Annotated in this window: 53 protein-coding genes, 1 tRNA gene and 1 pseudogene (1 of these 55 cut by a window edge); 24 read left to right on the forward strand and 31 right to left on the reverse strand. The window is 73.3% G+C overall.

The window, feature by feature from the left end:
- Positions 1-377: 377 nt before the first annotated feature.
- Both ACGF5C_RS03945 and ACGF5C_RS03950 read left to right on the forward strand, forming a co-directional pair.
- Positions 378-800, forward strand: a complete 423-nt coding sequence (locus ACGF5C_RS03945; RefSeq protein WP_393296399.1) for a GntR family transcriptional regulator — start codon at positions 378-380, stop codon at positions 798-800.
- Positions 801-1,225: 425 nt separating this feature from the next.
- On the forward strand, positions 1,226-2,797 hold the full coding sequence (locus tag ACGF5C_RS03950; protein WP_393296401.1) for a hypothetical protein: 1,572 nt from the start codon (positions 1,226-1,228) through the stop codon (positions 2,795-2,797).
- Between the two features lie 30 nt (positions 2,798-2,827).
- Here the strand turns inward: ACGF5C_RS03950 and ACGF5C_RS03955 are convergent, their stop codons facing one another.
- The 3 genes from ACGF5C_RS03955 to ACGF5C_RS03965 form a co-directional block, all read right to left on the reverse strand.
- Positions 2,828-3,712: a DNA adenine methylase gene (locus tag ACGF5C_RS03955; RefSeq protein ID WP_393296403.1), complete on the reverse strand. Its 885-nt coding sequence runs from the start codon at positions 3,710-3,712 to the stop codon at positions 2,828-2,830.
- Positions 3,713-4,346: 634 nt separating this feature from the next.
- Positions 4,347-5,189 (reverse strand): hypothetical protein, encoded by an 843-nt coding sequence (locus tag ACGF5C_RS03960; RefSeq protein ID WP_393296405.1) that lies wholly within the window; start codon positions 5,187-5,189, stop codon positions 4,347-4,349.
- Positions 5,190-5,758: 569 nt separating this feature from the next.
- Positions 5,759-5,842: transfer RNA gene (locus ACGF5C_RS03965), tRNA-Tyr, on the reverse strand.
- A 148-nt stretch (positions 5,843-5,990) separates the two neighbouring features.
- Between ACGF5C_RS03965 and ACGF5C_RS03970 the strand changes: the two genes are divergently transcribed.
- On the forward strand, positions 5,991-6,485 hold the full coding sequence (locus tag ACGF5C_RS03970) for a YajQ family cyclic di-GMP-binding protein (RefSeq protein WP_350681660.1): 495 nt from the start codon (positions 5,991-5,993) through the stop codon (positions 6,483-6,485).
- 702 nt (positions 6,486-7,187) lie between these two features.
- Here the strand turns inward: ACGF5C_RS03970 and ACGF5C_RS03975 are convergent.
- Entirely contained in the window at positions 7,188-7,667 is a 480-nt protein-coding gene (locus tag ACGF5C_RS03975) for a hypothetical protein (protein WP_393296505.1), read from the reverse strand.
- Between ACGF5C_RS03975 and ACGF5C_RS03980 the strand changes: the two genes are divergently transcribed.
- Together ACGF5C_RS03980 and ACGF5C_RS03985 are read left to right on the forward strand one after the other, a co-directional pair.
- The gene (locus ACGF5C_RS03980; protein ID WP_393296497.1) at positions 7,620-8,249 is read left to right on the forward strand and encodes a tyrosine-type recombinase/integrase; all 630 of its coding nucleotides are present in this window, start codon (positions 7,620-7,622) and stop codon (positions 8,247-8,249) included. The two genes, ACGF5C_RS03975 and ACGF5C_RS03980, sit on opposite strands and share 48 nt — an antisense overlap.
- 134 nt (positions 8,250-8,383) lie before the next feature.
- A complete protein-coding gene (locus ACGF5C_RS03985) occupies positions 8,384-8,836 on the forward strand; it encodes a DUF1877 family protein (RefSeq protein WP_393296407.1) in 453 nt (150 codons plus the stop codon).
- Between the two features lie 46 nt (positions 8,837-8,882).
- Here the strand turns inward: ACGF5C_RS03985 and ACGF5C_RS03990 are convergent, their stop codons facing one another.
- Positions 8,883-10,139, reverse strand: a complete 1,257-nt coding sequence (locus tag ACGF5C_RS03990) for a multidrug effflux MFS transporter (RefSeq protein ID WP_393296409.1) — start codon at positions 10,137-10,139, stop codon at positions 8,883-8,885.
- A 75-nt stretch (positions 10,140-10,214) separates the two neighbouring features.
- Here ACGF5C_RS03990 and ACGF5C_RS03995 point away from each other — a divergent pair, with 75 nt between their 5' ends.
- Positions 10,215-10,658 (forward strand): MarR family winged helix-turn-helix transcriptional regulator, encoded by a 444-nt coding sequence (locus ACGF5C_RS03995; protein WP_393296411.1) that lies wholly within the window; start codon positions 10,215-10,217, stop codon positions 10,656-10,658.
- Positions 10,659-10,723: 65 nt separating this feature from the next.
- On the opposite strand, the gene ACGF5C_RS04000 is transcribed toward ACGF5C_RS03995, so the two are convergent.
- The 9 genes from ACGF5C_RS04000 to ACGF5C_RS04040 all read right to left on the reverse strand — a co-directional run bounded on the left by ACGF5C_RS04000 (position 10,724) and on the right by ACGF5C_RS04040 (position 20,440).
- Entirely contained in the window at positions 10,724-11,983 is a 1,260-nt protein-coding gene (locus ACGF5C_RS04000) for an MFS transporter (protein WP_393296413.1), read from the reverse strand.
- Positions 11,984-12,128: 145 nt separating this feature from the next.
- A complete protein-coding gene (htpX, locus tag ACGF5C_RS04005) occupies positions 12,129-13,004 on the reverse strand; it encodes a zinc metalloprotease HtpX (RefSeq protein ID WP_350711578.1) in 876 nt (291 codons plus the stop codon).
- A 178-nt stretch (positions 13,005-13,182) separates the two neighbouring features.
- Complete coding sequence (locus tag ACGF5C_RS04010; protein WP_393296415.1) at positions 13,183-14,715, reverse strand: NADH-quinone oxidoreductase subunit N; 1,533 nt, start codon at positions 14,713-14,715, stop codon at positions 13,183-13,185.
- A 120-nt stretch (positions 14,716-14,835) separates the two neighbouring features.
- On the reverse strand, positions 14,836-16,335 hold the full coding sequence (locus ACGF5C_RS04015) for a NuoM family protein (protein WP_393296417.1): 1,500 nt from the start codon (positions 16,333-16,335) through the stop codon (positions 14,836-14,838).
- Entirely contained in the window at positions 16,332-18,269 is a 1,938-nt protein-coding gene (locus tag ACGF5C_RS04020) for an NADH-quinone oxidoreductase subunit L (protein WP_393296419.1), read from the reverse strand. The genes ACGF5C_RS04015 and ACGF5C_RS04020 overlap by 4 nt, the downstream gene beginning before the upstream one ends.
- Positions 18,266-18,700 (reverse strand): NADH-quinone oxidoreductase subunit NuoK, encoded by a 435-nt coding sequence (nuoK, locus tag ACGF5C_RS04025; RefSeq protein ID WP_393296421.1) that lies wholly within the window; start codon positions 18,698-18,700, stop codon positions 18,266-18,268. The genes ACGF5C_RS04020 and nuoK overlap by 4 nt, the downstream gene beginning before the upstream one ends.
- A complete protein-coding gene (locus tag ACGF5C_RS04030) occupies positions 18,697-19,293 on the reverse strand; it encodes an NADH-quinone oxidoreductase subunit J (RefSeq protein ID WP_393296423.1) in 597 nt (198 codons plus the stop codon). The genes nuoK and ACGF5C_RS04030 overlap by 4 nt, the downstream gene beginning before the upstream one ends.
- Positions 19,290-19,916 carry an NADH-quinone oxidoreductase subunit I gene (locus ACGF5C_RS04035; protein ID WP_357460145.1) on the reverse strand — a complete coding sequence of 209 codons (627 nt, stop codon included), beginning with the start codon at positions 19,914-19,916 and terminating at the stop codon, positions 19,290-19,292. The genes ACGF5C_RS04030 and ACGF5C_RS04035 overlap by 4 nt, the downstream gene beginning before the upstream one ends.
- A gap of 89 nt (positions 19,917-20,005) precedes the next feature.
- Positions 20,006-20,440 (reverse strand): ester cyclase, encoded by a 435-nt coding sequence (locus ACGF5C_RS04040; RefSeq protein ID WP_393296425.1) that lies wholly within the window; start codon positions 20,438-20,440, stop codon positions 20,006-20,008.
- Between the two features lie 155 nt (positions 20,441-20,595).
- Here ACGF5C_RS04040 and ACGF5C_RS04045 point away from each other — a divergent pair, with 155 nt between their 5' ends.
- Positions 20,596-21,672: a glutathione S-transferase family protein gene (locus tag ACGF5C_RS04045; protein WP_393296427.1), complete on the forward strand. Its 1,077-nt coding sequence runs from the start codon at positions 20,596-20,598 to the stop codon at positions 21,670-21,672.
- A gap of 74 nt (positions 21,673-21,746) precedes the next feature.
- On the opposite strand, the gene ACGF5C_RS04050 is transcribed toward ACGF5C_RS04045, so the two are convergent.
- Together ACGF5C_RS04050 and ACGF5C_RS04055 are read right to left on the reverse strand one after the other, a co-directional pair.
- Positions 21,747-22,709, reverse strand: a complete 963-nt coding sequence (locus ACGF5C_RS04050; protein ID WP_363703478.1) for a complex I subunit 1 family protein — start codon at positions 22,707-22,709, stop codon at positions 21,747-21,749.
- A gap of 335 nt (positions 22,710-23,044) precedes the next feature.
- A pseudogene (locus tag ACGF5C_RS04055) lies at positions 23,045-23,644 on the reverse strand (NADH-quinone oxidoreductase subunit C); the annotation flags it as partial.
- A 148-nt stretch (positions 23,645-23,792) separates the two neighbouring features.
- Here ACGF5C_RS04055 and ACGF5C_RS04060 point away from each other — a divergent pair.
- Positions 23,793-24,839 carry a glucose 1-dehydrogenase gene (locus ACGF5C_RS04060; RefSeq protein ID WP_393296429.1) on the forward strand — a complete coding sequence of 349 codons (1,047 nt, stop codon included), beginning with the start codon at positions 23,793-23,795 and terminating at the stop codon, positions 24,837-24,839.
- Between the two features lie 6 nt (positions 24,840-24,845).
- On the opposite strand, the gene ACGF5C_RS04065 is transcribed toward ACGF5C_RS04060, so the two are convergent.
- Positions 24,846-26,162, reverse strand: coding sequence for a DUF2252 domain-containing protein (locus ACGF5C_RS04065; protein ID WP_393296430.1), 1,317 nt, complete (start codon positions 26,160-26,162; stop codon positions 24,846-24,848).
- A gap of 132 nt (positions 26,163-26,294) precedes the next feature.
- Positions 26,295-26,885 (reverse strand): NADH-quinone oxidoreductase subunit B family protein, encoded by a 591-nt coding sequence (locus ACGF5C_RS04070; protein ID WP_350711598.1) that lies wholly within the window; start codon positions 26,883-26,885, stop codon positions 26,295-26,297.
- Positions 26,886-27,110: 225 nt separating this feature from the next.
- Between ACGF5C_RS04070 and ACGF5C_RS04075 the strand changes: the two genes are divergently transcribed.
- Genes ACGF5C_RS04075 through ACGF5C_RS04085 form a run of 3 tightly spaced genes read left to right on the forward strand, consistent with a single transcriptional unit; the run spans position 27,111 to position 29,555 of the window.
- Positions 27,111-28,040 (forward strand): hypothetical protein, encoded by a 930-nt coding sequence (locus ACGF5C_RS04075; RefSeq protein ID WP_393296431.1) that lies wholly within the window; start codon positions 27,111-27,113, stop codon positions 28,038-28,040.
- A gap of 5 nt (positions 28,041-28,045) precedes the next feature.
- Entirely contained in the window at positions 28,046-28,690 is a 645-nt protein-coding gene (locus tag ACGF5C_RS04080) for a SigE family RNA polymerase sigma factor (protein ID WP_393296433.1), read from the forward strand.
- A gap of 1 nt (position 28,691) precedes the next feature.
- Positions 28,692-29,555 carry a hypothetical protein gene (locus ACGF5C_RS04085; protein ID WP_393296435.1) on the forward strand — a complete coding sequence of 288 codons (864 nt, stop codon included), beginning with the start codon at positions 28,692-28,694 and terminating at the stop codon, positions 29,553-29,555.
- 52 nt (positions 29,556-29,607) lie between these two features.
- Here ACGF5C_RS04085 and ACGF5C_RS04090 read toward each other — a convergent pair whose 3' ends face one another.
- The 3 genes from ACGF5C_RS04090 to ACGF5C_RS04100 are packed head-to-tail and all read right to left on the reverse strand — an operon-like array spanning position 29,608 to position 32,983.
- Positions 29,608-31,101, reverse strand: coding sequence for a pyridoxal phosphate-dependent decarboxylase family protein (locus ACGF5C_RS04090; RefSeq protein ID WP_393296437.1), 1,494 nt, complete (start codon positions 31,099-31,101; stop codon positions 29,608-29,610).
- Complete coding sequence (locus tag ACGF5C_RS04095) at positions 31,098-32,636, reverse strand: MFS transporter (protein ID WP_393296439.1); 1,539 nt, start codon at positions 32,634-32,636, stop codon at positions 31,098-31,100. The genes ACGF5C_RS04090 and ACGF5C_RS04095 overlap by 4 nt, the downstream gene beginning before the upstream one ends.
- Before the next feature lie 32 nt (positions 32,637-32,668).
- Positions 32,669-32,983 (reverse strand): MGMT family protein, encoded by a 315-nt coding sequence (locus ACGF5C_RS04100; protein WP_350711609.1) that lies wholly within the window; start codon positions 32,981-32,983, stop codon positions 32,669-32,671.
- Between the two features lie 13 nt (positions 32,984-32,996).
- On the opposite strand from ACGF5C_RS04100, the gene proB reads away from it, so the two are divergent.
- The 8 genes from proB to ACGF5C_RS04140 all read left to right on the forward strand — a co-directional run bounded on the left by proB (position 32,997) and on the right by ACGF5C_RS04140 (position 38,569).
- Positions 32,997-34,154 carry a glutamate 5-kinase gene (gene proB, locus ACGF5C_RS04105; protein WP_393296441.1) on the forward strand — a complete coding sequence of 386 codons (1,158 nt, stop codon included), beginning with the start codon at positions 32,997-32,999 and terminating at the stop codon, positions 34,152-34,154.
- 72 nt (positions 34,155-34,226) lie between these two features.
- Complete coding sequence (locus ACGF5C_RS04110; RefSeq protein ID WP_393296499.1) at positions 34,227-35,471, forward strand: glutamate-5-semialdehyde dehydrogenase; 1,245 nt, start codon at positions 34,227-34,229, stop codon at positions 35,469-35,471.
- Positions 35,472-35,545: 74 nt separating this feature from the next.
- A complete protein-coding gene (locus tag ACGF5C_RS04115) occupies positions 35,546-35,944 on the forward strand; it encodes a YbaB/EbfC family nucleoid-associated protein (protein ID WP_393296443.1) in 399 nt (132 codons plus the stop codon).
- A 3-nt stretch (positions 35,945-35,947) separates the two neighbouring features.
- Positions 35,948-36,271 (forward strand): WXG100 family type VII secretion target, encoded by a 324-nt coding sequence (locus ACGF5C_RS04120; protein WP_393296445.1) that lies wholly within the window; start codon positions 35,948-35,950, stop codon positions 36,269-36,271.
- A gap of 21 nt (positions 36,272-36,292) precedes the next feature.
- Positions 36,293-36,787 carry a WXG100 family type VII secretion target gene (locus tag ACGF5C_RS04125; protein ID WP_393296447.1) on the forward strand — a complete coding sequence of 165 codons (495 nt, stop codon included), beginning with the start codon at positions 36,293-36,295 and terminating at the stop codon, positions 36,785-36,787.
- On the forward strand, positions 36,780-37,409 hold the full coding sequence (locus ACGF5C_RS04130; protein ID WP_393296449.1) for a hypothetical protein: 630 nt from the start codon (positions 36,780-36,782) through the stop codon (positions 37,407-37,409). The genes ACGF5C_RS04125 and ACGF5C_RS04130 overlap by 8 nt, the downstream gene beginning before the upstream one ends.
- A complete protein-coding gene (locus tag ACGF5C_RS04135; protein ID WP_393296451.1) occupies positions 37,406-38,023 on the forward strand; it encodes a hypothetical protein in 618 nt (205 codons plus the stop codon). Before ACGF5C_RS04130 ends, ACGF5C_RS04135 begins: the two co-directional genes overlap by 4 nt.
- Before the next feature lie 30 nt (positions 38,024-38,053).
- Positions 38,054-38,569, forward strand: a complete 516-nt coding sequence (locus ACGF5C_RS04140) for an SUKH-4 family immunity protein (protein WP_393296453.1) — start codon at positions 38,054-38,056, stop codon at positions 38,567-38,569.
- Here ACGF5C_RS04140 and ACGF5C_RS04145 read toward each other — a convergent pair.
- From ACGF5C_RS04145 to ACGF5C_RS04170, 6 genes are all read right to left on the reverse strand, one after another.
- Positions 38,553-39,386 carry a prenyltransferase/squalene oxidase repeat-containing protein gene (locus tag ACGF5C_RS04145; RefSeq protein WP_393296501.1) on the reverse strand — a complete coding sequence of 278 codons (834 nt, stop codon included), beginning with the start codon at positions 39,384-39,386 and terminating at the stop codon, positions 38,553-38,555. The two genes, ACGF5C_RS04140 and ACGF5C_RS04145, sit on opposite strands and share 17 nt — an antisense overlap.
- A 181-nt stretch (positions 39,387-39,567) precedes the next feature.
- Entirely contained in the window at positions 39,568-40,749 is a 1,182-nt protein-coding gene (gene moeZ / locus ACGF5C_RS04150; RefSeq protein ID WP_393296455.1) for an adenylyltransferase/sulfurtransferase MoeZ, read from the reverse strand.
- A gap of 109 nt (positions 40,750-40,858) precedes the next feature.
- On the reverse strand, positions 40,859-41,710 hold the full coding sequence (locus ACGF5C_RS04155) for a DUF3152 domain-containing protein (RefSeq protein WP_393296457.1): 852 nt from the start codon (positions 41,708-41,710) through the stop codon (positions 40,859-40,861).
- 118 nt (positions 41,711-41,828) lie between these two features.
- A complete protein-coding gene (locus tag ACGF5C_RS04160) occupies positions 41,829-42,788 on the reverse strand; it encodes a DUF3152 domain-containing protein (RefSeq protein ID WP_393296459.1) in 960 nt (319 codons plus the stop codon).
- A 5-nt stretch (positions 42,789-42,793) separates the two neighbouring features.
- The gene (locus ACGF5C_RS04165) at positions 42,794-43,768 is read right to left on the reverse strand and encodes an alpha/beta fold hydrolase (protein ID WP_393296461.1); all 975 of its coding nucleotides are present in this window, start codon (positions 43,766-43,768) and stop codon (positions 42,794-42,796) included.
- Between the two features lie 144 nt (positions 43,769-43,912).
- Positions 43,913-45,985: a hypothetical protein gene (locus ACGF5C_RS04170; RefSeq protein ID WP_393296503.1), complete on the reverse strand. Its 2,073-nt coding sequence runs from the start codon at positions 45,983-45,985 to the stop codon at positions 43,913-43,915.
- A gap of 1,088 nt (positions 45,986-47,073) precedes the next feature.
- Between ACGF5C_RS04170 and ACGF5C_RS04175 the strand changes: the two genes are divergently transcribed.
- Entirely contained in the window at positions 47,074-47,712 is a 639-nt protein-coding gene (locus ACGF5C_RS04175) for a TetR/AcrR family transcriptional regulator (RefSeq protein ID WP_350707158.1), read from the forward strand.
- Between the two features lie 65 nt (positions 47,713-47,777).
- Positions 47,778-48,005, forward strand: a complete 228-nt coding sequence (locus tag ACGF5C_RS04180; RefSeq protein WP_350684773.1) for a DUF3107 domain-containing protein — start codon at positions 47,778-47,780, stop codon at positions 48,003-48,005.
- A gap of 120 nt (positions 48,006-48,125) precedes the next feature.
- Here ACGF5C_RS04180 and ACGF5C_RS04185 read toward each other — a convergent pair whose 3' ends face one another.
- Entirely contained in the window at positions 48,126-48,878 is a 753-nt protein-coding gene (locus ACGF5C_RS04185; RefSeq protein ID WP_393296463.1) for a ferritin-like fold-containing protein, read from the reverse strand.
- A 316-nt stretch (positions 48,879-49,194) separates the two neighbouring features.
- On the opposite strand from ACGF5C_RS04185, the gene ACGF5C_RS04190 reads away from it, so the two are divergent.
- From ACGF5C_RS04190 to ACGF5C_RS04200, 3 genes are all read left to right on the forward strand, one after another.
- The gene (locus ACGF5C_RS04190) at positions 49,195-50,832 is read left to right on the forward strand and encodes a DEAD/DEAH box helicase (RefSeq protein WP_393296465.1); all 1,638 of its coding nucleotides are present in this window, start codon (positions 49,195-49,197) and stop codon (positions 50,830-50,832) included.
- Between the two features lie 303 nt (positions 50,833-51,135).
- Positions 51,136-52,308, forward strand: a complete 1,173-nt coding sequence (locus ACGF5C_RS04195; protein ID WP_393296467.1) for a class I SAM-dependent methyltransferase — start codon at positions 51,136-51,138, stop codon at positions 52,306-52,308.
- 187 nt (positions 52,309-52,495) lie between these two features.
- Positions 52,496-52,912, forward strand: a complete 417-nt coding sequence (locus ACGF5C_RS04200; protein ID WP_091627481.1) for a helix-turn-helix domain-containing protein — start codon at positions 52,496-52,498, stop codon at positions 52,910-52,912.
- Between the two features lie 114 nt (positions 52,913-53,026).
- Here ACGF5C_RS04200 and ACGF5C_RS04205 read toward each other — a convergent pair whose 3' ends face one another.
- The 3 genes from ACGF5C_RS04205 to ACGF5C_RS04215 all read right to left on the reverse strand — a co-directional run.
- Positions 53,027-54,013, reverse strand: coding sequence for a hypothetical protein (locus tag ACGF5C_RS04205; protein ID WP_393296469.1), 987 nt, complete (start codon positions 54,011-54,013; stop codon positions 53,027-53,029).
- A 195-nt stretch (positions 54,014-54,208) separates the two neighbouring features.
- Entirely contained in the window at positions 54,209-56,362 is a 2,154-nt protein-coding gene (locus ACGF5C_RS04210; protein WP_393296471.1) for a DEAD/DEAH box helicase, read from the reverse strand.
- A gap of 114 nt (positions 56,363-56,476) precedes the next feature.
- Positions 56,477-56,514, reverse strand: partial view of an SDR family NAD(P)-dependent oxidoreductase gene (locus ACGF5C_RS04215; protein ID WP_393296473.1) — the end only. The gene runs 709 nt beyond the window's last position; the window shows 38 of its 747 coding nt (coding positions 710-747); its start codon lies beyond the right edge, outside the window; it ends in the stop codon at positions 56,477-56,479.

Below are 56,514 nucleotides of genomic sequence, written 5' to 3' on the forward strand. Positions count from 1 at the left end.
GCATCCAGGACCACCAGGACGAGAACCAGCGGCGCCGACGATGAGAGCCGGACATCGCACCTCCACGGGTAGGCGGGGACCGGTGGCCAGCCGCGGGGGAATGCAGCCGGCCACCGGCCCGGATGAAGGCACGGCGCACCGTCCGACGCAGACGGGTCGGGTATCGCCGAGCCAACTTGTACGCGCGGCTACCGCAACCGGTCCGACAGGACGCCGCACGTCAGGTGCGGCCAGGAGCGGCATGGCACCACCCCTGATACAGGCCGTCACTCTGGCCGCACATCGGGAAACGTACCTACAAGTGGATGTGTTGTCCATACGTCGAAACGGGTCGCTGGTTGGCACTTGGTAAGACAAGTGCCAGGTACGGTGAGCAGGTGCCCGCCCCGCACTACGGACAGCCCCGCTACCGCGTCATCGCCGCCGAGCTGAGAAGACGCATCGAGAGCGGGGTCATCCCGCCCGGTGCCCTCCTGCCAGCCGAGAGTGTCCTCACTGTCGAGTTCCGGGCGAGTCGCGGCACAATCCGCCAAGCTATAGCGGTCTTGCGGGAGACCGCCCTGGTCGTCACCGAACACGGCCGCGGCACCTACGCAAGCCCTCACCCCCTGGGAAGCAGAGCAACCACAGGTGCCCGCCCCGAGACCGGACTGCGGGAAGTCGCCGCAGACCCGGAGCTTGCGGCCCTTTTCGCCGTCGAGGTCGGTACGGCTCTAGTCGAACAACAGAGCATTGACCGCACGAATGGCGTCGTTGAAGCAGTCGTCAGAACCTACAGGTTGCTTCGACCAAACGATTAGTCCCTGCTTGCAGCCCCGATATCTCCTCAAGAGCCGCCCACGTCGGGGGCTGCTCGCGTCGACAGCCACAGGGCCGGTCCGGACTGGTCTCCGCTCGGCGCCACGCAGACTCAAGCACCTGGCGGCACCCCCCAGCGGTCGCGGCCCGCCAGCGACGCGACAGATTCGGTAGCCTGCATTGCTGTCGGCCACCGGACAGAAGAACCGCGAAGTCTTCTCTATGCGGGACAATCGCGGTCCGCTGTTCGACATCTGGCCCGCGGTGGACCTCATTGAAGCAGTCCAGGATCGGCCCAGTGCAGGGATGGTGAACACCCCCTCGTTCGGCTAGGGTATCGAACCTGGCGCCCCGAGGCCCGAGCCCACGGCTGACCCGAACATTGCCTGTCAGCAGAGAACGGGGTCGCTAAGGAGATGCAGGGGGAATGGATATGCGTTGGCCGATCGAGGATCGAGACCTTGACGAACTAGAGCTTGATCTGCGCAACGTCCGAATCCCAGCCGAGGCCCTCGACGAATCCGCGATCGCGAATTACCTCGTCGAGGCAGAGGACCTGCTAGATCTGGTACGTGACATTCTCCGCGACGGTTACTTGGACAACGACTTGCCAGTCGTAGTGATGGACGACGGCCGGCGCGTTGTTGTAGAGGGAAACCGCCGCATCACCGCACTCAAAGCTATTCATAATCCTGAGTTGTTGGGCAAGTCCGCTCCGCGAATAGAAAGACTGCTTAGCCGCTATCCCGATGCCGACACGCCGACGCAGGTCCGCGTAATGGTGGCGCCATCTCGCGAGGCGGCTCAGCCGCTGTTGGCGAGACTGCATACGCGGAATGCGAAGAAATCTTGGCTACGTGAGCAACAGGCCGTTTTCTACCATGCCCAACTGTCACCCTCAGTCACTGTTGACGACCTGCGAACGCTATATCCCATAGGGACCACTCCGATAGCTAGCTTTATTCGCATGGGTGAGATGCGTGAGCTTATTCGCAGCATGAAGTATGACGATCCCGGCCTTGAAGAATTTGTCAAGACCAGTCAGCTAAAAATGACTTCGTTCGAGTACGCTTATGAATTGCCTAAGATCCGGCAAGCGCTTGGTCTCAACTTCGATAAAGACGGGCGACTCGTCAGTAAGCGACTGTCTGACGGGCAGCGCCGCGGCCTGATGTACCTGCTGGAAGAGTTCCGTGCCAAGAGGCTGAACACTCGATCCCCCGAGCTCAGATCAGCCAAGGACGAGCACAACATTTTTGCGGAGCAACTGCGCCAGCTTGTCGGTGGCATTGAAACCCATGCGTCAGATCCCACAGGCGCTGAGGAAGACCTCAGCGCAAGCCAGAACGGGTCAACGAGCGTACCCGGATCCGGCAATTCAGACGGGTCAGACGCTGACATCGCCGGCCCCAGCAGCGGGACTGGCCCGGCCGGCGGTAGGCCTAGCGGTGGGACTGGCCCGGCCGGCGGCAGGCCTAGCGCCACTGGCCCGGAAACGGGGTCGGGTGGCACCGGGCACCAGACAGGACCTACGGGGCAGCCTGGCTCGCGTGGACCGAACCGAGGCGAAACCCGCTCCAGGCTTGACATGGAAGGCTTCGAATACAAGGGGTCTTCATCGGGTTTGCGGCGACGGTTCGAGGAATTGCAACGTCTGGACGTCCGAGACTTCCCTAACGCCGCACACGATCTGCTGCGCACCGTACTCGAATGCTCCATCAAGGACCACTTCGCGACTGTCCGGCAAATGCGGCTAACCGGCAAGCAATTGGGCGCATGTATGACTGAACTGGCTTCAGCATACCAGAATGACCAGCGGATGACATCCCTTATCAATGCGATAAACCGCAAGGGCAGAATGCCGGCAGCTCAGTACGCCGGGACCGCCTTCTCCCTGAACGCAAGCAATCACGAGCCCGATTCATTTGTGGCAGGCAGGGACGTTCATGAAGCATGGGACCGGATCAAGCCGATCTTGATCGAAATCGTAGGTAGCTAGCAAGCCAAATGCCTGCTAGGCCATCCCAGACTAGACGGGAAGCAGCTGACGAGCGATAGGACGCGACGCAATGAACAATTCGCGCGCCTTTCCCGCACGATGAGCGCTGTAGCTGAGTTGGTATTCCCTGACATGATGGTCTTTGTATAGCTGCCGGATCAGGTCCGATGGGTCGTAGGTCACCACCCAGTTACCTTCGGGGTGCTGGTTCAGGACCTGCGCCAAGTCCGAGTGATCCCGATGGGTGAATGCATTCAGATAGAGACTCCCGCCCATCTCAACATACGGCGGGTCGACGTATATGAATGTTGATTCATCTGTCACGAACTCTTTCACGATCGACATTCCATCGCGGCCGAGCACAGTAATTCGCGCTGCAAGCTTTCCGATTACAGATACACGCTCAGCGAGCTGATCCCGGTTAAACCGAGCGTCAATCTTGTAATTCCCGTTCTGACGAACTCCACCAATGGGGCCGGCGTGGAGGATGCCAGAGCGGTTAGTTCGGTTGAGGTAGAAAAAAGCGAACCCCAACGACAGCGGATCTGACTCGTCGGCGCCCCGGTATATTTGTTTTTGATTCCGCCACTCTTCCACAGTTAACGGTGTGTCAGAAATCTTGGCGGCAAACTCCTGCGACTTCGAGGTAACTGCAAGCCAGAAGCAGTAGACGGCGGGATCAATGTCGTTGATGACTAATTCCTGAACCATATCTTGCTTCAGTAAAGCGATCCCGGCACCTGCCCCGCCAGCATAAGGCTCGACATAACGGGCGGACTCGGCTCCAAGCCGGCCGATGAGCCCACCGAAGAGACCAGCAAGCGCAGCCTTACCGCCTGGATACCTCAGCGGACTTGCTGCCGCAGTTCTCCCCCATGCCCTAACCTCTAGAGGCGCGGTACTCGACTCTGTCACCTGCAACCTCCCTGAGCAATATTGCTGACGGACTTGGTAGCCGCGCGACAGCTGCGCATGGCAGCAGCCTTGGCGACCAAGCGCACCGCAGCGGACACAGAACATGCCCGCGTATTGCATAGACTGATGGATCTTCCCCGTGGACCGCAAGTATTCGGTGCGTGATCGCCTGGGTCGTCCCCTCTGCCTGCTCTTACGCCGGCCTGCAGCACTGCCGGAGTAACGAAGATATCGGCTGGTCAGCGTGGCCGCCTCTCCATGCTTGCCGATCAGCAGCGCCGCGCGGATCAGAGCATGTTGTCTGGTCCCCCAGGCCCCGGCAAGGTCGCGGGGTGCTCGGCTTGATGTGGCTGGTGTAGACACGCCCTCCTGGTGGTAGCAGGGCGGGCGTGACCGCTCAGATGATCATCGAGGTTCCTACGCCTAGACCCATGCGGTCCCATGCTGCGCCGTGGTACGCTTGCCTGGTTCGGAGGCGGGTGTAGCCCTAGGGACTCACAGTTCCAGCCTTCACGAAAACGGGAGATCTGGGTTCGAATCCCAGCGCCACCATTCCGTGGTGGATGTAGCTCAACTGGCAGAGCCCCGCTTTTACCTCCAAGTTAGGCCCCGCTTGAGCGGGGCCTAGCTTGCTTTATAGGTGGCCTCGCCCTTTCAACGCAGCACGGATCTCGACGTCCTTGAACTGCAATGGGAAATAGTTGAAGTTGCTGATGCCGCGGGCAAGCCTCATCCGCTTATCCGCCGCCGCCGGTCGATTATCATGGGCCTCGTAGTCGTCCACAAGGCGCTCAAGCCACATATCTCTCGGGCAACAGGCAGCAAGACCGCTGTTGACGGCACGAGCAATCTTCTTCGTGACGGCGAGAGTTGCGACCGTCTCCGAGTAGCCTAACCGCACGCGATCTAGCTTCGCGAAGGTCGGCGGAGGCTGCGTAGTCATCTTCGTCCAGGCCGTGGCTGCCGACGTCGACATGGCAGACGACGCCTTCGCCAAGTCCTCGCTAGCGGTGCCACCCCTGTGGATTACGCAGTTTCGCATCAGTCTGATCAGGTCATATAGCTCGATTGATTCAACGGGCAGAGCGGTCGATGAGTGGGTTTCGAAGAGCGTGTGCACCGTCGCTGCCTTGGCGTCCCTCGCCTGCCGTCGCCTGATTAGCCCTGCATCGCTAAGTAGAAACAGGCACTCCTTAAGGTAGTCCTCGTGGATGGCGAGCAGGTAGGGCACTGCCATTAGGCCTAGGTGATGCTCAGCGTCTTCGAGAATATCCGTCGCTACCTGGCTCTTCAGGTTGAAAGTACGAATATGATCGACTTTTGGGAAGATCTCGGACAGGGTTCTATTCGAGCCTGTGGTGAGGGAGAGTAGGTGGCCCGCAAGCTTTGATCCCGCCAAGAGCGCCATGATGGAACTGTTCGCTGCTTGGCGCTTCTGCAGGTAATCGCGATACTCGGCATACTTGACTTCAACCACTCGGCCTACTTCGTTAGGGTCGATCCTAGAAGTAGTTACTGTATCGGCACTTCCCTCTGAAGTAAATTGCCGAATTGGCCTCTTAGGGATCAAGGCGCCGCGCTCCGCGCGGCGCGGGGGCGGTGAGCCGGCCGGCGGCAACCCGCCCCGGCCGCCTTCGGCGCTGGGGCGGAGAGCCACCGACTACCGCCGGACCGCCGCCCCCAAGAGCGGCACGATCACGGGCAGGCGGTACGGAAGCCGAACGGGTCGACCTTGTCGAGGGTCGGGGCTTCCGGCTGCCGCGCCAGTCCAACCCCGGGACTGGCTTGCCCCCGGCCTGCCTCCCGCAGCCAGCAACACGCCAGCGCGGTGCCCTCAGCCGGCCGGTACGCCGGCGGCCCGCCAGCCCGGCAAGCGCCACCAGCACCCAACAGTCACAGCCCCAGAGGAGCCCTCGGCGGCAAGATCGGCCTGCCCACGATCTGCCCACAACCAGTCGTCAACGGCTGGACGCAGCCGGACTCGGCCAGACAAACGACAACGGCCCCTGATCAGCATTCCTGCTGGTCAGGGGCCGTTGGTGCTCCTGGTGGCGGGTAGAGGATTCGAACCTCTGTAGCTTTCGCGACGGATTTACAGTCCGCTCCCATTGGCCGCTCGGGCAACCCGCCAGTGCACCCCACCGCGTCGTAACGCGGCAGCGGAAGCAAGGATAGCGGCTCCCCCCGGCAGGCGCGCAACCGGGTACCGTCAGGGGGTCGTACCGCTGGTCAGCGGGGGACACAGGACCACAAACCGCCGGACAGCAGGAGCATGAGCATGGCAGCGAACCCGTCGTTCGACATCGTGAGCAAGGTCGACCGCCAGGAGGTCGACAACGCCCTCCGCCAGGCGGAGAAGGAGCTCGCGACGCGGTTCGACTTCCGGGGCACCGGCGCGGAGATCTCCTGGTCGGGCGAGGAGGCGATCAGCCTCCAGGCGGAGACCGAGGAGCGGGTGCGGGCCGCGCTGGAGGTCTTCAAGGAGAAGCTGGTCAAGCGGAACATCTCGCTGAAGTCGCTGGACGCCGGCGACCCGCGCTCGTCGGGCAAGACCTTCAAGATCGACTGCAAGGTCATCCAGGGCATCGACTCGGACAAGGCCAAGGCGATCAGCAAGAAGATCCGCGACGAGGGCCCGAAGGGCGTCCAGGCGCAGATCCAGGGCGACCAGCTCCGCGTCACCGGCAAGAAGAAGGATGACCTCCAGGCCGTCATCGCGCTGCTCAAGGGCGAGGACTTCGGCGTCGCCCTTCAGTTCACGAACTACAGGTAAGCAGGCCCGGCCGGCCTGGTCATCGGGCCGGCCACGCCTTGTCACCTGGGCAGACACCGTCGCCACTGGTCGTCATTGGTCGCTCTTGTTCGGCGCTCGACGGCCTGGCGACGGCCTGGCAGGTTGGCCGTGACCGGATGGGGAACTCAGCCCTTCGTCGTGCAGAGGCTCCCCTGGGAACCGCGGCACCCTACCGGCGATCTCCTCAACGGCCTCCTCACCGACAACCGTTGCGATGGCGTCCCACATGACCCCACGTGCCCGCGCAAGGCGCTGCGCAACTCGCCAATCCGCGAGAAAGCGGTCCACCGTCTCCGCGTCAGCCGCGCCGCCTGCTTGGCGGGATCCGATTCTGTCGAGCGAGACGACGATGCACTCTAGGTCGCGGGCGATCTCGATGGCACGGTCGAGGGAGATCGCCACTTCGGGGTCATCACGGTGGCGTTGGACCATTGCATTTCCTTTGGTCAATAGCGGTTGATTCATCGTGCCCCTTGGGCAAACAGCGGCGCCTGCGACCATCCGGCGGGGCGTCACGCTACCTGTTGACCTGCCCCCGACCTAGCACCAGAGCCACCGACTCCTTGACCCCCAGGCAACAAACGCGCGGCCTTGACCTGCCGATTCACCGGCCTTCACCTGCGAACACGGTCCCTCAAGGTCCGTGCTTGTCCGCCCGCGTCCGTCTGGGTTGTCACCCAGCTAGTCACTCAGCCCCCGCAGCCGGCGAACTTCGTCGAGGATCTCGCCGTCTGTAGGGACGATGAGCACCCTCCGGTCGGCCGAGTCCCGTTCAACCACGACCATGTCCAACGCGAGGGCTAGCGCAGCACGAAGGTCGCCGAGTTGCTGTTCTGGATCCCCGGCAAGTTCTGTGGCCGAACCCGCGACTTGGGCAAGGCCGCTTCGTTGCGCGATCTCGTTGACCTCCTGCAGTGCACCGATAAGGCTTTCAGGTCCCGCACCCTTCTCATCCCGGCGACCGGCGAAGGCAGGGCTGAGGTACACCAGCGCCCTTGCTCGGCCGATGTGCACATCCAGCAGTTCGCGTATGGCCTCGATGCACTCGATTTCACTCAGTCCGTCGGCTCGCAGCGTGGCCAGTACAGAGTTGAGGCGGCCCCCGGCGCTGAGGTGTCCTCTCGCGCGGTTAACTGCGGCCCGGTACCGCTCCTCCTGCATCGGCCAATCTTGGCACTCGGTCTACGCAGATGGGCGCACCGTCAGTTTGGAAGGTGCCTTGATTCGCGGCGAGGCCTCTTGGGAAGTGGGCCGCCGCCCGGCCCGCCACGTCACCTGGTCGTTTACGGCCGGACGAACGTCGCCATGGATCGTCACACGTTGAACCGGGACTACTGGCATCCCGCTCTGACGGCCGCTGGCATCCAGTCCTCCCGGGCCACCGGAATGCACGCGCTGCGGCACTTCTACGCCTCGGTCCTGCTCGATGCCGGAGAGAGCGTCAAGGCGCTGTCGGAGTACCTGGGCCACGCCGATCCCGGGTTCACCCTGCGCACCTACACCCACCTCATGCCGACCAGCGAGGACCGCACGCGCCGGGCAAGGTGCTTGGGCTGTCCTCGGACGGCCTGGCGACGGCCTAGCGGCGATCATGGCGGTGTTTTGGCTGGTAGCGGCCGGTATCCCTCCAGTTCACGAACTACCGGTAAGCCTCAGCCGCCTTGGCTGATCATCAGGTCTTCGACCTGCTGCAGCCTGGGCGGACGTCGTTGCCGTCGGTCGTCGTTCGGCATTTCCGTCTGACGGCCGGCGGCCCGGCGACAGCCTGCACCCCTGCGGTCGGGCTCCGTGGTGCTTCGCCCGGTGCCCGCCGGTCGTCGGAGGGGGCTGTCAGACTGGCCGCCGATTCGACCGGGCCGATGTGGAGTGGTGGATCCATGGGGAGTGTGCTGTCGTTCACCCGGGTGACCCCGGAGGAGCTGGACCGGGCGTTCGCGGACCCGGAGTGGGCCGCGGAGCACGTGGTCGACGACGAGGACCGGCCGGTCTGCTGCCTCGACAAGGCCTGGGCCGGCCTCCAGTTCCTGCTGGACGGGGCCGAGGTGGGAGTCGACCTCTACGAGAACGGCGACGTCATCGACGAGGAGTGCACCCTCTTCGGCTGGGACGACGGCAGGGTCGCCGCGGCCGCCCGCGCCCTGAGCGCGACGCCGTTCGAGGCGCTTGCGCGGCACTTCGACCCGGAGGGGATGTCCGAGGCGAGGGTCTACCCCGGCCTCTGGGACGACGACGACCTCGAACGCCTGGAGCGGCACCACGCCGAGTTGGTCGGGTTCTTCGTGGCGACGGCCGCGTCGGGCGGCGCCGCGATCCGGGATTTCAACTTCTGACGCCGCCACCTACCACCGGCGGGAACCAGTCCCGCCATGCTCACAGTCAGCCCTCGACGGAGGCCGCCGTGGTGGACCGGCGCGGGCGGGCCAGGGTGAGGACGACGGCGAGGGAGGCGATCGCCGCACCGGTGATCACCACGGCCATCGGGACGGCGCTGCCCTCCCCGCCCAGCCCGACCAGCGGCGCCGCTGCCGCCCCCACCACCGACTGGATGGCGCCCAGCAGGGCGGCGGCGGTGCCGGCGTGGGCGGCGTGCCGGTCCAGGGCGAGCGCGGTGCCGTTCGGCGTCACCATGCCGAGCGATCCGACGAAGACGAACAGGGCCACCGCCACCAGCGGCAGGGCGTCAAGCAGCGCGCCCGCGAGCACCGCGGCGGCGGCCAGCACTCCCACCCCGAGCGGCCCGATCAGCAGCCTGCGGGGCTCGAAGCGGTCCAGCAGGCGGGCGTTGGCCTGACCGACGGCGACCAGGGCGAGCGCGTTGACGCCGAAGATCAGGCTGAACGTGCCGGCCGAGACGCCGAAGACGTCCTGGAAGACGAAGGACGATCCGGAGATGTAGGCGAACAGCCCGGCGAAGGCGAGGCCCTGCGCCAGCGCGTACCCCAGGAAGATCCGGTCGGTGAAGAGCGAGCGGCCGGCGGCGGCTGTGGCGGCGAGGCCGCCGGTGCTGCGTCGGGATGCGGGCAGCGTCTCCGGCAGCCGCCACGCGACGGCGGCGGCGAGCAGCGCGCCGATCACCGCGAGGGCGACGAAGACGGTACGCCAGGAGCCGAGGCGCAGCACCAGGCTGCCGAAGGCCGGCGCTGCCATCGGGGCGACGCCGAAGACCAGGGTGAGCCGGGAGAAGTACTTCGCGGCGTCCCGGCCGGCGTAGAGGTCGCGGACGACGGCGCGCGCGACGACCACGCCCATGCCGCCGGCGAAGCCCTGCGCGAACCGCGCCGCGGCCAGGGCCTCGGCCGACGGCACGGCCGCGCAGAGCAGCGACAGCAGGGTGTACGCGCCGACGCCCACGAGCACCGGTCGGCGTCGGCCCCAGCGGTCGCTGAGCGGGCCGGTGACGAGTTGGCCGAGCGCCATGCCGATCAGGCAGGTGGTGAGGGAGAGCTGGATCTGTGCCTGGCTGGCGGCCAGGTCGCGGGTCATCTCCGGGAACGCCGGCAGGTAGGTGTCCAGGGAGAGCGGCCCGAACGCGGTGATCGTGCCGAGCAGCACCAGCAGCACCGCGGCGGCCCGTCCCGTCGGCGCAGCGACGCGCTCGTCCGGGCGTACGGGCGGCGCGGTGGCGTGCGGCATGGCGGTCCCCTCCGTGGCGGCGGCCCGCATACGATAGCTCTGTATACAGAGTTGTTGAAGCGGGGAGAGTGTCCTGTGACGGACGAGACGGTGGACCAGCTCAGCGGAGCCCTCGGCGACCTGCACCGGGTGCTGCGCCGGGCGGCCAGCCAGCGGGCCGGCCGCGTCGCCCTGCCGGACGGGCAGGTGGAGGTGCTGCGGCTGGTGCAGCGGCAGCCGGGGGTCGGCGTCCGCGAGGCCGCGGAGCGGCTGGGCACCGCGCCCAACACGGTCAGCACGCTGGTCGGCGAGCTGACCTCCGCCGGGCTGCTGCACCGGGACCGGGACCCGGTCGACCGGCGGACCGTCCGCCTGGAACTGACCGACGCGGCGCGGGAGCGGATCGCCGCGTACGGGCGGCACCGGCGGGACCTGCTCGGCACCGCGCTGGCGGACCTGGACGACGCCGACCGGGAGGTGCTGCTCGCCGCCGCGCCGGCGCTGCGTCGCCTCGCCGACCGGATGACGCAGCAGCGCTGACCCCGCCGGCGGCCGGGACAGCCAGCGGCCGGCGGTGCGGGTCAGGCAGCGGCCGGCGGTGCGGGTCAGGCGGGCACAAGATCCTCGGCGCGTACCGCGGTGGCCTCCGCGCGGGCGATGGGGCCGGCGGGCAGGGCCGCGATCCCGGCCCCGACGGCGACCGCCGCCCCGGCGAAGAGGAACGCCCACGGCACCCCGCCGGCGTGGTCGACGATCAGGCCGGCCACCGCGCCGCCGGCGGCGCTGGCGCCCACCGACATGGTCACCACCCAGGTGTACGCCTCGTTGAGCATGCTGGTCGGCGAGATCCGGCCGACCAGGGTGTTCTCCAGGGTGAGCGCGGGCGCGATCGTGGCGCCGCCGATCACCAGGGCGGTGCCCAGCGCCGCCGGGGTGGGCATCACCGCGAAGACGGCGAAGCTGCCGGCCACCGCGGCGAGCAGCAGCGCGAACTGCCGGGTCATGTTCCGGGCCGGCTTGCGGACGCCGAACCAGAACCCGCCCATCGCGCTGCCGACGCCCCAGACGGCCAGCAGCACGCCGGCGAGGCTGTCCGGATCGTCGGAGGTGTAGTCGGTCGCGAACGCGGGCACGGTCACGCCGGCCGCGCCGAAGGCGATGCCGAGGCTGGCCACGCAGAGCAGCAGCGCCGGGAAACCGGGGACGCGCAGCGGCCCGAGCCCCCTGGTGTGGTGCTCGCGCGGGTGCGGCTGCCAGCCCCGCATCACCCGGCCCAGCGCCACCGCGGTGGTGCCGACGAGGGTCACCACCGCCGAACCGACCAGGGCGGCCCTGGCGTCGGCGACCAGGATGAAGCCGGCGACCAGCAGCGGGCCGAGCACGAAGACGATCTCGAAGAGGGTGGTCTCGGCGGCGAGCGCGGTGTTGCGCAGCTGTCGCCGGCCCGACGCGGGCGAGGTCAGGTCGTTCCAGGCGCCCCGGATCGCGGCGGTCAGCGGTGGGTACGTCGCCCCGGCCACGCCGGCGGCCACGAAGACCAGCGCCAGGCTGCCGGCGTCGGCGCGGGCGGACCAGAGCAGGCCGATCAGGGCGAGCGGGTGGGCGACCGCCGTGCCGAGCAGCACGGGGCTGGGGCCGATCCGGTCGGCGATCCGGCCGGCCACGGGGCTGAGCGCCGCGCCGGCCAGGGCGTAGATGCCCCCGGCGACGGCGGCCAGCGAGTATCGCCCGGTGACCTGCTCGACGACCAGCAGCAGCGCCAGCGGCGTCATCCCGATCCCGAGCCGCCCGATGATGCCGGTGACCAGCAGCATCGGTGCCCCGGGGATCCGCCAGACGCCCAGGTACTGGCGCAGTGCGGCCACGGTCGACCTCCAAGGAGTTGTAATGAGCGAAAACCCCTTCCGACCCTAACGCCGGCCGGCCTTGGGACGAAACGGTTAACACCGTCACACAGCGGTCCGCCCGTGCCCGGCGGGGCCGGGCACGGGCGGAGAGGTGATCAACGCCTCAGCGCTGGAACTGCACCGGGCCGCTGCTCGCGGCCATCTGCTCCAGGCGCGCGACCCGCTCCTCCATCCGCGGGTGGGTGGAGAAGAGCGCAGCCACGCCGCCGCCCCGGAACGGGTTGTCGATCATCAGGTGGGCGGTGCTGGTGAGCTGCCCCTGGGCCGGCAGCGGCCGGCGCTGGGTGCCCATGTGGATCTTCCGCAGGGCGCTGGCCAGGGCCAGCGGGTCCCTGGTCAGCCGGGCGCCGGAGGCGTCCGCCTGGAACTCCCGGCTGCGGCTGATCGCGAGCTGGATGACGGTGGCCGCGATCGGGCCCAGGACGATGGTGAGCAGCAGCACGATCGGGTTCGGGGAGTCCTCGTCGTCGCCACCGCCTAGCGGGATGAACCAGGCGATGTTCGCCAGCATGGTGATGATGCCGGCCAGACCGGCCGCCACGCTGGAGATGAGGATGTCCCGGTTGTAGACGTGCGACAGCTCGTGCCCGATCACCCCGCGCAGCTCCCGGTAGTCGAGGATCTCGGTGATCCCCTGGGTCACGCAGACGGCCGCGTGCTGCGGGTTCCGCCCGGTGGCGAACGCGTTGGGCTGGGACGTCGGGCTCACGTAGAGGCGCGGCATCGGCTGCCCGGCCTCGGTGGCCAGCTCGCGGACCATCCGGTACAGCTCGGGGAACTGTGCCTCGCTGACCGGTTGCGCCCGCATCGAGCGCAACGCGAGCTTGTCGGAGTAGAAGTAGGTGACGCCGTTCATCAGCAGCGAGACGACGACGGCGATGACCAGTCCGCCACTGCCGCCGAACCAGTAGCCCACCGCCAGGATCAGCGAGGTGAGCAGGCCGAGCAACGCGGCGGTCTTCAGACGGTTGTGGTGCACGATCACTCCTTCGGTGCGCGGATCACGCGGGATCCGCTGACCGGTTCAACAACCCGGTACCCGTCAACCATCCACCTCATGGCTGTGAGTTGCCTGGGATGTCCGGAGTGCCCGCCCACGACTACCGCCGCGATCAGCGGGAATCCGGGCGCGGGAGCGCGCCGCCTGACGGGTTCGCTCAGCGGGCGGCGAGGTCGAGCACGAGCTGCGGAGCGAAACCGATCACCACGGCCACCACGGTCGCCACGACCAGCGCCGCGCCGACCGTCCCGGCCCGCACGGCGGCGGGGGCCGGGGCACCGACCGGCGTGGCGTCCCCACCGGCGGCGGTGGGCTCGGCGACCGGGGCCGCCGGAGCCACGGGCGGGGCGGCCCAGAGGGCGGCGGTGAGGCGCAAATAGTAGGCAAGGCCGAGCACCGCGTTCACGGCAACCACCAGGGCCAGCCAGCCCGCGCCGCCGTCCAGCAGCGAACGGACCACGGTCACCTTGGCGAAGAGACCGGCCAGGCCCGGCGGCAGACCGGCGAGCCCGATCAGCGCCAGCCCCAGCGCCGCCGCCCGCCACGGGTGCCGCCGGCCCGCGCCGCGCAGGTCGTCGACGGTGCCGCCGTCCGCGCCCGCCGGGCGCAACGCCACCACGGCCGCGAAGGCCGCCAGCTCCAGCACCACGAAGAAGACGGCGTACGCGACGGCGGCCGCGTACGCGGCGGTGCGGGCGTCGGCGGAACGTCCGGCGGCCAGCGCCAACGCGCCCAGCGGGGCGAGGATGTAGCCGGCCTGGGCCACCGACGACCAGGCGAGCAGCCGGACCGTACGCCGCTGGCGCAGTGCCACCAGGTTGCCCACGGTCATCGTCAGCACCGCGAGCAGGGCGAGCACCGGCCCCGTCACGTCGGCCGGCAGCGCGTGCTGCACGACGGCGAGCAGGGCCACCACGCCGCCCAGCTTCGAGGCGGTGGACAGGTAAGCCGCCACCGGCAGCGGCGCGCCGTCGTAGGTGGCCGGCGCCCACGCGTGGAACGGCACCGCCGCCACCTTGAACGCCAGCCCCAGCACGACCAGCGCCACGGCGGCGGTGGTCAACGGCAGGTCGAGCAGGTCCGGCCGGTCGGTCAGGATCGCGCCGAGCCGGCCCAGGTGCAGCCCGCCCGTGGCCGCGTAGAGCAGCGCCGCTCCCAGCAGGGTCAGCGTGGTGGCGACCACGCTGACCACGAAGAAGGTGACGGCCGCCTCGGCGCTGGCCAGGCTGCCCCGGCGCAGCCCGACGAGCACGTAGAGCGGCAGGGTGAGCGTCTCCAGCGCCACGACCAGGGTGATCAGGTCGCCGGCCGCGCCGAGCACCACGCCGCCCGTCATCGAGCAGGCGAGCAGGAAGCAGTACTCCCCCGTCGGCGACTGCCCCGCCCGCAGCAGCGGCCCCGACAGCGCGAGCACCCCGAGCGTGAGCAGGGCGACGACCGCCGCCACCAGGGCGGCCCGGCCACCGAAGACGTACGAGCAGTCGGGGCCGACGCAGAACGTCCGCCGCTCGTCCCCGGCGCCGACCAGGGCCGCGCCGAGCGCCGTGGCGACCGCGCCGGCAGCGGCCGTCGCCAGCGTGACCCGGGAGCGGGCCACCAGCAGGTCGGCCAGCAGCACCAGCACGGCCGTCCCGGCGGCCAGGTACGCCGGGAGCAGCGCCACGTTGTCGACGCTCTGCACCACGCTCACGCCGGCACTCCGCTTCGCTGCGTGCCGTCATGAGGCACCAGAGCGCTGAGCCTGATGATTCGCTCGCTCCGCTCGCTCATGCCGACACCTCGCCGCGTCCGTTCCGCCGGCCCGGCTCGCTCATCGCAGCACCTCCACCAGGGCGTCCACGGGGGCCTCGGCGACGCCGAGCACCAGGGTCGGGGCCAGACCGACCGCGAGAGCCAGCAGCACCAGCGGCGCCCACGCGGCCAGTTCCGCGCCGGCCAGGCCGGGGGTCAGCCGCCCGACCGCCGGGCTGGGCCGCCCGTGCGTCACCCGCCGCAGCAGCCGCAGGAAGTACGCCGCGGTGAGCGCCCCGCCGAGCGCGGCCAGCACGCCCAGGGTGGTCCAGAGCGGCCCACCGGCCTCGACGGCGGCCACCACCGCGAACGCCTCGCCCCAGAAGCCGGCGAGCCCGGGCAGGCCGAGCGAGGCGACGGCGGCGAAGCCGAGCAGCCCGGCGAGCCGGGGCGCGGTCTCCCGCAGCCCGGACAGCTCATCGAGCGCCCCGGTGTGCGTACGGTCCTTGACCGCGCCGGCGAGGAAGAACAGCAGGCCGGTGATCACCCCGTGCGCGACGTTGCCGATCAGGGCCGCCTGGATGCCGGTGGTGGTGAGCGTGGCGACCCCGAGCAGCACGAAGCCCATGTGCCCCACGCTGGAGTACGCGATCAGCCGTTTCAGCTCGCGCTGCGCGAGGCAGACCAGCGACCCGACCAGGATCGCCGCGACCGCGAGCACGCCGAGCACCGGAGCGGCCCAGCGGGCGCCCTCCGGCGCCACGCCGACCGCGATCCGGATCAGCCCGTACGTGCCCATCTTGAGCAGCACCCCGGCGAGGACGACGCTGCCGACGGTGGGCGCCTGGGTGTGCGCGTCGGGCAGCCAGGAGTGCAGCGGCCAGAGCGGGCTCTTCACCGCGAAGGCCAGCGCCAGCAGGGTGAACGCGACGAGCTGGGTGCCCCGGGACAGCCCGGCTCCGCCGGTGAGCGCCACGATGTCGGCGGTGCCCGCGGCGGCCACCACCGTGTAGACGCCGACCAGCAGCAGCACCGAGCCGAACAGCGTGTAGAGGGCGAACTTCGCCGCCGCCCGCCGCCGGTCCGCGCCGCCCCAGCCGGCGATGATCGCGTACATCGGCAGGAGGACGACCTCGAAGAACACGAAGAACAGCACGAGGTCGAGGGCGAGGAAGGTGCCGAGGATGCCGACCTCGACGACCAGCAGCAGCGCGACCAGCGCCCGCCCGCTGCCGCCCTCGGGCACCCGCCACAGGGTGTAGGCGCAGCAGAGCAGGGTGAGCAGGGCCGTCAGCACGACCAGCGGCCAGGAGATGCCGTCCACCCCGAGGTGGAAGCGCAGGTCCAGCCCGGGCACCCAGGGCAGGTCGACCTGGTGCCAGGGGCGTACCGCCGGTGCGGACCAGGCGTCCCAGAGTTGGACGCTGGTGGCCAGCGGCAGCGCGGCAAGCAGGGTGAGGCAGGCCGCCACCGTGCCCACCAGCCGGGCCGCCCGGTCGGCGGGCGTCGCGGCCACCGCGACCGCGCCCAGCGCCGGCAGCGCCAGCACCACGACCAGCAGGAACTCCCCGAAGCTCATGCGGCGCCTCCGATCAGGGCGGCGGCCAGCCCGATCAGCAGCGCGCCGGCGAGCACCCCGGCCGCCGCGCGCGGCAGCGCGGCCCGGTGCAGCGCCGCCAGCCCGCCGCCGAGGCCGAGCGCGGCCCGGCCGCTGCCCTCGACCGCGCCGTCCACCACCACCTCGTCGGCGGTACGCGCCGCCCGGGCCAGCGCCGTCGTCGGGCGTACGACCAGGGCACGCTGGACGTCGTCGAGCCGGAACGCGGCGGCGAAGACCGGCCGCAGCGGGCCCAGCGCGGTCGCCGGGTCGGCGGCCGGGTCCCGCCGCCAGCGGAGCCAGGCCAGCCCCGCCCCGACGGCCAGCAGCGCCAGCGGCAGCAACACTTCCGGGCCGACGTGGATCAGGGCGTGCTCCCCGGCCGGCGCGCCGGCGGTGGGCGTGAGCAGCAGCCGGCGGGCGAAGGCCCAGTCGAAGCCGGCGAGGCCGAGCAGTGCGGCCGGCACGGCGAGCAGCAGCACCGGCCAGCGCATCACGGCGGGCGGGTCGTGCGGGTGGGCCAGCGGGATCCGCGTCTCGCCGAAGAAGGTGCGCAGCAGCAGGCGGGTGGCGTACCAGGCGGTGACCGCGACGCCGACCAGCCCGGCGAGCCAGACCAGCCAGCCCACCCAGGACGGGGCCGGGCCGGCGCCGTGCAGGGCGGCCTCCCCGGCGGCGGCGAGCACGCCGTCCTTGCTCCAGAAGCCGGACAGTGGGGGCAGCCCGGCCAGGGCGCCCAGGCCGACCACCGTGCACCAGAAGGTGACCGGCATGGCGCGGCGCAGCCCACCCATCCGGGACATCAGCGTGGTGCCGACCGCGTGGATCACCGCGCCGGCGGCGAGGAAGAGCAGCGCCTTGAACGCGGCGTGGGTGAGCAGGTGGAACAGCGCGGCGGGAGTCGAGCCGACCGCGAGCGCGCCGGTCATGTAGCCGATCTGGGAGACCGTCGACCAGGCCAGCACCCGCTTGAGGTCGTCCTGCGCGGTGGCGGCGAACGCGCCGAGCAGCAGGGTGACGGAGGCCATGACCCCCAGCACGGCCAGCGCGACCGGGGCCGCCTCGAACAGCGGGTAGAGGCGGGTCACCGCGTACACGCCGGCGGCGACCATGGTGGCGGCGTGGATCAGCGCCGAGATCGGCGTCGGGCCGGCCATCGCGTCCGGCAGCCAGGTGTGCAGCGGGAACTGGGCGCTCTTGCCGGCCACCCCGGCGAGCAGCAGCAGGCAGGCGGCGGTCAGCGTGCCGGTGCCGTGGTCGTGGGCGAGCACGTCGGCGATCCGGAAGCTGCCGGCCGAGACGCCCAGCAGCGCGATGCCGAGCAGGAAGCCGACGTCGCCGACGCGGGTCACCAGGAACGCCTTCATCGCGGCGGCCGGCGCCTCGGGCAGCCGGCGGTCGTGGGCGATGAGCAGGTAGGAGCAGATGCCCATCACCTCCCAGCCGACCAGCAGCAGGATCAGGTCACCGGCGACCACCACCAGCAGCATGGCGGCGGTGAAGAGGCTGATCTGCGCCGCGTACGGCGGGTAGCGGTGGTCGGCGTCGACGTCGTCGTGCGGACCCCGGCGCAGGTAGCCGATCGAGTAGACCTGCACGGCCAGGGCCACCGCGGCGACCGCGACGGCCACCAGGGCGGCGGCCGAGTCGAGCCGGACCCCGAGGGTCACGGTCAGCCCGCCCAGGTCGACCCAGGTGGTGGAAGCCTCCACCGGCCGGTCGAGGGCGACCAGCAGGGCGGCGGCGAGCGCCAGCGCGCCGGCCGCACCGGCCACGCCGAGCGCGATCGCCACCCGACGGGCCCCGGCCTCGCCCGTCCCGGCGTCGCGTGGCGACGGCGGCAGCAGCAGGCCGAGCAGGCCCGCGACCAGCGGTACGGCCGGGAGCAACGCGCCGAGCGTCGTGGTCGTGCTCACCGCTCCCCCTCCGGACGGTCGGGCCCGGGCCGGGCGGCGGTCCCGGCGGCAGACCCGGGCCGGGCCTCGATCCCGGGCCGGGCGGCGGTCCCGGCGGCGACCCCGGCCGGACGTGCGGTCGGCGGGCGTTCGGTCAGCGGGACCTCGTCGACGGCGACGCTGGCCCGGAGCCGGTAGAGCTGGAGCACGATCGCCAGGCCGACCCCGATCTCGGCGGCGGCCAGCACGATCACGAAGAGCGCGAAGACCTGCCCACCGTGCGGCAACTGCGCCCGCACGGAGGTGTCGGCGGTGACCAGGATCAGGTTGACCGCGTTGAGCATCAGCTCGACGGCCATCAGCACCAGCACCGCGTTACGCCGACGCAGTACGCCGTAGACGCCGAGGCCGAACAGCAGCCCGGCGGTGACGTACGGGATGACGGGCCTCACCGCGACCGCCCGCCGTCGCCGCCCGGGCCGCTCCCGGTGGTCGCCGTCCCCGACCGGTCGGTGGCGGGCCGGTCGGTGCCGGATGGGTCGACCTTCGGTCGGCCGATGTCGGGGCGGGAGAGCACGATCGCGCCGACCAGGGCGGCCAGCAGCAGCACCGAGAGCACCTCGAACGGGAGCACCCAGCTCCGGAAGATCTGGTCGCCCAGGCGTTCCGCGGTGCCCGCGTCGGGCAGGTCCACGGCCGTCCAGCGATAGGCGTCGACCAGCAGGGCCGCCAGGCCCAACCCGGTGCCCCCGCCGATCAGCGCCGCGGGCCAGCCGGGCCGGTCCAGGTCGTCGGAGGCGCCGATCGGGGCGCGGGTGAGCATCACCGCGAACAGCAGGAGCACCACCACCGCGCCGACGTAGATGAGCACCTGCACCCAGGCCACCAGCTCGGCGGTGAGCACCAGGTACATCCCGGCCAGCGCCCCGAGGCAGACCACGAGGTAGAGGCCGGCCCGCACCAGGTGCCGGGTGGCCACCACCAGCACCCCCGAACCGACCGTCACCGCGCCGAGGGCGAGCAGCAGCACGTCCGCACCGGTCATGCGCCGGCCTCGGGCTCGGGGCGTACGGGCGGGGCGGCGGGACGGGCGGCGGGGGCCGCCGGGACCGCGGCCTTGCGCGCGGCGGTGGTCTCCTCCTTGGCCGGCTCACCGTTCGGGTCGTGCGCGGGCGGCGGCGGCACGGTGCCCATCCACTGCCCCAGGTGATCCTTGTCGTGCAGCAGGTCCTTGATGTCGTACTCGGCGTACTCGAACTCGGGGGACCAGTAGAGCGCGTCGAAGGGGCAGACCTCCACGCAGATGCCGCAGTACATGCAGAGCGAGAAGTCGATGTCGAACCGGTCGAGCACGTTGCGCTGGCGGGGACGGGCGGCGCCGGGCACCGCCACCTCCTCCTTGTGCGAGTCGATGTAGATGCACCAGTCCGGGCACTCCCGCGCGCAGAGCATGCAGACCGTGCAGTTCTCCTCCAGCAGCGCGATCACCCCGCGCGAGCGGGGCGGCAGCTCGGGGGCGACGTCCGGGTACTGCTGGGTGGTCGAGCGGCGGGTCATCGTCTTCAGCGTGACCGCGAGCCCCTTGACCAGGCCCGCGCCCGGCAGGCCACGTTCTGGGCCGGCGCCGCCCGGCTCGCTGCGCTCGCTGCGGTCGGTCATGCCGACCATCCTGCCCTGTGGCCCCCGCGCGCGCGACCACCACCCGGGGTTGACCGGCGTACCGCCACCGTCGCGCTACGACTCACCGGTCGGCCGGATCACGCCCCGGTTCCTGTGAGGTCGCCGGGCGCGGGCGGCAGCATCTCGACGCCGAGCTGCTGGAGGAGTTGGAACAGCTCGTTGCAGCTCCACACGTCGACGATCCGGCCGGCGCCGTCGAAGCGCAGGAAACTCGCCCCCGAGTAGCTGACGACCTGTCCGGTCGGCGGCACCGGCCCGAACCGGCCGACCTGGGTGCCGGCGGCCCGCCAGTGGACCGCCACCCGGTCCCCGGCGGCCACCACGTCCACGATCTTGTAGCGCAGGTCGGGGAAGGCGGCGCGGCGTTCCCGGTGCCACGCGAGCGTCGCCTCCGGGCCGGCACCGCCCAGCCCCGGGCACTCCGGCGCGACCAGCTCGTACGCCGACTCCTCCCGCGCGGCGTTCCACACGTCGGCGATGAAGCGCCGGGCCGTCGCCTCCACATCGGTCATCGCGGCAGCGTAACCGCCGGCCGCGCGGCCCGACCCGGACGCCGGCCGCGCCGCAAGTAGCCCCGGCGGGCGGCGGGGGTGGGCGCTCGGTGCGCCGGCGGGCGACGGAACCGCCATGATGGGACGAGCGACAGGCGACGGCGAAGGGGGCGGGCGTGGGCGACACCACCAAGGGCCGCAGCGGCGGCACGGCCAGCGGCGACGAGGAGCTGAGGCGGACCGGCGGCAGGTACGTCGAGCCGGGCGGCGAGTTCACCCGGGACCAGCGTTACATCGCCACCCGGATCACCGCCGACGGCCGGGACGGCTGGCCGGTGCAGCCCGGCCGGTACCGGCTGGCCGTCAGCCGCGCCTGCCCGTGGGCGAACCGGCTGATCATCGTCCGGCGGCTGCTCGGGCTGGAGGACGCGATCTCGATGGCGGTGGCCGGCCCGACCCACGACAAGCGGAGCTGGACGTTCGACCTGGACCCGGGCGGGCGCGACCCGGTGCTCGGCGTCGAGCGGCTGGCGGAGGCGTACTTCGCGCGGTTCCCCGGCTACGAGCGGGGCATCACCGTGCCGGCGATCGTGGACGTGCCGACCGGGCAGGTGGTCACCAACGACTTCGGGCAGATGAGCCTCGACCTGTCCACCGAGTGGACGGCGTACCACCGGGCGGGCGCGCCCGAGCTGTACCCGGAGCGGCTGCGCGACGAGATCGACGAGCTGAGCGCGATCCTGTTCCGGGACGTCAACAACGGCGTCTACCGGTGCGGCTTCGCCGGCGACCAGGGGGCGTACGAGAAGGCGTACCACCGGCTCTTCGACCGGCTGGACTGGCTGAGCGACCGGCTGGCCGGGCAGCGCTACCTGGCCGGCGACACCATCACCGAGGTCGACGTGCGGCTGTTCACCACGCTGGTCCGCTTCGACCCGGTCTACCACGGCCACTTCAAGTGCAACCGGAGCAAGCTGACCGAGATGCCGGTGCTCTGGGCGTACGCCCGGGACCTGTTCCAGACCCCCGGCTTCGGCGACACGGTGGACTTCGACCACATCAAGCGGCACTACTACGAGGTGCACCGCGACATCAACCCGACCGGGGTGGTGCCGCTCGGCCCTGACCTGGCGAACTGGCTCACCCCGCACGGCCGGGAGGCCCTCGGCGGGCGCCCCTTCGGCGACGGCACCCCGCCCCCGCCGCCCCCGTCCGAGGAGCGGGTCGACCCCGCCCACACGCCGCTGAGCTGAGGCGGCACCCGGCCCGCCCAAGGTGTAAGGAAGGGGCCCTTCCTATACCGAATACGTTAGGAAGGTGCCCCTCCTCACAGCGCGACGCGGACGGCGGCGGTGAGGACGAGCTGGCCCAGGGAGACGGGGACCAGGACCAGCCAGCAGAGGCGCTGGAGCTGGTCCTCGCGCAGGCGGGGGTAGGACACCCGGAGCCAGATGATCACGAAGGAGACGGCGAAGACCTTCAGCAGGGTCCACAGCCAGCCGAGCTGCGCGTCGGCGAACGGCCCCTGCCAGCCGCCGAGGAAGAGCACGGTGGTGAGCGCCGCGATCACCACGATGCCGACGTACTCGGCGAGCAGGAAGAAGGCGAACCGCAGGCCCGTGTACTCGGTCATGTAGCCGAAGACCAGCTCCGAGTCGGCGACCGGCATGTCGAACGGCGGGCGGCGGATCTCGGCGAGCCCGGCGAGGAAGAAGACGACCATGGCGGGGGCCTGCCAGAGCAGCCACCACGGCTGCCACGCCGCCACGATCCCGGAGAGGCTCAGCGTGCCGGCGGCCATCGCCACCGACGCGGCGGCCAGCACCAGCGGCAGCTCGTAGCCGAGCAGCTGGGCCGCCCCGCGCAGCCCGCCGAGCAGGCTGTACTTGTTGGCCGACGCCCACGCCGACATCAGCACCGCCAGCACGCCCACCCCGACGACGGCCAGCACGAAGAACAGGCCGATGTCGAGCGGCTGCCCGACCAGGTCGTCCGGGCCGAGCGGGATCACCAGCAGGACCAGCAGGTAGGGCACGAGCGCCACCGCCGGAGCGAGCCGGAAGACCGCCCGGTCCGCCTCCCGGGGCGTGACATCCTCCTTCTGCACGAACTTCACGCCGTCGGCGACCAGCTGGGCCCAGCCGTGGAAGCCGCCCGCGTACATCGGGCCGAGCCGGCCCTGCATGTGCGCCATCACCTTGTGCTCGGCCTGGCCGACCAGCAGCGGCAGGGTCAGGAAGGCGACGAGCACGCCGCCCACCCGGATCACCAGCTCCAACCACAGCGGCATCAGGGCGTACCTCCGTCGTCGGCCCGCTCGGTCGCGGCCGGCCCCTGCCGGGACGGCCGGTCGGCCGGCGGTCCGGAGCGAACGGCCCCCTCGCCGCGACCGCCGGGCGCACCCGGCAGTGGACCGGCGTCCGCGGCGGTCCGGCCGGCTGCCCCCGGACCGTCGGCAGCGGTCGGGCCGGCCGGCGCCGGCGCCTCGGCGGTCGGACCGGCCGGCGCCGGACCGTCGGCGGCGCCGGCGGGCCGGGCGGTACGGGCCGGACGGGCCCCCGGGGCAGGCCGGGCGGGCCGCTCCCGGGCCGGGCGGGCCGGGACGCCGCCGCGCGGGCCCTCGCCGGCACCGCCCGCGCCGGCCGGCGTCGGCGTCGTCCCCCACTCCCCCGGCGCGGGCACGCCCGGCGGGCGGATCGGTCGGCGCCCGCCCCCGGCCTCGGACTCGCCCGGTTCCTTGGCGCCCGGCCACGGCTTGGCCACCCGCGAGGCGAGCACGAACTCCTTGCGCAGCGGATGCCCCTCGAACTCGGGCGGCAGCAGCAGCGGCGCCAGCCCGACGTGGCCGGGGAAGTCGATGCCGAACATCTCGTGCGTCTCCCGCTCGTGCCAGGCGGCACCCGGGTAGACGTCGACCACCGAGGCGACGGCCGGCGCCTCTCGGGGCACGCGGGTGCGCAGCAGGAGCCCGTGCCGGCGGGTGGTGGACCAGAGGTGCGCCACCACGTCGAAGCCGCCGGCCAGCTCGTCGACGGCGGAGAGCCAGTCGAAGAAGTCGCAGGCCAGCTCCGCGTCGTCGCGGGCCGCGCGGAGCGCGTCCGGCCAGGTCGCCGGGGGTACGTCGACGGTGGCGCGGGCGTGCGCCTGACCGCCGGAGACCGACGGGGTGGCCTCGGCGGGCGCGAGCAGCGCGACCATCCGCTGGCCGACCTCTTCCGGAGTCATGCCGCTGATCCTAGGGCCTGTCCCGCGGGGCCCGCCGGAGCGAGCCGAGGCCCCCGGGCGGCGGACGGCCCCGGCCGGTCCCGGCGGTTCGCGGGCGATCTGGCCGCTTTGCCCGGCGGCGGGCCGGCCGGCGGGGAAAGATGAGGCCGTGCATGCTGTGACTGTCACCCCTGGTGTCGCCGACTCCCTGCGGCTGGTGGAGGACCATCCCGAGCCGTCGCCCGAGGAGGGCTCGATCCTGGTCGAGGCGCTGTCGGTCGGGATCTGCGGCACCGACCACGAGATCATCGCGGGCGAGTACGGCGAGGCGCCGCCCGGCACGGACCGGCTGGTGCTGGGGCACGAGTCGCTGGGCCGGGTGCTGGAGGACCCGTCCGGCACGCTGCAACCCGGCGACCTGGTGGCCGGCATCGTTCGGCACCCCGACCCGGTGCCCTGCCCGAACTGTGCGGTCGGCGAGTGGGACATGTGCCGCAACGGGCAGTTCACCGAGCACGGGATCAAGGCGCTGCCCGGCTTCGCCCGGGACCGGTGGCGGGTGCAACCCCGGTTCGCCGTCGGGCTGGACCGGGCGCTCGCCCCGGTCGGCATGCTGCTGGAGCCGACCAGCGTGGTCGCGAAGGCGTGGGACCACATCGAACGGATCGGCACCCGCGCCGAGTGGCAGCCGCAGACCGTGCTGGTCACGGGGGCCGGGCCGATCGGCCTGCTGGCCGCGTTGCTGGCCACGCAGCGCGGGCTCGCCGTGCACGTGCTGGACCGCAGCACCACCGGGCCGAAGCCGGAGCTGGTCCGGGCGCTCGGGGCGACCTACCACACCGGGCCGGTCAGCGAACTGGACTTCGCACCGGACGTGGTGCTGGAGTGCACCGGGGCGCCGGTCGTCGTCCTGGACGTGATGTGCCAGGCCGGGCCGACCGGCATCGTCTGCCTGACCGGGGTGTCCAGCGGCGGGCGGACCATCGACTTCGACGCCGGGGCGCTCAACCGCGCCCTGGTGCTGGAGAACAACGTGGTGTTCGGGTCGGTGAACGCCAACCGGCGGCACTGGGACCTGGCCGCCGAGGCGCTGACCCGCGCCGACCAGTCGTGGCTCGGCTCGCTGATCACCCGCCGTGTGCCGGTGGAGGCGTACGCCGAGGCGTACACCTCCGAACCGGACGACATCAAGGTGGTGCTGGAGTTCGCCTCCTGACGCCGCTCAGAGGCCGGGCAGCCGATTGTTGCGGAACAGGTCGACGAAGAGCTGGTGGTCCTGCCGGGCCCGCACCCCGTACGCGTGGGCGAAGTCGACGAGGTGTGCGACGAAACCCGCCTCGTCGGCGTCCACCGCCGCCACGATGGCCTCCTCGGTGGAGTAGTCCACCAGGTCGTGGCTCGACTCGTCGTCGGCGACCGAGTGCATCCGGGCGACCGCCCGGCCCAGGTCGGCCAGCACCCCGGCCAGTTCCTCCGGCTCGTTCACGTCGGCCCAGTCGAGGTCGGCCGCGTACGGGGAGACCTCGGCGACGAGCTGGCCGACCCCGTCCAGCTCGGTGAAGCCCAGCCACGGGTCGGCGTGCGCCTGGAGCGCCCGCTGCGACTCGGCGGTGCGGTGCCCCTGGTGCTGGAAGTAGGCCGCGATCGACCCGTCGGCGATGTGCCGGGCGACCGCCGGCACCTGGGCCTGCTTCATGTAGATGACGACGTCGTTCTCCAGCGCCTGGGTGTGCCCCTCCAGCAGCAGGTTGTACGACGGCAGCCCGGCCGAGCCGATGCCCACCCCCTTGCGCAGCACCACGTCCTTGATGTGTGCCGCCACCGGGCGCAGCCGGGCCGAGGAGACCGGCAAGGTGCCGAGGTAGCCCTCGAACGCGGCGCACACCTTCGCCCGGGTCTCGCCGTCGACCTCGAAGACGCCGTCGCCGAGGGAGAACCGCCGCTCGTAGTTGTCGATGGTGGTCTGCGTGGCGAGCAGGTCGACCCGGGTGTTGAGCCGGGCCTGCTGGAGCACCCGGCGCAGCACCCCGTCGGCGTTGTCCAGGGTGATCGAGCCGATCGCGTCGTCGCCGCCGGCGGCGATGGCCCGCAGCTCCGTCAGGTACGACCCGGCGAAGCCGGCGACCAGGTCGCTGATCGCCCGGTCGGAGAGCGCCTTGGCGTAGCCGAGCAGGGCCACGCTGGCCGCCAGGCGCTTCAGGTCCCAGCTGAACGGCCCGACGTACGCCTCGTCGAAGTCGTTGACGTTGAACACGAGCTGCCCGGAGGCGTTCATGTACGTGCCGAAGTTCTCCGCGTGCAGGTCGCCGTGGATCCACACCCGGCTGGTCCGCTCGTCGAGGAACCGGTCGTCGGCGAAGTGGCCGAGCTGGTCGGCGTAGAACAGCGAGGCGCTGCCCCGGTAGAAGGCGAACGGCGACGCGGCCATCTTGCGGAACTTACGCCGGAAGGCGGCCGGGTCGAGCGCCATCGACTCGCCGAACTCCTCGGTGAGCACGTGGACGATGTGGGCGGAACGCTGGTCCGCGGACTGGCTCATGGTGCGCAGGCTAGCCCCCGCCGACCACCCGGGGGTGTCGTCCGACCGACCTGCCCTTCCCGACCCGGCGGCCGGGGTCGGCGCGGGCGGGGACGCGCCTCAGCGGGTGGGCGGCGCGGGCGAGGGCACGCCTCAGCGGGTGGGCGGGCGGACCGGCGGGGCGGTCAGCGACTCCGCCGAGCGCGGGACCGCGCCGGTGGACCCGGCGTCGGCGGGCGGGGCGTCGACCGGCGCGGCGAGCGCGTCCGGCCGGGGCACCCCGCCGATCCCGGACTGCTCGGCGGCGATCTTCTCCTGGAGGCGCAGGATGCCGTGCAGCAGCGCCTCCGGCCGGGGCGGGCAGCCGGGCACGTAGACGTCGACCGGGATGAGCTGGTCGACGCCCTTGGTCACCGAGTAGGAGTCCCAGTAGGGGCCGCCGCAGTTGGAACAGGCGCCGAACGAGATCACGTACTTCGGCTCGGGCATCTGGTCGTAGAGCCGCTTGATCGCGGGGGCCATCTTGTCGGTGACCGTCCCGGAGACGACCATGAGGTCGGCCTGCCGGGGGCCGTGCGCGAACGGGATCACGCCGAGCCGCATGAAGTCGTGCCGGCCCATGCTGGTGGCGATGAACTCGATCGCGCAGCAGGCCAGGCCGAAGTTGAAGACCCAGAGCGAGTAGCGACGGCCCCAGTTCAGCACGAACCGGATCGGCTCGCCGAGCACTCCCGGCACCTGCACGACCGCCCCCTTCCCCGAGCCCCGCCATCAGTCAACCACAGCCCCCGGCGACGCCGGCCGATCGCTCGGTCCGCACCACCTCGGACACGCCACTGTCGGCTAGGCGACGTCAGTTCGTGTTCGTCCCGCCGCAACCGTTCCCTGGGGTGACAGGTGTCTTGCCCGTAACACCGCCCGACGGCAAGGGCCGCGGGCGGAACCACGGGGAAACTGGAGGACACGGACATGGCACGTACCATCGCCCGTCGGCTCGCGGCCGGCGTCCTGGGCGCGGGGCTCGCCCTGCTCGGCGCGGCGGCGCCCGCCGCGCAGGCCGCAGCCGTGCCCGCCGACACGTCGGTGTCGGTCGGCCGGCTGGTGCTCGAACCGACCGACCGGGGGTACGCCGGCAGCCTGCCGGTGACCGTCACCTACCGGGGAACGCAGGCGAGCACCCTCAACCTGACCGTCACCGAGCCGGTGCCGGGCGCCTTCGCCGGGCTCACCCCGGCGGAGCCGTGCTTCTCCGGCAGCCCGAACCCGGTGCGCACGATCTACTGCATGGTTCCCGGCGGAGACCTCCAGCCGGGTGAGCGCCGAGGGTTCACCGTCGACTTCCGGGTGTCGACCACCCTGCGCGACCACGCCATGTCCGCCCCGGCGGGTCGGGTGACGGTGGAGACCGGGGACGCCAACCCGACCAACGACACCAGCGAGTTCAGCACGCTGTTCCGCTCCACCACCGGCTCGCTGCGCGACCCGCAGCCGTACGTCTGGGACACCCTGACGGACGCGTCGCTGGCGGTGGGGGCGGCGACCCTGACCCGGCAGGAGGACGGGAGCTGGCGGGGCCGGCTGCCGGTGACGGTGCGGGTCGCGGGCGACGCCGCGCACGACGCGTACTGGCTGGAGCCGACGCTGCCGGCCGGGGTGAGCCTCGCCGGCATCGAGCCGGAGGAGACCTGCGCCGGCGCCTGCACCGTGCCCGGCGGGCGGTTCCTGCCGGGCGAGGAGCGCACCGTGTCGCTGCTGCTCCGCGCGCCCGCGGAGGTCGCCCCGGGCGACCTGGGCACCGGCTCGGTACGGCTGTACGCCGTCTTCGGCTGGGACGGCGAGCGGACCGACGTCGACCCGGCCGACAACACCGCCGCGTTCACCGTCACCGCCGTCGACTGACGACGATGACGCAGACCGATGCGCGGCCGTGGGTGACCCCACGGCCGCGCACCACCCCTCCGCCGCCCAGGACGGTGCCGGAGCGACCGACGATCGAGGTGAGGGCCGCGGTGGTGGAGGATGCCGGTCCCGGCTTCGACGACGTCTACCGCCACCACTTCCAGCCGCTGGTGGTGCAGTTGTACGCGTTCGTCGGCGACATGGGCGAGGCGCAGGACCTCGTGCAGGAGGCGTTCAGCCGGGCGTGGCCGCGCTGGCACCGGATCGCCCGGTACGACGACCCGGTGGCCTGGGTCCGCCGGGTGGCCTGGAACGCGGGCGTCAGCCGGTGGCGCCGGCTGCGAACGGCCCGGCTGTTCCACCAGCGCCAGCGGCTGGAGGTGGTGGACGGACCGGGCCCGAACCGGGTCGCGCTCGCCACCGCGCTCCGTACGCTGCCGGCCCAGCAGCGACGCGCGGTGGTGCTGTACTACCTGGCCGAACTGACTATCGGCGAGATCGCCGAGGAATGCGCGGTGGCCCCGGGGACGGTCAAGTCCTGGCTGCACCGCGCCCGTACGACACTCGCCGCCCGCCTCGCCGACAACGACCCCGAGCGGCCGGACGGCAGCCGCTTCGCGGCACCCGCGACCGGAAGGACGGTGGACTGAGATGGACCAGCGGGACCTCAGTCCCGACCGGCTGGCGGGCGCCTTCGCCGAACTGCGCTCCGCCAGTCTGCGTCAGGTCACCGACCCTGATCCGGACGAGCCGCGCCGCCGGGCGTACCGCCGGCTGCGCAACCGGACCGCCGTCCCGGCGGTGGCGACGGCGGTCGTCCTGCTGGCCGGCGCGGTGGGGCTGGCCGGGAGCGCGGTCCGTCTGCCGCCCGCGCCCGTGACGGCGACCGACCCCACCGACCTCCCCTCCGCCTGGCCCTCGACCGGATCCCCGCCCGAGCCGTCACCGTCCAGCCCGTCCGCGGCCCCGAGCGACGGCAGCCCCTCGGCGACGCCGAGCCGCACGGCGACGCCGGCGCCGACCACCGGCGCGCCGGCCCCGTCCGGGCCCCGCCCCGGCGGCGCGCCGTCGGCGACCTCGGCCCGGTACGTCGACCTGTCGATCGACGCCCCGCGCGCCCTCACCCTGCAACCGTCCGACGGTGCCTACGCCGGCTGGCTCGACGTCACCATGGCCAACGCCGGCACCCGCGCCTACGACAGCGGGGACCTGATCGTGGTGCTGCCGGTGGAGGCGACGTTCGTCCTCGACGGGACCGGCATCGGCGGCTGCTTCCACCAGGGCCAGAACGACGACACGAAGACGATGTTCTGCACCGGTGACAGCCAGATCCCGCCGGGCGGCTCCCGGTCGTACCGGTTCCGAGTGCGGGTGGACGTCGCGCCGGGCGGGCCGGCGCGCACGCTCACCGGCTTCGCGCTGACCGTCCGGGCGAACGTGCGGGGCGCCTTCCCCGCCGACCGCACCCCCGCCGACAACACCGCTCCGACCGACCTCAGGCTGCCCGCCGCGTGACCCGACCGCGCCGGTAGGAGGTGACCGGCGGCGGCACGGGCGCCGCCGCCGGTCACCAGGCGGGGCGTTGCAGGAGGCCGACGAACTCCACCAGCAGCCGTTCCCGCAGCGCGGGCGGCGCGGCGTTGAGCAGGGTGTTAACCGCCGCCGTCCGGTCCGGCGCCGGGCCCGCGGAGGCGTCCGGGCCGCCCAGGCCCAGCCCCGCGGCGAGGCCGGCGACCAGGTCCGGGGTGAGTGCGTCGGGGGTCAGCGTGGTGGCGAGGGCGAGCAGTTCGCCGGGGAGCGCGACCGGCCCGGCCGCCCGGGCGGCGGCCACCGCGTCGGCCAGGGCCGGGCCGAACTCGACCACCCGGGGCGCCACCGCGGCGGTCACGGTCAGGTGCACGCTCGGCGGCAGGTCGGCGTACGCGAGCTGGGGCTGGGTGTGCCAGCCTCGGGCGGTCAGCTCGTCGACCAGCACGAAGAGGTCCAGCCCCGGGTCGGTGGCGGTGAAGCAGACGACGGTCGACTCCGGCTCGGCCATCAGCCGCAGCCCGTCGACCGCGCGGACGGCGTCGGCCAGCCCGGCCACGGCGTCCCGCGTCGCCGCCGCGAGCCGCAGGTAGCCGTCGTCGCCGAGGTGGCGCAGGGTGGCGTACGCGGCGGCGATCGGGCCGCCGGAGCGGGTCGAGGCGATGACCGGGTTGACCATCGTGTAGCCGGGCCAGTCCGCGTACGCGAAGTACTGCGGGGCGCGCAGCGCCGGGTCGCGGTGCAGCAGCACCGACACGCCCTTCGGGGCGTACGCGTACTTGTGCAGGTCGACCGAGATCGAGGTGACCCCGGGGACGGCGAAGTCGAACGGCGGCACGGGCGTCCCGAGCCGGCGCAGGTACGGCAGGGTCCAGCCGCCGAAGCAGGCGTCGACGTGGCAGCGCACCCCGGCCTCGGCGGCGGCCCCGGCGATCTCGGTGACCGGGTCGACGACGCCGTGCGCGTACGAGGGGGCGGAGCAGGCCACGAGGACGGTCTCCGGGCCGATGGCGGCGGCCACGTCGGCGGCGGCGGGCCGGAGCGTGGCCGCCGACACGGGCACCGGGTCCAGCGCGACCCGCAGGTAGTGCGCCGCCTTGGCGAACGCGGCGTGCGCGCTGGCCGGCACCACGATCCGGGGCGCGGCGATCTCCGGGTGGGCGTCCCGGGCGGCCTTCACGGCCAGGATCAGCGACTCCGTCCCGCCGCTGGTGACGCTGCCGACGGCGTCCGGCGCGGCGCCGCCCGGGCCGCCGCCGAGCAGCCGGGCCGCCGCGCCGACCAGCGCGTTCTCCATCGCCAGCAGCGACGGGAAGGCGGTCGGGTCGAGCCCGTTGACGTGCGCGCTCCCGGCGTGCGCGGCGGCGGCCAGCTCGTCCAGCCCCGGCACCGCCGGGTCGTAGACGTACGCGAAGAGCCGCCCCCCGTGCGTGGGCCGGTCGGCGCCCCGCAGCGCCCGCAGCTCGGCCAGCACCCGCTCGGCGGGCACCCCGCTCCCGGGCAGCGCGCTTCCGCCCGGCCTCTCGTCGATCATGGAGTCGTGGCGCCCTTTCCGTGGGGTTCAGCGGCTTTCGTCCCCGCCCCGACCGCATCGACGGCGGGGCGGGAGGCGGCCTGGGCCTGGGCTCGGGCCTGGGCTCCGGCCTGGGCCTGGGCCTCGGCTTCGGCTTCGGCGAGGCGGGCGGGGGTGAGGTCGTAGGGGCGGAGAAGGAGGACGGCCAGGGCCACCAGGAGTGCGGGGAGGACGGTGAAGCCGAGCAGGATGCCGAGGCGGGCGCCGTCGGACTGGGCGGCGGCGGTGCCGGTGTCGGAGGAGACGTAGCCGCTGAACTGGAGCACGAGGCCGAAGATGCCCGGACCGAGGGCCAGCCCGAGGGTCTCCCCCGCCGTCCAGAGGCCGGTGAACACGCCGGCCTGCCGCCGGCCGGTGCGCGCCGTGTCGTACGCGATGCAGTCCGGGAGCATGGCGAGGGCGAAGACCTGCTGGCCCGCGTACCCGACGCCGACCAGCGCGACCAGGAGGTAGACCGCCGCCCCCGGCAGCGCCGGCGCGGCGACCAGGGCCAGCGCGCCCGCCGCGAAGATCAGCGACGCGGCGACCAGGGCGCTCGGCTTGCCGACCCGCGCGCCGACCCGGGTCCAGACCGGCATCACCAGCAGCGCCGGCCCGACGAAGCAGGCGAACAGGACGGTCGGCCCGCCCTCGGGGTCGCGCAGGATCTGGTCGGCGAAGTAGTTGACCCCGGCGAGGATCGTGGCCACCCCGGCGGACTGCACCACGAAGCAGACCAGCAACGCCCGGAACGGCCGGTTGCGCCCGGCGACGGCGAGTTGGGCGCGCAGCGTCGGCTCGCTCGCCCCCACCGTGCCCTCGGGGGCGGACCGGGTGCCGAGGAACGCGCCGAGCGCGCCGGCCACGATCAGCCCGGCGACGAAGAGCCCCATCCAGCGGTGCCCCGCAACGCCCCCGCCGCCGGCGTCGCGCACCAGCGGGGCCACCGCCCCGGAGACGAGGATGGCCAGCGCCAGCACCGCGATCCGCCAGCTCATCAGCCGGGTACGTTCCGCGTAGTCGCCGGTCAGCTCGGCCGGCATCGCCACGTACGGCACCTGGAAGAAGGCGAACGCGGTGGCGGTGGCGAGGAAGGCGACGGCGACGTACGCCCCGGCGGCCGGCCCGGCCCCGAACGGCGCGGCGAAGATGGCGGCGAAGAGCACGCCGAGCGCCACCCCGGCGCCCAGCAGGTACGGCCGGCGGGCGCCCCAGCGCGACCGGGTGCGGTCGGAGATGCGGCCGGCGACCGGGTTGACCAGCACGTCCCACGCCTTCGGCAGGAGCACCAGCAGGGCGGCCGCGCCCGCCGCGACCCCGAGGGTGTCGGTCAGGTAGGGCAGCAGGAGCAGCCCGGGCACGGTGCCGAACGCGCCGGTGGCCAGCGAACCGAGCGCGTACCCGGCGTGCACCCGGCGCGGCAGCCCACCCGGCGCGGGCGGGCCGGCGGCCGTCGGCACCGGGACGGCCGGCGCGGCCACGCCCTGGGAGCCGGCTCCACCCGGCGGCGCGTCCATGGGGCCGAATGTTACTCACGTTATGGCGTTGGTCACATCCCCTCTTCCGGGGACCAGCCCGCCGCCCGCATGTCCACCCCGTCGCCGCGCAGCGGCGTGCCCTCGGCGCGCAGCCGGGCCCGCGCCTCCCGCTCGTGACCGGGCGGCAGGCGGCCGGCCGCGTTCACCACCCGGTGCCAGGGCACCCCGCCGCCGTGCCGGGCCATGATCGAGCCGACCAGCCGGGCCGACGCCCGCCCCGAGCGCTCGGCCAGCGCGTCGGCGACCGCCCCGTACGACATCACCCGGCCGGGCGGGATCCGCTCGACCAGTTCCAGCACCGCCTCGACGTACTCGTCAGGTCTCACGACCCGCCACGATATGAGAACGCGACGGGGCGCGCCCGCACCGACCACGCAGAATAGGCGGGTGCGCGACGCAGTCACGGCGGCCCGACGGGTCGTCGTCAAGATCGGATCCTCCTCGTTGACCACCGCCGCCGGCGGGCTGGACGACGGGCGGGTCGACGCGCTCGTCGGCACCCTCGGCGCACTCGCCGCCGACGGCCGCGAGGTCGTGCTGGTCAGCTCCGGCGCGATCGCCGCCGGCCTCGCCCCGCTCGGGCTGGCCCGGCGCCCGCGCGACCTGGCCACCCAGCAGGCCGCCGCCAGCGTCGGGCAGGGCCTGCTCATCGGCCGGTACGCGGCCGCCTTCGCCCGGCACGGGCTGACCGTCGGGCAGGTGCTGCTCACCGTCGACGACGTGACCCGGCGGGCGCACTACCGCAACGCGTACCGCACCCTGCGCAAGCTGCTCGACCTGCGGGCCGTGCCGATCGTCAACGAGAACGACACGGTGGCCACCGAGGAGATCCGGTTCGGCGACAACGACCGGCTGGCCGCCCTCGTCGCCGCCCTGGTCCACGCCGACCTGCTGGTGCTCCTCTCGGACGTGGACGCCCTCTGGACCGGCGACCCCACCCGCCCGGGCTCCAGCCGGATCAGCGAGGTACGCGACGAGCGGGACCTCAGTGGCGTCGACATCGGCGGCGCGGGGCGGGCCGGGGTGGGCACCGGCGGCATGGTGACGAAGGTGGAGGCGGCCCGGATCGCCACCGGCTTCGGCATCCCGGTGGTGCTGACGGCCGCGCCGCTGGCCGCCCCGGCGCTGGCCGGCGAGCCGGTCGGCACCCTGTTCCACCCGAGCCGCCGGCGCCCTGCGGCCCGCCTCTTCTGGCTGGCCCACGCCACCTCGCCCCGGGGGCGGCTGCACCTCGACCCGGGCGCGGTCGCCGCCGTGGTGGGCCGGCGCAAGTCGCTGCTGCCCGCCGGGATCACGGCCGTGGACGGGGCGTTCACCGCCGGCGACCCGGTCGACCTGGTGGACGTCGAGGGCGCGCCGGTCGCCCGGGGGCTGGTCAACTACGACGCGGTCGAGCTGCCCGGGCTGCTCGGCCGGTCGACCTCGGAACTCGCCGCGGCGCTCGGCCCGGCGTACGAACGGGAGGTCGTCCACCGCGACGACCTGGTGCTGCTGTAAGGAAGGGCACCTTGTTATCGGATTTTGCATAGCAAGGTGCCCTTCCTAACGACTGAGGAGATGAGTGCGGAGATGAGCGTGAGCGAGCAGGCCCGGCGGGCGCGTACGGCTGCGGAGGCGCTGGCCGTCGCCACGCGTACGGCCAAGGACGCCGCGCTGGTCGCGATGGCCGACGCGCTGGTGGCGCGTACGCCGGAGATCCTGGCGGCGAACGAGGCGGACCTGGCGGCCGGGCGCGCGGCCGGGCTGAGCGCGGCCGTGCTGGACCGGCTCGCCCTCGACGCGGGGCGGGTGGCGGGCATCGCCGACGCGCTGCGGCAGATGGCCGCGCTGCCGGACCCCGTGGGCGAGGTGGTCCGCGGCTCGACCCTGCCCAACGGGCTGGAGCTGCGCCAGATCCGGGTGCCGTTCGGCGTGGTGGGCATCATCTACGAGGCCCGGCCGAACGTGACCGTCGACGCCGCCGGCATCTGCCTGAAGTCCGGCAACGCGGCGCTGCTGCGCGGCTCCTCGTCGGCGGCGCACTCCAACGCCGCCCTGGTCGCGGTGCTACGCGACGCCGTCTCCGGCGCGGGCCTGCCGGCGGACGCGGTGCAACTGCTCGACGCCAGCACCCGCGACTCGGTCAAGGAGCTGATGCGCGCCCGTGGCCTGGTCGACGTGCTGATCCCGCGCGGCGGCGCGTCCCTGATCCGCACGGTGGTGGAGGAGTCGACGGTGCCGGTCATCGAGACCGGCGTCGGCAACTGCCACGTCTACGTCGACGCCGCCGCCGATCTGGCGAAGGCGGTCGCGATCACGCTGAACGCGAAGACCCAGCGACTGTCCACCTGCAACACCGCCGAGTCGCTGCTGGTGCACGCGGCGGTGGCCGACGCCTTCCTGCCGTCGGTGCTGGCCGCGTTCGCCGACGCGGGCGTGACCGTGCACGGCGACGACCGCGTCGCGGCCCACTCGCCGGCGGTGGTGCCGGCCACCGACGAGGACTTCGCCACCGAATACCTCTCCGCGGACATCTCGGTCGCCGTCGTCGACTCGCTCGACGCGGCGGTCGCGCACATCCGGCGGTACGGCACGGGGCACACCGAGGCGATCGTCACCGACTCGGCCACCGCCGCCCGGGACTTCGTGGCCCGGGTGGACGCGGCGGCCGTGATGGTCAACGCCTCGACCCGGTTCACCGACGGCGGCGAGTTCGGCTTCGGCGCCGAGATCGGCATCTCCACGCAGAAGCTGCACGCCCGCGGCCCGATGGGCCTGCCCGAGCTGACCTCCACCAAGTACGTGGTGACCGGGGACGGCCACCTGCGCGGCTGAGCCTCCGCAGTGGAGGGTCGCACCGGATCGCTAGGCTGGGCCCGGTTTGCACGGCCGCCACGGGGAGGCGAGGCATGCTGGATGACAGTGCACTGGAGCAGCAACTGACGCAGGCGCGGGCAGCGTTGCGGGACGCCTCCCGCAACGCTGTCCCCCGGGAGCGGGCGGAGTCGGTGGGAGAGGCCGCCGACGGGCGGATCAGGGTCACCCTCGGCACCGACGGGCGGCTCAGCGCGATCGAGATCGACCCCCGGGTGCTCCGCGAAGGCTCGGAACACCTCGCCGAGGAGCTGCGCCGGGCGGTGAACGCCGCCCTCGACGGGCAGGAGCCGGCGGTCGACGCCGAGCCGATGCCCGACCTGGCCGCGATGACTGCCACCCTGGAGCGGATCCAGGACCAGGGCCTGCGGCAGATGCGCGAGATGAGCCTCGCGATCAGCGAGAACATGCGCAAGCTCCAGCAGCGGAGCTGAGCCGTGGAACCCCTCGACGTCGACATCGACGCGCTGCGCCGGGGCGCCGAGCAGCTCGGCGCGGCCAAGGAGAGCGTGCGCCAGACCTTCGAGTCCTTCCAGGCCGCCGTGGCCGGGTACGAGCAGGCGTTCGGCGGCGACGACATCGGCATGCTGCTCGGCGTCGCGCACCAGGCGTGCGTGGAGGCGGTGGCCGAGTGCCTGGGCACCAACATCACCGAACTGGAGTCGTACGCCGAGAGCCTGCGTGGCATGGCGGACGGCTACCAGACCGTGGAGGACGGCGTCTCCGAGGCGTTCCGCTCGATCCTCGGCAAGCTGGGCTGAGCCCGGAAGAGAGGAGTCACCGTGGGTCTGACGCTCCCGGGTGAGCTGACGTCCCTGCTGTCGATGCTCGGATACGACTGGCCGGAGTCCGACGAGACGGCCATCTTCCAGCTCGCCGGCGAGTGGACCGGCATGGCGGACCGGGTCAACGGCTCGGTCGCCCAACTGGAGTCGGCGGCGCGGACGGTGCTGGACACCAACCGGGGCGAGAGCTTCACCGCCTTCGCCGGCGAGTGGACCGACAAGGAGTCGGCGGCCCGCAACATCGCCGACGCCGCGAACCCGGCCACCGTCATCGGGATCGGACTGATGGCCGCCGCGGGCGTGGTGCTCGCCCTGAAGATCAACGTGATTATCCAGCTGATCGTGCTGGCGATCCAGATCGCCCAGGCGATCGCCACGGCGGCGGTCACCTTCGGCGCGTCGCTGCTACAGATCCCGATTTTCAAGATGATCACCGGGCTGATCGTCGACCAGCTGATCGGCATGGCCGTGGACGTGGTCCTCAATGGCTAGGAAGCGGACCGCGCCGACCCGGCAGACGCAGCCGAAGGGCGCCAAGATCGTCTCGGCGTACCTGGAGAACGCCGACGTGTTCCGCACCGCCAAGGCGGCCGGCACCACGCCCCGCGGCCCGGCCGTGCTCGTGCTGCGCAACCGCCCGGACTTCGACAAGCGGGACTTCGACCGCAAGGCCAAGGACCTGGTCCGGCTCGGCCAGGAGGGCCGGCTGAGCAAGGCCAAGTCGGACCGGACGTCCAACAGCGTCTACCACCGCGGGGGCCGGGGGACCAAGCCGGGCAACCGGAGCCGCACCAACGTCTTCCGGGACCGGGTGACCCGCCGGCTTACCAGGAACAGGCGGCTGACCCAGCAGCACGGCACCCCGGAGACCAACCAGTACCTCGCCAACAAGGACCTCGTCGACCGCCTCTACGGCGGCCGGGGGCCGGTCAACGCCCGGGGCCAGGGACTCGACCCGGATCACGTCCACGAGCTGCAACTCGACGGAAAGGACGAATACGCTAACCTCAGGCTGATGGACGCCTGGACCAACCGCGAGATCGGCCGCGAGATCTCCGTGGCGTTGCGCGACGTGCCCCCGGGCACCCCGGTCATCGTGAAGGTCGTGCCGTGACCCAGCCGGACCCCGCCGTCCTCGCCCGGATCGCCGAGAAGTTGACGCTGCTCACCCGGGTGGAGGCCGAGCACGGCTTCGGCGTGCGCATCGAGGGACCGGCGCCGCTGGAGCCGATCGCCGACCTGCCCGGCGTCGCCGAGGTCTACAGCCTCTTCCGGCGCATCGAGGGCGACGACTTCCGGTTCCACGCGCCGAAGGAGATCCTCACCCCGCAGGCGTGGGAGGAGGCCGAGGTCAACCCGAACGACCCGATGGGCAGCCCGCTGATCGTCGGCTACGAGATGGACAGTGTCCCCGCCGGCCTCCGCGCCGAGATCCGCGGCGGCGACCCGATCTACCTCGACCGGGAAGACCTGGACGTCTACTACATGGAGTCCAGCGCCTACGTCTACCAGTACGAGCACCCCGACGAGGACGTCGAGTTCACCGTCATCGCCCCCGATGTCGCCACGTTCTTCGACGAGTACGTGCTCGGCCCCCGCTACCCGGAGCTGACGGCCGCCGTCTTCGGTCCCGCCGCTGTCGAGCTGCGGCTGCGCAAGGGCCGGCACGCCGGCGAGTACGCCGACAACTGGCGGCGGCTGCTGATCGCCGCCGGCCTGTCCTCCTGACCCACCCGTCGACCCCTGCGAAGGACCGTCATGGCAGCTGATCCGCGGTTCACCGCGTTGTGGAACGAGGACGAGCTCATCCCGTACCCGCGCGAGGCGTGGCTGGAGGGGGGTTTCTCCCCCGAGATGCTTCCCGAGGGCGACGAGATCCCGCTCGACGTGGCGGTGGTCTTCACCGCCTTCCTCGAAGGCGACATCGAGCTGTACGACACCATCCAGCTGACCACCGAGGACGGCTCGCTGGACATCCGACTGATCGTGGTCGGCGCGGTGGCCGACAACACCGACCTGCTCTACGTGCTCGACCCGCGCACCGGGGAGATCCTCCAGTGCGACCTGGAGCAGCCGGACGTGCAGCCGGTGAACAGCAACTTCCGCGCCTTCGTCGAGTTCCTCTACCAGTTCGCGCTCTTCGTCGAGGCGGACGAGGGCAAGCCGGGCCGCGCCGAACGGGCGGAGGAGCTGCGGATGGTGCTGGAGAGCATCGACCCGGCCGCGTTCACCCCCGACGGCTGGTGGCCGCTGGTGATCAGCCAGCTGAAGTGACCGCCGGGCGGCAGGCCCGGATCGCGGTCAGCGTGGTGTGCACGTCGAACTGGTGTCCGTCGTCGCTGTCCCAGCCGCCGTCGCTGCGCTGGGTCTCGGCGAGCCGCCTGCGGGCGGCGACGAACAGCCACTGTTCCTCGTTCCCCTCGACCCGCCGCAGCGTGGCGGCCAGCCACGCCACGTCGGCCGGGGACATCTTCGGCACCCGCTCGGCCAGCACCGCCTGGATACGCGCCGACTCGTCGTACATCTGCTGCCGGTGCAGCACCGCCGCGCTCAGCCACCCGGCCGGCAGGAAGGACGGCCAGCTACCGTCGGGGGCGAGCGCCGTGGCCAGCGCGTGCGCCGCCGCCTGCACCACTCCGGCGTACGCCCCACCGACCCGGTGGTCCAGCGGGCCGGCGGCCCGGGCGTCGAGCCCGGCGACGGTCAGCCAGTAGCCGGCGTTGGCGGTCAAATAGAGCCGGGCCTCCGGGTCACCGGGGCGGGCCCACTCCGGAGCCAGGCCGGCCAGCCGCGGGTCCTCCTCCCAGCCACCGTCGGGCAGTTGCCGGGCGGCAAGCCAGTCCAGCGCGTGCCGGGCCGCGGGACGGCCGAGCGCGCCGAGGTCGTCCAGCTCGGCGAGGCGGAAGCAGGTCGCGTCGACCGAGGCGACCTCGCCGCCGAGCACTGCCGGCCAGCCACCGCCAGGCGCCTGCCCGGCCTCGGCCTCGTCGAGCAGCTCCACCGGCACCGGCGCGCCGGTGCGCAACCGGGAGAGACGGGCGCGGTCCACCGCGTCCCCGTGCGCCACGACGAAGCCGATCGCCGCGTCCATGTCGACCACGGCGGACACGCTACCTGCGAAAAGTCGGTCCCGCCTCCGGGAAACGGCTCGGCCCGGTCCACCGGGCAGCCACCGTCGGCCGGCACGACGTACGGAACCGGTCCGGTGCCGGCGCTGGCGGAACGACACAGAGGCCCTCCCGCACGGGCGGAAGGGCCTCTGCTGCGACCGGTCAGTACGCGGGCAGTGACGGGTCGATCTGCTTGATCCAGGAGAGCACGCCGCCCTGCACGTGCACCGCGTCGCGGAAGCCGGCCGCCTTGAGCGCGGCGAGCGCCTCCGCGGAGCGGACCCCGGACTTGCAGTGCAGCACGACCTGCCGGTCCTGCGGCAGCTTGGCCAGTGCCTCGCCCGAGATGATCTCGCCCTTGGGGATCAGCGTCGCGCCGGGGATCCGGACGATCTCGTACTCGGCCGGCTCGCGGACGTCGACGAGGAAGATGTCCTTGCCGGCGTCCTGCCACTCCTTGAGCTCCAGCGCGGTGATGGTCGAGTCGACCACCGCCTCCTGCGCCTCCACCGACACCGCGCCGCAGAAGTCCTCGTAGTCCTCCAGCAGGTCGGTGACCGTCGGGTTCTCGCCGCAGAGCACGCAGTTCGGGTCCTTGCGGACCTTGATCTTGCGGTAGCTCATCTCCAGGGCGTCGTAGACCATCAGCCGGCCGACCAGCGGCTCGCCGATGCCGGCGAGCAGCTTGATCGCCTCGTTGACCTGGATCGAGCCGATCGAGGCGCAGAGCACGCCGAGCACCCCGCCCTCGGCGCAGGAGGGGACCATGCCGGGCGGCGGGGGCTCCGGGTAGAGGCAGCGGTAGCAGGGGCCGTGCTCGGCCCAGAACACCGACGCCTGGCCGTCGAAGCGGTAGATCGACCCCCAGACGTACGGCTTGCCGAGCAGCACCGCCGCGTCGTTGACCATGTAGCGGGTGGCGAAGTTGTCCGTTCCGTCGACGATCAGGTCGTACCGGGAGAAGATGTCGCGGACGTTGTCCCGGTCCAGCGCGGTGTTGTGGATCTCCACGTCGACCAGCGGGTTGATCTCCCGGATCGACGCCGCGGCCGACTCGGCCTTGGAGCGGCCGACGTCGGAGACGCCGTGGATGATCTGACGCTGGAGGTTGGACTCGTCGACGGTGTCGAAGTCGATGATGCCGAGGGTGCCGACGCCCGCGGCGGCCAGGTACATCAGGGCCGGCGAGCCGAGACCGCCGGCGCCGACGCAGAGCACCCGGGCGTTCTTCAGCCGCTTCTGCCCCTCGACCCCGACGTCCGGAATGATCAGGTGGCGCGAGTAGCGGCGGATCTCGTCAACGGTCAGCTCGGCGGCGGGCTCGACGAGCGGGGGCAACGACACGGTGGACTCCCCGGGATCGGCTGATGGCGAACCGAGCCATTGTCGCCCGTCGTGGGGCCGGTCGGCCATGAGGAGGGACACGTCGCCCGAACTGCGGGAGCGGGAATATTCAGATCCCGGGGACCAGCTCGCCTTCGTAGCGCGAGCCGTCGACGTAGGGCCAGGCGTTGGCGACGCAGCCGTCCAGTCCGTACGTCTGCTGTTGCATCACCGGCGCCGGCTCGCCCGGGGCCGGGCAGGCCTGGTGTTCCCCGCCGAACTCGTGGCCCACCTCGTGGTTGACCACGTAGGCGCGGTAGATCTCCAACGGCGCCCCGTAGTCCGGGACGGCCTCCAGCCAGCGGGCGAGGTTGATGATCACCTGACCGGGGAGCCGGCAGGAGGTGTAGCCCTCGGTGCTCAGCCCGCCCTCCGCGCACATCCGCTCCGAGGTGTCCGGGGTGGCGAGGTAGACGGTGAAGTCGGCGTCGTCCGCCTCGGCCACCCGCTGCACCCGGAACTCCTCCGAGGCGGTCCAGCCGCGCGGGTCGCCCAGCACCTCGTCGACGGTGGCGGCGAAGGCGGCGACGTCCTGGCCGGTGCCCGACTCCACGGCCACCCGGTAGCGCCGGACCGGCCCGTCGGTGCCCCGCACCGGGGAGTCCCCGGTCGCGGCGACGAAGCTGCCCGTGCCCTCCCGCGGGTAGGGGGTGGGGATGGGGCGCTGCTCGTGCTCGCCCGCCGCCGCCCCGTACGCCGCCCGGCCCGGGTCACCCGTGCGTGGCTCGCCGGCCTGCCCGCCGGGCCGGGGGGCCAGCGTCACCACGGCGGCCGCCGCGAGCAGCAGGGCCAGACCGATCCCGAGGGCGCGCCGATCCCGGAGCAGGGCCGGCAGGCGGCGGTCCCGGGACAGGGGTCGCGGCGACGGCGACGGACGGTGGGTCGGTGGACCAGGCGGGTCGCAAGGGGACGACGACGTCATGACCTGAGCGTCCCACGCCAATCTGGGCATTTCCGCGCTTTTACCGCGATTCTGGCTACGGCTAGTTCGGGCCGTAGCCGGCGGCGCGCTCCTGCCCCCGCTGTCCGCTCGGCGGCGGCTAGAGCGGCGGCCCGGCGTAACGCCGACCGTCGCGGTACGGCCATGGATTGACGACGCAGCCGTTGAGGAAGAGCGTCTGCTGCATCATCACCGGCGCTGGGCGGCCCCTGCCCGGGCAGCGCTCGTGCCGGTGCCCCAACTGGTGCCCGACCTCGTGGTTCACCACGTACGTCCGGTAGACCGAGAGCGGCACGCGGGCGCTCACGTAGTGCGGCACCGACAGCCGCCAACGGTCCAGGTTGATGATCACCTTGCCGGGCGCCCGGCACGACGTGTACGGCCGCCCGCCCACCCGGATGTCGACCCCGCCCGCCGCGCACATCCGGCCCGCCGTGGCGGCGGTGGCCAGGTAGACCGTGAAGTCGTGCCGGTCGTCCGCGCGTACCTGCTGCAACCGCAGCCCGCCGTCGACCCAGCTGCCCGGCCCGGCTAGCGCCTCCTCGACGGCGGCCGCGAACTCACCCGCGTCCTCGTCGGAGCCCACCTCCACGGCGACCCGGTAGCGGTGCAGCCTGCCGGCCTCCCCCAGTACCGGGCGCACCCGGTCGTCGTAGCCGAAGCTGCCCCGGCCCGCCGACGGCACCGGCCCGGGCATCCGCAGCACCGGCGGCGGGGGCGTCGTGGCCGTGGCGGAGGGCGACGCCGGGACCGGCGAGGCGGACACCGGCGCGACCGCCGGCGCGGGGGCCAGTTCCTCGGCGGTGAGGACCTCCGCGTCGACGTCGGCACCCCGCCGGTCGGCGACCACCGCCACCGCCGCGCCGACCGCGAGGAGGAGTGCGACCAGCTCGACGAGGCGACGCCGGCGGGCCGGCCGGCGGTGCCGGGGACGGGACAGGTCCGGGTCCTGGGCGGCGGCCGGCACCCGGTCCGTGGAGTGCCGACGCCCGCCGGCGGAGGCTGCGGCCCGATGGCCCCGGGTCGGGGGCTGGGCGGAGCGGCGGCGGGCGGAGGGCATCCCGGTCAGCCTGCCATGTCGGACCGCTTCGCGGTGTCCCCCGTTTCGGCGAGCAGGCCCAGCACGGCACGGGCGACCAGGCGCGGCACCTCCAGTTGCGCCACGTGCCCGACGCCGTCGAGCATCAGCAGGCGGCTGTCCGGGACGACCCGTGCGGTCTGCGGCGCCACCCGGACGTCCACCAGCCGATCGTGCCGCCCTCCGATGACCAGCGTGGGCGCCCGGACCACACCGGCCAGCCGCCACAGCGACCCCGACCCCGGCAGGTACGACCGCAGGAAACTGGAGACCAGGCCGCGGAACGTCCGGACGTACGCGGCGGCGTAGTGCTCGGCCTCGTAGCGCACCCGGATCTCCTCCAGCGCCTCCTGCCGGCGCTGCTCGCTGATGCGGCTCAGGTCGCCGATGCACGCCTCCATGACCTGCTGGGCCATCACTTCGGGGGCGAGCCTGGCCAGCTGCCGGGCGGCCAGGCGCTCGCCCCGGGGGATCGCCAGCAGCGGCAGCATCCGACCCTGCAACGAGCGCCGGAAGTCGAGAAACGGCAGAGCCGGCGAGATCAGGGTCAGGGTCCGGACCAGGTCCGGCCGCAGCCCCGCCACCTGCACCGAGATCGCCCCGCCCAGCGAGTTCCCGAACAGGTGCACCGGCCCCCGGCCGGAGTGCTCGATCCAGCGGATCACCCGCTCCGTGAAGGCCGGGATGGTGTAGCGGCGCCCCGGCTCGCTGCGCCCGAACCCGGGCAGGTCGATGGCCTGCCCGTCGAGGCGGTCGGCGAGCAGGCCGGCCAGGTCGGTCCAGTTCTGCGACGAGCCGCCCAGGCCGTGCACGTAGAGCGCCGGCTCCGCGCCGGGGGCGGTGGCCGGGGTGTCCCGGACGTACGTCACGGTGCCGTCGAGGCGTACCTCGCGCCCCGGCCAGGGCGGCGGGACGGAGTGCTCGGGGAGGAGATGGTCCGGCCAGAGGGTGGCGCGCTTCATTCCTCCAGTCTGCCCGTGCCCGCGCCGCCCGGCAGCGCGTCGAACCGCGCCTGCGGCGCTCGGCAGCGTTCGGACCACGCCTGCGGCGCGGGCCGCCAGCGGCCCCGCACCGCGTTCCCGGCGCGTCGGACCGCACCCCCGCGCTCAGGCCAGCAGCGCCTCGATCCGGCGGTTAACCGCGGCCAGGGTGGCCCGGACGACCGCCTGCCGGGGATCGCCGGCGACCAGCGCGGAGCCGACGAGCTGCTCGACCCAGCCGTCGCAGACGAGCAGCACCACGACCGTGGCCACCTCGCAGTTGCCGAACGGCACCACCGCGGCGTGCTCCACGAAGCAGCGGCCCCGCTCCGGGCCGGGATCCCCGCCGCGGAGCAGCTCGTCCACCGCCGCCGCGGCGGCCACCGCGCAGAGCCGCAGCACGTACCCGTCGACCGCCGGTCCGGTCGAGTAGCCGGCGGCGCTCTCCCCGCCGGCGACGAGGCGCACCTCCACGGTGGCGTCGAGCCCGAAGGTGCTCACCTGGACGTGGTCGATCACCACCCGGGGACCGGCCGCGCCGCCGGTGTCCAACGGCCGCGACGGCGCGGACTCCGTCGTCGTCACCTGCCCACCGGAGTACGACGTGCCGACGGTCGCCGGGCTGCCGGTGGGGGTCCCGGCCGGGGCGGCGGACACCGAGCCCGGCTCCTCCACGGTGGCCCGGCCCCGGTGCGGGGCGGCGGACTGCCGGCGCCGGCGCGGGGGCTCCGGTGCCGCCTCGGGGCGCTGCTCGGCGCGGGCCTGCGGGGCCTCGGTCGGGGTGCCGACCGCGCGGCTGCCGGGCACCCGGGTCTCGGCGGCCGGCGGCTCAGCGCTCCGTGGCCCGGCGGAGCCCGGCGACCTGGTCTCGGCGGCACGCGGCTCGGCCGACCGGCGGCGCACCGGCGGGGCCGGGGCGGCCGGCATGCCGGGCACGTTCTGCGGGGCGGCGGCGAGCCCCATCCGCTCCTGGAGCAGGCGGGCGACCAGCCGGCTCACCTCGGCCGGGTCGGCCCCGTCGGCCAGGTCGAGCCGCAGGCTGTGCGCGCCGGCCGGGGTGCGGCGCAGGGCCGCGTCGCGAACGCCGGCCACCCCGCGTACGGCGTCGAGGATCGCGTTGACGTCGAAGCCCTCCGGCCGCTCCCGCAGCGGTGCGGGCTCGTCGTCGCGGCGCAGATGGGTGGCGATGCGGGCGAGTTCCGGGGTTTCGGCGGGTGGCTCCACGGCTGGCGGCTCCGGCACGACGGGCACGTCCGGTTCGGCGGGGACGCGCTGCGGCAACACCGCCGGCGGGCGGTCCGGGAGCCGGTCGTCGCCGGCCGGCTCAGCCGTCGACGCCGGTTCGGGGGCGGATCGGCGGGCCGCGTACGGAGGTGCGCTCGTCGGGGCGGGCGCGGACGGGATGCGGTCACGTCGCCCGGGCCCGCTCGTGGCGACCGTGGCGGCGGGACCGGAGGCGGCCTGCGGGCCGCCCGACGCCTCCGGCGATGCCGGGGGCCGTTCCTCACTCACCGGCCGGAGCCGGAACGGCCGGGCCGTCGGGCCCGCGGTCTCGTCCCCGGCCGGCGCGGCAGTGGTGCCCTCCGCCGTGCCGGCCAGGTCGTACGCAGCCGGGGGCGCGCTCGCGGGCGCGCCGCCTGCCCAGGCGGGTCGCTCGGCCGGGACCGGGACGGACCGGTCGGCCGCGGGCGACGCCGCCCGGTCGGCGGGATCGGCCGGCGGCTCGTACGCCGGGCGCGGCGCGGACTCGGTCCGGCCGACCTCGTAGGGGCGGCCCGGCTCGGCGCGCGGCGGCTCGTAGGACCGGCCGGGTGGCTCGGCGCGTGGCGGCTCGTAGGGTCGGTGCGGCTCGGCGGTCCAGCCCGACGCCCGGTCCTCCCGGGACCGGCGGCCCACGGGCTCGTCCTCCTCACGTGCCCGGCGGCCGACCGGCTCGTCCTCCGCCCGGGACCGGCGGCCGGTGGCGGCGGGCTCGTCCCAGGCCCGGCGGCCGGCCGGCTCGCTTTCCTCACGGGACCAGGGGGGCGCCCAGCCGCCGCCCCAGCTCGGCCGGTTCCAGTTCGGGCCGGACCAGTCCGGTTCGGTCGCCGGTTGCCATTCGGCGGCCGGCGCGCGGGAGTCGCCCGGTTCCCGGCCGACACCGGGCCCACGGTCGACGCCCGGCGCGTGCTCCGCGGCCACCTGCTCGACGCCCGGCACGCGGTCGGGGCCGGTGGCACCCGAGGTGCCGGCCTGCTCGGCGGGGTCCTGCCCGGCGACCGGGCCACGGTCGGGGTCGGAGCCGTGCTCCTGCCGGAAGGCGCGCTCCGCGCCGAGCGCGCGGTCGACGCCGGAGAGCCGGTCGCCGGCCGCCGGCCGGTCGCCCGCCGACGCCTCGGGCGCGGGCGGGCGCTCGCCGGCCGGCGGGAACGGGCGGGGGGCGGGGGACGGCGGCTCCGGCGGGAACGGGTCGGCCCAGCCGGGGGCACCGGCGGCCGGGGAGGGCTCCTCGGTGGCGGAGCGGTCGACGGTCGGCGCGTGGAAGCCGGGCGGCACCTCGAAGCCGCTGGCCGCCGTGCCGACTGGCGGGACCTGCATGGCCGGCGGGGCCGAGGTCGGCAGCCCGGGGTCGGCCCAGCGCGGCTGGCGGCCGGCCGACGGATCCGCGGAGGAGTGCCGGGCGGGGCCGGACTCGGGCTCGGCGAGCCCGTGCTGCGGGCCCGACGGTTCCTCGGCCGCGGGCGCCGGGCGCTGCGCGGGCACCACCAGCCGGTCGTTTCCCGGGTCGCGGCGCTGCTCGCCGAGGATGCCGGGCGGGGCGCTCACCGGGGCCTGGCGGCCGGCCGGCGCGTCGTCGGCGTGGCTGACGCCGTTGACGTGGTGACCGTTGGCCCGGGCCGGCGGCTCGGGTGCGGCCGGCGGGCCGGGCAGCGGCGACGGCAGGTCGCCGTGCCGGGGTGAGGAGGCGGCCCAGCCGAGACCCGGGTCGGGCGGACCCCACGCCGAGGCCTGCTCGCGGGCCCCGGAGATCTCCTGGCCCCGGGACCATCCGGCCGCCGAGGGCGCCCACCCGCTGCCGGCCCGGCCCAGGTCGTCCTGCTGACCCGTCCCGTCGCCGTGCTCTCCCGGGGTGGCGGCACCGGGTTGCCCTGTTTCACTCACCGCGCGCTCCTTGGTCGCCCCCGCTGAGGCTACCGTGTGGTGACAGTGGCGATAAGTTACAGCGGCGGGCCAATTCCGCGACGGGCCATGGGCCCAGACCGGTTCGGGTGAAATGCCGGCTCGTACGAAGAAACTCGGAGGTTCCCATGACCGCTGTGGGGAACGGTGCACAGACAGCCGGCCGGCCCACCCGCCTGCCCCGTTCGGCGCGCCGCAAGCAACTGCTCGCCGCCGCCCAGGAGGTGTTCGTCGCCCAGGGCTACCACGCGGCGGCGATGGACGACATCGCCGAACGGGCGGGAGTCTCCAAGCCCGTGCTCTACCAGCACTTCCCCGGCAAGATGGACCTCTACCTCGCGCTGCTGGACACGCACTGCGACGCGATCCTCGCGAAGGTCGACGAGGCCATGCGCGGCACCAACGACAACAAGGAGCGGGTCGGCGCGTCGGTGCGCGCGTACTTCGACTTCGTCGACCACGAGAGCGAGGCGTTCCGTCTCGTCTTCGAGTCCGACCTGCGCAACGACCCGGCGGTCCGGCAGCGCGTCGAGCGGGTCGAGCAGGGCTGCATCGCGGCCATCACCGACACCATCATCTCCGACACCGGGGTCAGCCGGGCACACGCCGAACTGCTCGCCTCCGGCCTGGTCGGGGCGGCCGAGACCGCCGCGCAGTTCTGGCTGGCCGGCGGCCGGCAGGTGCCCAAGGCGGAGGCGGAGGCGTTGGTCGCCGCGCTCTCCTGGCGGGGCATCGCCAGCTTCCCGCTGCAAGGTGAGTCAGCCTGAGCATCGGGGCGCGAGATCGGATAGCCTTCCCCTCGGCGGCTCTTTCGCCCGAACGAGGAGGCACTGTGGAGGTCAAGATCGGCGTGCAGTACGCGCCCCGCGAGCTGGTGCTGGAGAGCGCGCAGTCGCCGGCCGAGATCGAGCAGATCGTGACCGACGCCATGACCAAGGACGAGGGCACCCTCTCCCTGACCGACGAGAAGGGCCGGCGGGTGATCGTGCCGGTCAACAAGGTCGCCTACGTCGAGATCGCCGAGGCGTCGCCGCGGGCGGTCGGTTTCACCGTCCGCTGACCCGGTCGGCAGCCCGCGACGGGTGACGTCGTCGCCCGTCGCGGACCCCGCCGACCCGGCCCGGCACGCCGACTCGTCCGGCACTCCGTGTGCCGGCGCGTCAGCCGTCGGGCTCGCGCGTCAGTTGTTCAGCCCGGCGGCGGCCATCCGCGTGGTGTGCGCGGCGGTCAGCCGCCGGAACAGTCCCTGCACGTCCACCTGGTCGCTGCCGGCGATGAGGGCGGTCAGCGCGCCCCGGTCGGCGGCGACCCGACCGGCCTGCGACAGGGCCTCCCCGACCAGCCGCCGCGCCCACATCGAGAGCCGGCCGGCCACCTTCGGGTCGGCCGCGACGGCGGCCCGGATCTCGGCGACGGCGAAGTCGGCGTACGCCGAGTCGTGCACCACGTCGAGGACGAGCCGGCGGTCCGGCTCGGCCAGGGCCGCGGCGATCTCCCGGATGAAGTCGTCGGTGATGGCGTCGCCCACGTACGCCTTGGTCACCGCCTCCGCCCAGTCCCGCGGCTCGGTCGAGTCGTGGTACGCCTGCAGCGGCGCGACGTACGGCGCCATCGCGTCGTCGGGGAGCACGCCGAGCTCGGCGAGCCGGTCGGCCAGTCGACGGTAGTTGCCGATCTCGGCGGCGGCCATCTCGCTCAGGGCCGCCCGACGGCGCAGGTCGGGGGCGAGCCGGGCGTCGACGGCCATCCTCTCGAAGGCGAGCAGTTCGCCGAACGCGACCAGGCCGAGCAGGTCGGAAACGGCAGCGTCGGGCAGGTCCGGGACGGCAGGGCCGGGCAGGTCCGGGACGGCAGGGCCGGGCAGGTCCGGGACGGCAGGGCCGGGCAGGTCCGGGACGGCAGGGCCGGTCTGGTCGGGGTCGGGGTCGGGCACGAGCGCAGGCTACCGCCCGCCCGCACACCCCGGGGGGAGTGGCGCAGGTCACACCCGGCGCCCCCAGGCGTGCAGCCTGCGCCAGGAATCAGGACGACCAGCGTGCTGTTCAGGTAACATGGAGCAGTTGCCGTGGGCGCCGAGCTGGCCAGGCCGGTCCAACAGACCGGTCGGTCCGATCGAAGTCCGACTCCACGGCGCGCGTGCGGCCCGGTCCGGCCAGGCATTCTGCCGCCGACCGTGTGGCCCGCGCCACACCGATCGCGCCCTGAGGACATGACGGGGCGCACCCACGAGAGGGCACCCCCAAATCCATATGAGCGAGCTGACCCAAGAACTCATGGACGGCCAGGAGCTGGCCGCCACCGCTCCGGTGCGTCCGGAGGCACCCACCTTCGCCGAGCTGGGCGCGCGTCAGGAGACCGTCGACGCGCTGGCCGCGGCCGGCATCACCCGCGCGTTCGCCATCCAGGAGTACGCGCTCCCGATCGCGCTGCGCGGCACCGACCTGATCGGCCAGGCGCCCACCGGCACCGGCAAGACCCTCGGCTTCGGCGTACCGCTGCTGGAGCGCGTCTTCGCGCCCGAGGAGGGCGGCGACGGCGTGCCGCAGGCGCTGGTCGTCGTGCCCACCCGCGAGCTGGGCATCCAGGTCGCCAAGGACCTCGCCGCCGCGGGCCGGACGCGGGGCGTCCGGGTACTGCCGATCTACGGCGGTGTGGCTTACGAGCCGCAGGTCGACGCGCTGCGCAAGGGCGTGGAGATCCTGGTCGGCACCCCCGGCCGCCTGCTGGACCTGGCCAAGCAGAAGCACCTGCGCCTGGACCGGGTGCACGCGCTGGTCCTCGACGAGGCCGACCGGATGCTCGACCTGGGCTTCCTCGACGACGTCGAGCGAATCCTCGCGATGCTGCCGGAGGACCGGCAGACGATGCTCTTCTCGGCGACCATGCCCGACCCGATCGTCACCCTCTCCCGGCGCTTCCTGCGCCACCCGGTGACGATCCACGCGGGTCACACCGCCGAGACGGGGCCGTCGCCGCAGACCGAGCAGCTGGCCTACCGCACCCACTCGATGAACAAGATCGAGATTGTGGCCCGCATCCTGCAGGCCGAGGGTCGCGGGCTGACCATGATCTTCACCCGCACCAAGCGGGCCGCCGACCGGGTCGCCGAGGACCTCGACTTCCGGGGCTTCGCCGTCGCCGCCGTGCACGGCGACCTCGGGCAGGGCGCGCGCGAGCGGGCACTGCGGGCGTTCCGGGCGGGCAAGATCGACACCCTGGTCGCCACCGACGTCGCCGCCCGGGGCATCGACGTCAGCGGTGTCACGCACGTGATCAACTACGACTGCCCCGAGGACCAGGACACCTACACCCACCGGATCGGTCGCACCGGCCGGGCCGGGGCGAGCGGCGTCGCGGTGACCTTCGTCGACTGGGACGACATGCCCCGCTGGCGGATCATCGACAAGACGCTGGGCCTGGAGATGCCGGAGCCGCCGGAGACGTACCACACGTCCCCGCACCTCTACACCGACCTGCACATCTCCACCGAGATCACCGGCACCCTGCCGACGGCCGAGCGCACCCGCGCCGGCCTGGCGGCCGAGGTGGAGGAGGACCTGGGCGGTGGCCGGTCCCGCCGGGGCGAGGGCCGGGGCTCCCGGCGCGGCGACGGTCGCGGCCGCGGCGAGCGCCGCCAGGGCCGCGCCACCGAAGAGACCGGCGGGCCGGACGCCGACGCGCCGGCCGAGGCCGCCGAGGAGGGCACCCGCACCCCGCGTCGCCGCCGGCGTCGCCGCGCCGGCGAGACCGTCTCGGGCGAGCCGACCGCGGTGATCACCACCGAGGCCGCCAACGCAGGCGAGGCCCCGAAGCCGCGCCGCCGCCGGCGCCGTCGTGGTGGCGGTGGCTCCGCCGCCGGTACGCCGGCCGAGGCGACCGCCGACTGACCCCGAGCACGACACCCGACATCCCCGTACCGGTCCCCCGGTGCGGGGATGTCGCCGTCGTGACCGAATGAAGGCCCGCGCGGGGATGTCGCCGTCGTGACCGGGTGAAGGCCCGCGCGGGGATGTCGCCGTCGTGACCGAATGAAGGCCCGCACGACCGGGCGACCGAACGCAACCCGGCCTGACCCGCCCACCGCACCACCGCGCATGGTCGGGGCGCACGGGGCGTCCACGGGAGCGCAGCGTGCCCGAGAGGCGCGGGCCGCCCGGCGGTACGCCGACGACGACGAGGAAGATGGAGCAATGCCCGAACCGCTGGATGCCGCCCTGACCGAGGTCCGGGCGCTGTTGCTCGACCCCGCGCTGACGCGGGCGGTGGCCGCCGGACGTCGGCGCGGGCACCGCCCCTCGATGGTCCGCGCCGAACTGCGGCCGGTCGCGCTGAAGGCCGGTCCCCGGCTGCAGATCTCCACCTCCGACGGCTCCCGGCCGTACACCCGCAACGTCGCCCCCGGCCCGGAGGCGGACGCGGCGGTGGACGCGCTGCTGGCCGAGCCGTTCGGCAACTGGCACGTGGAGACCGCCGACGCGACGCTGCAACTGCGGGTGACCAAGTCGGGTGAGGCGCAGGTCCACCGGGCCACCGCGGCCCGGCCGGTCGCCGAGCCGGGCGGGCACGACCGGGCGAAGGAGTACCTGCTCGACCCGGGCGACCCGATCTTCGCGGAGATCGGGGGCTCGGCGGCCAAACGCCGGCAGGTCGACGCGTTCCTGCGGGCGCTGGCGGCGACCCTCCCCGACGACCTGACGGGGCCGCTGCGCGTCGTCGACCTGGGGTGCGGCAACGCGTACCTGACCTTCGCCGCGTACCGGTGGCTGGCGCGACGGGGGCTCGACGTCGAGCTGGTCGGCGTGGACGTCCGGGAGGACCAGCGCCGCCGCAACACCGAGCTGGCCGAGCGGCTCGGCTGGGCCGAGCGGGTCAGCTTCGTGGCCGGCACGATCGCCGACGCCGTCGTGGAGCCCGCCCCCGACCTGGTGCTGGCGCTGCACGCCTGCGACACCGCCACCGACGAGGCGCTGGCTCGGGCGGTGCGCTGGCGGGCCCGCTGGGTGCTCGCCGCGCCGTGCTGCCACCACGACGTCGCCGCCCAGCTGCGCACCAGGCCGGCCCCCTCGCCGTACGACCTGCTGACCCGGCAGGGCATCCTGCGCGAGCGCTTCGCGGACGTCCTCACCGACGCGCTGCGGGCCGGGCTGCTCCGGCTGCACGGCTACCGGGCCGAGGTGGTGGAGTTCGTCGACTCCCGGCACACCCCGCGCAACCTGCTCATCCGGGCCCGCCGCACCGGCACCGCCCCGACGGACGGCCAGCAGGCGGAGTACCGGGACCTGGTCGGCCAGTGGGACGTCACCCCACGGCTGGCGACGCTGCTCCCCGCAACCACCCCGGACGCCTGCGCGTCACCGCGCTAGCGCGGTCGCCCGACGCCGGCCCAGCACCGCGCCAGCACGGCCGATCGCGGCCCGGACGCCGATTGTTCCGGCGAAAAAGTCCCGACCACGGGACGGTCTGGTCGGTCAGTCAATTGTTTCCATACCTTTTCGTACTACCCTCGGAGGCGCACCGCCGGGTGCCGGTCGGGAGGGAAGACCCGCAGGGATGGGTTCGGTAGAGGTATCGCCGCAGATGGCCTTCGCACGCTTCGTGCGGCGCGCCATCGACGACGCCCGCGAGGAACGCGGGTGGACCGTGACGGACCTGGCGTCCCACACCGGCGTCGGTCGCTCCACCGTGTTCCGCTGGCTCGCCGGGGACTGGCAGGACTACCCCGAGCTCGCCAAGGTGCGGGGTTTCTGCGCCGCGCTGGACCTGCCGGTCGCGGCCGCGTTCCGCGCGCTCGGCCTACCCGACGCCGGCCCGGCGCCCCGTCGGCGCGTCGACGACGGCCCGGTCGAGGCGGACGTCCGGGTGATCCTGCAACGGCTGGCCGACCCGACCGTGCCGGCCGAGGAGAAGCACCACATCCGCGACCTGCTGCGCTACCTGGCCCGCCGCCCGATCCGGCGCGCCGGCTGAGCCGCCACCCGCGCCACCACCACCCCCAGCGCGGGCCGAGTCACCACCCGCAGCGCCGGCGGCGATGACGACCGCGCGGCCGGCGGCGCGACGTTGGGGCCGGCCGCCGGAGGGTCACGGCACGGTCAGGGTGAACTCGGCGGTCCGCACCACGCCGCCGACCTGGAAGTCGAGGTAGAGCCGGTACCGGCCCGGGCCGGGCGTGGTCACCCAGAATGTCACCGCCCCGTCGACCGCCTGCGGCTCCGGGTGGACGTGCAGGTAACCCAGGTCGCCCTCGCGCAACGCGACCAGGTGGCCGTACGCGCCGAGGTAGCGCTCCAGCGTCGGGGTGCCGCCGGCCGCCGAGCCGAATCGGAAGGTCAGCGGAACGGTCAGGCCCGCCTGCGGTGTGCCCTGGTAACCGACGGTGAACCCGTCGACCGTGGCCGAGGTGGCCGGCGCCGGCAACGGCCGCGGCTGGTAGCCGCCGGGCGCGACCAGGTCGACCCCGAGCGTCACCGCCGTCTGCCGGCCGTCGTCGGCGAGCGCGGTGAAGTCGGCGTACGCGCGCCAGACGCCCGGCTGCGGCAGGGTCAGCGGCACCGACCACGTGCCGTCGGCGGCCATGGTCGGGTGCAGGTGCTGGTAGCCGGTCAGGTCGCGGCGCACCACGATCAGGTGCATCGGCCTGTCGTGCACGACGGCGAACCGCGTCACCGGGCGGCGCTGCGCGTCGCGCACCTGGAAGCGCAGCTCGCCCGGCCGGCCGGCGGTGAACGACGACGCCACGGGGGCGAGCGTGTAGCCGGCCGAGGTGACCGAGAGGCCCGCCGCCTCCGCCGCCGCGTCCTGGTCGGCGCCGTGCTCGTGCGCGCCCGTCCCGGGGGCGTGGGTGTGGTCGGCCAGGGCGCTGCCCCGCCCCACCGACCCTGCCGGGCCACCGCCGTTGAGCCGGCCGAGACCGAAGCCGAGCAGCACCGCGAGCACCAGGCCGCCGACGACCAGCGCCAGCCGGAGCGTGCTCCGGTCCGGCACGGCCGACACCTGCTCCGGATCCGCCGGGGACTGCTCCGGCCCGGCCGGGGACTGGTCGGGCACCACCGAGGTCTGCTCACGCACCGTCGATCCCTGGTCCGGCACGGCCGACGCCTGGTCAGGCACCGCCGTCCCGCTCATGCCCGGGCTGCTGATCGGTCATGCCGCTCACGCTACCCTCCGTCACGGTCGCGCCGCCCCGGCGGCGACGCGGCGTGGCGACGGTCGCAATCCCGCCCGCCCGGGAACTTCCCCGCCCGGTCCGCGACGGGACGCGGCTCAGCCGGCCACCGCCAGGGCAAGGGGCAGCACGTCGGGGGCGCCGGCCCGGCGCAGCTCCCGGGCGACCATCGTCATCGTCCAACCCGAGTCGACCAGGTCGTCGACGAGGAGCACCGGCCCGTCGAGGCCGGCGAGGGTGCCGGCCAGGTCCTCCGGCACGGTGAAGGCAGCGTGCAGCGCGCGTACCCGCTGGGCGCTGTTGCCGCGCGGGCCCCCGCCCCCGGCCGGGCCGGCCGGCGTCACCCGGCCGAGCATCGGCAGCCGGCCGACGGCGGCGATCCGCTCGGCGAGCGAGCCGACCAGCCGGGGCCTGCTGCGCGAACCGACCGCGACCACGCCGACCGGGCGGCGCGGCCACGGGTCGTCCCCGTGCGCCCACGCCTTCAGCACCTCGACCACGGCGGCGGCCACGTCGTCGGGGACGGCGACGTCGGGCGCCTCCGGCGCCACCAGGTCGCGCAGCCGGCCGCCCCACCCCAGGTCGGACAGCCGCCCCACCGCGCGCCCCGGCAGCGCCTGCTCCGCCGGGGCGATCCGCCCCCTGAGCGGTACGCCCACCGCCTCCAGCCCGGTCGGCCAGAGCTTCTTCGGCGCGATCTCCACGCCGGGTCGACCGAGGAAGGTCTGCGCGGCGGTCAGCGCGACGTCGGACACCTCGGGCGTGAACAGCGGGCCGGCGCAGCGGTCGCACCGGCCGCAGTCGGTCGCCCCGGCGTCGTCCAGGCACTCGCGCAGGTAGCGCAGCCGGCAGTCCGGCGTGCTTGCGTACTCCCGCATGGCCTGCTGCTCGGCGGTGCGCGCCTGGGCGACGCGGCGCAACCGGGCCTCGTCGTAGACCCAGGGCTCGCCGGTGGCGAGCCAGCCGCCGCGCACCCGACGGACCGCGCCGTCGACGTCGAGCACCTTGAGCATCAGCTCCAGCCGGGCCCGGCGCAGGTCGACGATCGGTTCGAGGGCCTGCGTGGAGAGCGGGCGGTCGGTGTGCAGGGCCGCCAGCACCGCGCGGACCTGTTCCTCCGGCGGGAACGCCAGCGAGGCGAAGTAGCGCCAGATCGCGGCGTCCTCGACGCCGGGCAGCAGCAGCACCTCGGCGTGCGCGACGGCGCGGCCCGCGCGGCCGACCTGCTGGTAGTACGCGATCGGCGAGGGCGGCGCGCCGAGGTGCACCACGAAGCCCAGGTCGGGCTTGTCGAAGCCCATGCCCAGGGCGCTCGTGGCGACCAGCGCCTTGATTTTGTTGTCCAGCAGGTCCTGCTCGGCGGCGCGCCGGTCGGCGTCCTCGGCCTGGCCGGTGTAGGAGGCGACCGCGTAGCCCCGGGAGCGGAGGAACTCGGCGGTCTCCCCCGCCGCGGCGACGGTGAGCGTGTAGACGATGCCCGAGCCGGGCAGCCGGTCCAGGTGGTCGGCGAGCCAGGCCAGCCGGTGCGCCGGGGTCGGCAGGTCGAGCACGCCGAGGCGCAGCGACTCCCGGTCCAGGCTGCCGCGCAGCACGAGGGCGTCGCCCAACTGCTCGGCGACGTCGGCGGTGACCCGGGCGTTGGCGGTGGCCGTGGTGGCGAGCACCGGGGTCCGCTCGGGCAGGTTGTTGAGGAAGGTACGCAGCCGCCGGTAGTCCGGCCGGAAGTCGTGCCCCCAGTCGGAGACGCAGTGCGCCTCGTCGACCACCAGCAGGCCGGTGGTGGCGGCCAGCTTCGGCAGCACCGTGTCCCGGAAATCCGGGTTGTTGAGCCGCTCGGGGCTGATCAGCAGCACGTCGACGGCCCCGGCGTGGATCTCGGCGGTGATCTCGTCCCACTCGTCGAGGTTGGCCGAGTTGATGGTGCGGGCCCGGATGCCGGCGCGGGCCGCCGACTCGACCTGGTTGCGCATCAGCGCCAGCAACGGCGAGACGATCACGGTCGGGCCGATGCCGCCCCCGTCGCCCTGTCCGGCGGCGGCATCTTGGTCGCGCCCCCGCAGCAGGGCGGTGGCCACGAAGTAGACGGCCGACTTGCCCCACCCGGTGCGCTGCACGCAGAGCACCCGGCGCCGGTCGACCACCAGCGCCTCGATCGCCCGCCACTGGTCCTCGCGGAGCCGGGCGTGCTCGCCGGCCAACCGCCGCAGCACCGCCTCGGCCCGCTCCCGTACCGCCGTCCGATCCTGGCTCATCCGGCATTTCTACCAGCGCCGGACGACCGCGCCCCGGTTCACGCGGGAGGTTCCGGTCACGATCCGGCCGGCGGCGGTCGCCCCCGGGGCGGGGGCCCGGGGAAGGCGACGACGTCAGCGCCCGAGGACGGAGCCGCCGTTGACGCCGAGTA

Origin of the sequence: Micromonospora sp. NPDC047620 (genome assembly GCF_043205005.1) — a bacterium.
GTDB lineage: Bacteria > Actinomycetota > Actinomycetes > Mycobacteriales > Micromonosporaceae > Micromonospora.

Coding starts and splice junctions, on each gene's coding strand:
- ACGF5C_RS04145 (WP_393296501.1), bottom strand. CDS start 39,386: ATGGACGCGGCGATCGGCTTCGTCGTGGCGCACGGGGACGCGGTGGAC.
- ACGF5C_RS03970 (WP_350681660.1), top strand. CDS start 5,991: ATGGCAGCGAACCCGTCGTTCGACATCGTGAGCAAGGTCGACCGCCAG.
- ACGF5C_RS04195 (WP_393296467.1), top strand. CDS start 51,136: ATGCCCGAACCGCTGGATGCCGCCCTGACCGAGGTCCGGGCGCTGTTG.
- ACGF5C_RS04050 (WP_363703478.1), bottom strand. CDS start 22,709: ATGCCGCTGTGGTTGGAGCTGGTGATCCGGGTGGGCGGCGTGCTCGTC.
- ACGF5C_RS04115 (WP_393296443.1), top strand. CDS start 35,546: ATGCTGGATGACAGTGCACTGGAGCAGCAACTGACGCAGGCGCGGGCA.
- ACGF5C_RS04090 (WP_393296437.1), bottom strand. CDS start 31,101: ATGATCGACGAGAGGCCGGGCGGAAGCGCGCTGCCCGGGAGCGGGGTG.
- ACGF5C_RS04040 (WP_393296425.1), bottom strand. CDS start 20,440: ATGACCGATGTGGAGGCGACGGCCCGGCGCTTCATCGCCGACGTGTGG.
- ACGF5C_RS04080 (WP_393296433.1), top strand. CDS start 28,046: ATGACGCAGACCGATGCGCGGCCGTGGGTGACCCCACGGCCGCGCACC.
- ACGF5C_RS04075 (WP_393296431.1), top strand. CDS start 27,111: ATGGCACGTACCATCGCCCGTCGGCTCGCGGCCGGCGTCCTGGGCGCG.
- ACGF5C_RS03985 (WP_393296407.1), top strand. CDS start 8,384: ATGGGGAGTGTGCTGTCGTTCACCCGGGTGACCCCGGAGGAGCTGGAC.
- ACGF5C_RS03950 (WP_393296401.1), top strand. CDS start 1,226: ATGGATATGCGTTGGCCGATCGAGGATCGAGACCTTGACGAACTAGAG.
- ACGF5C_RS04030 (WP_393296423.1), bottom strand. CDS start 19,293: ATGACCGGTGCGGACGTGCTGCTGCTCGCCCTCGGCGCGGTGACGGTC.
- ACGF5C_RS04130 (WP_393296449.1), top strand. CDS start 36,780: ATGGCTAGGAAGCGGACCGCGCCGACCCGGCAGACGCAGCCGAAGGGC.
- ACGF5C_RS04065 (WP_393296430.1), bottom strand. CDS start 26,162: ATGAGCCAGTCCGCGGACCAGCGTTCCGCCCACATCGTCCACGTGCTC.
- ACGF5C_RS04160 (WP_393296459.1), bottom strand. CDS start 42,788: ATGCCCTCCGCCCGCCGCCGCTCCGCCCAGCCCCCGACCCGGGGCCAT.
- ACGF5C_RS04140 (WP_393296453.1), top strand. CDS start 38,054: ATGGCAGCTGATCCGCGGTTCACCGCGTTGTGGAACGAGGACGAGCTC.
- ACGF5C_RS04085 (WP_393296435.1), top strand. CDS start 28,692: ATGGACCAGCGGGACCTCAGTCCCGACCGGCTGGCGGGCGCCTTCGCC.
- ACGF5C_RS04110 (WP_393296499.1), top strand. CDS start 34,227: ATGAGCGTGAGCGAGCAGGCCCGGCGGGCGCGTACGGCTGCGGAGGCG.
- ACGF5C_RS04155 (WP_393296457.1), bottom strand. CDS start 41,710: ATGACGTCGTCGTCCCCTTGCGACCCGCCTGGTCCACCGACCCACCGT.
- ACGF5C_RS04210 (WP_393296471.1), bottom strand. CDS start 56,362: ATGAGCCAGGATCGGACGGCGGTACGGGAGCGGGCCGAGGCGGTGCTG.
- ACGF5C_RS04095 (WP_393296439.1), bottom strand. CDS start 32,636: ATGGACGCGCCGCCGGGTGGAGCCGGCTCCCAGGGCGTGGCCGCGCCG.
- ACGF5C_RS04035 (WP_357460145.1), bottom strand. CDS start 19,916: ATGGTCGGCATGACCGACCGCAGCGAGCGCAGCGAGCCGGGCGGCGCC.
- ACGF5C_RS04200 (WP_091627481.1), top strand. CDS start 52,496: ATGGGTTCGGTAGAGGTATCGCCGCAGATGGCCTTCGCACGCTTCGTG.
- ACGF5C_RS04175 (WP_350707158.1), top strand. CDS start 47,074: ATGACCGCTGTGGGGAACGGTGCACAGACAGCCGGCCGGCCCACCCGC.
- ACGF5C_RS03990 (WP_393296409.1), bottom strand. CDS start 10,139: ATGCCGCACGCCACCGCGCCGCCCGTACGCCCGGACGAGCGCGTCGCT.
- ACGF5C_RS04165 (WP_393296461.1), bottom strand. CDS start 43,768: ATGAAGCGCGCCACCCTCTGGCCGGACCATCTCCTCCCCGAGCACTCC.
- proB (WP_393296441.1), top strand. CDS start 32,997: ATGAGAACGCGACGGGGCGCGCCCGCACCGACCACGCAGAATAGGCGG.
- ACGF5C_RS04015 (WP_393296417.1), bottom strand. CDS start 16,335: ATGAGCTTCGGGGAGTTCCTGCTGGTCGTGGTGCTGGCGCTGCCGGCG.
- ACGF5C_RS03975 (WP_393296505.1), bottom strand. CDS start 7,667: ATGCAGGAGGAGCGGTACCGGGCCGCAGTTAACCGCGCGAGAGGACAC.
- ACGF5C_RS04190 (WP_393296465.1), top strand. CDS start 49,195: ATGAGCGAGCTGACCCAAGAACTCATGGACGGCCAGGAGCTGGCCGCC.